The sequence below is a fragment of the Bacillus cereus genome, assembly GCF_002577405.1.
In the GTDB taxonomy this organism is placed as follows: Bacteria; Bacillota; Bacilli; order Bacillales; family Bacillaceae_G; genus Bacillus_A; species Bacillus_A cereus_AU.
Map to the genome: position 1 here is coordinate 1 of NZ_NULR01000031.1, position 49,147 is coordinate 49,147.

Here is a 49,147-nt window from a genome sequence, read left to right on the forward strand (position 1 = left end):
TTACTCTTTACTCTTTACTCCACAATACTCTCTAGTTCATTATATAACTCTACTCGTAACAACTCTTTTTTCATTTTTTCTTCATACAATTGTTCAAGCATTTCAACATCAACTACATTTTCCATTTTACATTCAAGTTCATATATCGCTTCTTCTACATGCATTAACTCGTTTTCAATCTCCTCAAAACTCCTAGGCTCTTTCTTTTTCACATGAGCTGTTTCAATACTTTTTCTCCCCTGGCGTTTCTGCTTTATTACTTGTTTCTCAACCTTTTCTTCCCACTTTTGACGAGCCCATGCATAGTTCCCTGTAAACTCAAATAATTTATGTTCATCAATCCAATACGTCTTTTCAAATAACTTATTTAAGAAATATCGATCATGTGAAACAGCTAAAATTGTTCCATTATATTGTTCAAGGGCTTCCTCTAAAACTTCTCTTGATTCAATATCAAGATGGTTTGTCGGCTCATCTAATATTAAAAAATTGATGTCCTGATACATAAGTTGTGCGAGCCTTAACCTCATTTTTTCTCCCCCGCTAAGTTGGGTTACTTTCTTAAACACCGCTGGACCATAAAATAAAAACTTAGCTAATATATGTCTTGCTTCTCCCTCTGTTACAGCTACACACTCTCTGAAAGCTTCCAATACATTACTCTTCATATTTCCGTACGCATGCTGCGATAAATAACCGATTTTCACACTACTACCAATCCGAATTTCTCCAGCATCTGGCTCTATTTCTTCTAGTAGTAATTTTAGTAGCGTAGTCTTTCCAGTGCCATTACGACCAACAATAGCCGCACGCTCCTGAAAACGAACATGTAAATTGGCATGCTCGAATAACAATCTGTCAGCAAATCCTTTACTAACTTCTTTCATTACAACAACATCTTTTCCGCTTCTCTCTTGCCCCTCAAACTGAAGTCCCATCTGTTTTCGTTCTAAAATTGGTCTCTTTAACTTCTCTATACGTTCTAACGCACGTTCCATATTTCTCGCTCTTTTATGCAATCCTTCATTCGGAGGGTTCGCTTGATTTGCCCATTCACGTAGACGCTTAATTGCTTCTTTCATTTTCTTTATTTTCTTTTGCTGTTCTTGATAAGCTTGGAACTCCTGAAGCAACCGTTCTTCCTTTTCCTCAACGAACTGAGAATAGTTCGTATGATACACGTGAATTTCTCCATCTTCTAAATCAAAAATCTTCGTTACAACTTCATCAAGGAAATAACGATCATGTGAAATGACCATAACTGTTCCTGTATATTCTTTTAAAAATTGCTCTAGCCACTCTACGGCAAATAAATCTAGATGATTGGTTGGTTCATCTAATAGAAGTAAATCTGGTTTCTGCAATAGCATGTACGCAAGGCTTATTTTTGTTTGTTCTCCACCACTTAACTCCATAAATGATCGAGGAAATAGTTCCGTCACTTGTAGACCATTTGCTACCTTCGTAATATTTGCTTCTATTTCATAACCACCGAGAAACGTGAACTTTTCTTGAATTACTCCGTACCTCTCCATCAATTTTTGCAAAGCAGATGGTTCTTGTTCTTCCGCCATATTCTTTTCTAAAACATGCATTTCTTGTTCTAATTCCTTTTCTGCTTTAAAGGCGGAACTCAATACATCATATACAGTCATATCCTCATCAAATTTTGGAATTTGTGCCACATGACCAATACGTGTACCTTTCTTCATATGAATCGCTCCTGCATCCGAATTCTCCATTCCTGTTAGAAGCTGAAATATCGTTGTCTTCCCACTACCGTTGCGGCCGACCAAACCAACACGTTCACCATTCTTTATTTCAAGCGATATATTTTCAAATATGATGTTTCCACCAAAAGATTTCGTTACATTATTTACACTACAAATTGTCATTTTCCGTACTCCTTTCAATATAAAAAACCATGGGAAAGAAACATTCCCCATGGTTTTTGGCATAGAAAAAGGAAGCCAAATAGCTCCCTTTTCACACGTTTATTAAAAATGGGTGAAGAGATTTCTATCGTTCAATAGCTACTATGCAATTGTTAAAAAAGGGCATACGTATCCCGTTAACAACTACATCATGAAAAATCGCATGACAAAAATAGATAAAATCTAAAAATTTGGCACGCGCAGCTAAAGAACGTTTCATCTCATTCACCTCTTTCGTACGGAATTTAATACTTACTTCTTTATTATACTTTCCAATTTCATGTTTGAATAGTCATTTTTCTGAAAATAATGAAGATAGACTAAACATTTCAATAAGTGACATCAAAGCTTACAAAACTGTTATGTTCACGTAATGGAAAGCGATAGTATGAAAAGCTACCTCCTTATACAATAAAGATGTAAACAAGAGAGACAAACAAAAGGAGGAAACAATCATGATGAAAGAAATCGTAAAAGCAATCTTTGAGGTATTAGTGAACGGACAAGCAGTTGTAAAAGAACTAAACGAACTATAAAAGGAGTGAAGAAAATATGATGAACATGGTAAAAATGATTTTACATGCTTTAGTCGATGCAAAAGCAGTTAGTCAAGAATTAAACCAACAATAAAAAGGGGTATATGAATATGAAGAAAGCCATTATTGTAATCGCAAGTACAGCAATTGCCTTATACACAATAAAAAATAGAAAAAAGAAACAAAACGAAAATACTCTATATTATCCATACACATTATTAAAGAAAAAATAAAAGACAAGGTACCCTATTATAATGAGGATATCTTGTCTTTTATTTTTCCCTATTCCCTTTAAAGGATTTCCCCCTCCTTTTCCCGAATGTATTAAGCGGGATTTTTACACATATTTTAAAGGGGCATATATACAAATGGATACTCAACAACTATATTTTTTAAACGATATCGGTAAACAAAAGCCGGAAAGCATTCGGAACAGAGGCGCTGCATGTCCTTTTTGTGACAGAGAAAATTTAACGGATATTTTAGCAACTGAGGGCTCTATTATTTGGCTGAAAAATAAATTCCCTACATTAAAAGATACATTTCAAACAGTGTTAATTGAAACTGATAATTGTGAGGATCATATCGGAACATATACAGAAGAACATATGAGAAAACTAATTCACTTCTCTATTCAACATTGGTTACACTTGCAGAAAAGTGAAGAATTTACATCTGTGATTTTATACAAAAATCACGGTCCATTTTCAGGTGGAAGTTTGCATCATGCACACATGCAAATTATCGGAATGAAACATGTAGACTATCTCGAAAATATTAAAGAAGAAAATTTCCAAGGGGTAATTGTTCAAAAAAACGGAAACATTGAGCTCAACATTTCAGAGCGCCCCATTATCGGTTTTACTGAATTTAACATAATCATTGAAGATATTGCCTTTCTCGATGAAATGGCAAACTATATTCAGCAAACTGTACGTTACATACTGACAGATTTCCATAAAGGGTGTAGTAGTTATAACCTATTTTTCTATAACCTAAACGGAAAAACCATTTGTAAAGTTGTTCCTAGGTTTGTCGTTTCACCGTTGTATGTAGGATATAAAATACCCCAAGTTTCTACAAAACTAGAGGATGTAAAAATACAACTAGCGCAGTATTTCACGAAACAAGAAGATGAAATTCTCCATAAAAAAACAGAGTAGGTATCGAAAACCTACTCTGTTTTCCCATTATTTTAGGGTAGTAAAACTCCCCACTGATTAAAGATTTACTTTATTACACCTTTATTTCGATAGTATACGTCCTCTAATCCAACGTTATACTTCATGTTGTTATCCGTCCACTCTGGCCCTAAATTCCCTGGCCAACCTGATGTATTCGCTACATATTTCAGTAATGCAAAATCAGTCAAACCTTTTTGCACCCCGCGCTTATATCCTTTCACTAAATGCGGCATTGCTATTTGCGCATTTGTACGTGGGTCTTTCAGCTCTTCATCAGTTAAAGAATCTGGCGCAAGTCCACCGCCGCGGTGCAATTGAAACAATCCGAATGAAGTTCCATTATCTCCAACACTTCTTGGATTTAATCGGCTTTCATGTTCAGCAATTGTAAGAGGTATCCATTCCGGAAGATTTACTTTATTTGCTTCCTCTATAATGATTTGTTTCATCTGTTTCGCTTCTTCTGAATCAACATAGCTTGTCTCATTCACTAGCTTATCCATTCCTTCAGACTTATCTTGGAAATATACATACACTCCAAGAACAACTAAAAATCCTACAAAGAATTTCTTCACTACCTCTACCTCTTTCTCCGCTGAAATTTGTCCCCTTTCAGCCTTCTTCCCTTTACAATTGCCTATATTCTATCATTCTCTCACTCTTTCATCATAGCAAATAACCATATATGTTATCATCATGCTTTAGACCGATTTTATGAAAAAACATCTGGTAAATACGTGTAAAAATGTAACTTAAATGGACTACAGCTTGTTTCTTGTATATAATTGTAAATTGAATTCCATATATAGACTAGGAGCACACAAAATGAAAAAATACATACTACTCTTGTTCAGTATTGTACTACTCATCCCTATACACACCTCTGCGCAAACATCATCAAAACCAAAAGTACTTGTTCTGTATAGTACAAAAGACGATCAAATTACAAATAATATTCAAATACTTAATACTCAATTAGGGCATTTTACAAATGATATAACTACGAAAAGTTTAAAACAAGTAAATGAAATTACTAATTCGTCTTCTTATACACATATTGTCTATATCGGTGAACAAAAAGAAGAGTTTTCTGATGAGACAAAACAATTTCTAGAAAACTTCTCAGGGCCCTTATTAGTGTTAGGACAAAATGTTGAGCAATTATCTAATCGTTTTTCTTTCATTACACTGAAGGAAGATGATATACGCGTTAATAAAATTGAATATCCAAGCAATAAGCTGAAAAACACTTTAGAAGAGGAACGATTGATTCAAGCGTTTGATACGACTGGAACCATTCTCGCTAACGCTTTAAGCTCAAATAGTACTAATCCATTAATCGTTCAGCATGGAACATCTTATTACGTTGCAACGCCAAACCTTTTTGATTGGATGTCTCATTACGTCGGCGAAATGCTATTTTCTTACTTCGAACAAAAACCAACGAAAAATAAAATTGAAGCGTATCTGCGCCTTGAGGACGTTCACCCAGCCGCAGATATAAATCAATTAAAAGAAATTGCTGAATTACTAAAAGAGAAGAAGATCCCTTACATGATTACGGTCATTCCGGTATATACAGATCCGGATACAGGAAAAACGATACACTTAAAAGACAAACCCGAATTAGTCGATCTTTTACGCTCTATGCAAGATGATGGTGCCTCCATCATTATGCATGGCTATACTCACCAATTTTATGACAGTGAAACTGGTGAAGGCTTTGAATTTTGGGACGTAAAAACAGATCAACCAATTCGGCAACCAAAGCATGAAAAACCAAAAACAAAGGATGACTTTCCTAATACAGAAGCATATAACCAATATGTAAAAAAAGGGAAAGAGTTTGAAGAAAAATATACGACTGATCATATCGAAAAAGGCATTCAAGAACTTGTAGATGCTAAACTATATCCTGTTGCATTTGAAGCGCCTCATTACACAATGTCTCAAAAAGGGTATGAAATATTATCAAGATACTTTTCAACCTATGTAGGACAACTACAGTTAAGTGATACAACTTGGAAATCCATGCACTCTCCAGCATACAGAAGTACACCATCATTTCTACACGGAATGAAATTAATGCCTGAAACAGTTGGATTTATTGAAGAAGATAAACCACAAGCTATTGCGAAAATGAAAGAACGTGCTTTATCTGTTGCTAAATTATCCGATGGAGTTATTGGTGCATTCTATCATCCTTACTTAGGTGTGCAACCATTAAAAGAAGTTTTAACGGATCTAGAAAGCATTCCAAATATAGAATGGATTGATTTACAAAAAGAGACGAACGAAGTAAAAATGAACGATATTCATATTACTACTGATAAAGACGGCATTCATGTTGAAAAACCAACAAGTGCAGATGACGTAATTGATTATATAAAACAATATGGATTCTTCCTTATACTCGGGTTCATTATCATCGTCTTTCTTTTATTATTAAAACGTGCAAAGAAATTAGAATCATAATAAAAACACCAAGCGAGATGCTTGGTGTTTTTTTCAACCTAAGTCGAAACGTGGCATTTTATTAACAACCCATTGATCATTTTCATAAATAAACTCTACTTCTACTTCTTCCGTTACATTATCGTAATCGTTATACGTTTCTACCTGTGCTTTTATCTTACCATCCTGTAACTGAGCAGAAATAATCTTTATGTATTTAGTCCCAGCTCTCGCTCCTGGGTCCCCCATGACATAGTGCATCTTTCCATTTAATTCTTTAATATACTCACCCTTCATATATTCTGCTATGAATTGTTTTGAGAAGTACGTCGATAGCGTAGTCTCTAAAGCAGCCTTCGTATTATAAGCAGGGTTAACTAATTCTCCATATGAAAAATTCCCTACTCGTTTTGGGCTTCCTGTTAATGCCGCTATTTGAATATTAGTAAGTTCCTTTTGCGCATTTAATACTTTCTTTAACATAACATCATCCGCTAATTTTTTATCTTTTGCTTCATTTGATTTCTTTGTATCCAAATTCAGAATAGTTCCATTATCCGTGTAGAGATACATATCTCCTGCTACAAAATATAAATAGGATTTAGTTGGTTCGACCGCTTTATTATAAATTACCTTTTCATTTCCACCATTAAGTTTCTTCTTATACACTCCATCATTTTTCAAGTAATAAAAAGTATCGCCTTTCATATTCATCTGTAAGGCATCCTTTACTAATAATTCTTCCTTATTTTGTTGAATGTCTATCTCATATATGCCATGCTCTGCTTGATTTGTTTCAAAAGGTAACGAAAAGTCGACAACAGCATATAATTTTTCATTATTATAAATAGCACTAGATATTGTTGCATAATCTTCTTTTGACCAAGTTTTATTATCTTTTGTTACCTGTGTTCCACGATTTTTATTCCAATGTAGAATACTATCGTCTATTGTTTGAGACCAGCCAGAGTTTTTAAATGCAGCTTCCTCTTCTTTTCCTGTTTTCAAATCCATTTTTACAATCCCTACAATATCAAAACCACCATGCTCAGAATACTTTTTCGGATAAAATAACGTTTGGTCTTTTATATAAACATAATTTGTATCTGTTTTTAACGTGTCCAGCTTTTTAGAAGGTATATCATACTTCATTAAAGAAGATAACCCCATATTTTTATCTTCATCCGTATGAATAAAATATAAAGATTTGTCTTTTATATTTATGTAAGAAGCATTCACGCCTTTTACTACATGCTCTGATGTTTGAAATTGATCCTTCGTACGATAAATTCCTCCTGTATTTTCATCCCCATTTACCGCATAGTAAATCCATCCATTACTCTCTGCCATTTTTCCTTTATTAGAACTGTTTCCAACCGAATTCCCATTTTTCTCATTTTCTTTCATCTGTTTTTCAACTACTGGATCAATTTGTTCTTCCTTTTTTTCTTGTGCTACATTTGTATTTGCAACCTTTTGTTCTGCTTCACACCCAAACGTTGCAAGTGAAAGCGCCCCGACCATAATCGTAATAGCTATCTTTTTATATGCTCTCCCCATTTTCTCCCCTACTTCCTTCATTAAATTGAACACATGATAAATTATAGAAAATAACGGAAAAAATATCCATAATAAAAAGGGTAAGAGTAACTCTCCTATCCCTTCAAATAAAATTGAATGGTATTTTCATATATTGTTTCTGTAACCTTATCAACAGATATGTTTTTTATGACACTAATTTCCTTTAATACCTCTTTAATCATTCTAGGATGCGTCATAACACCTTCTTGAAATTCCCACGGCCCATCTGTTTCTACCATCATATATTCAAGCGGATAATACGAAACGATTTTTCTAATTTTCTCCTTATGCAAAACATCCGGTGTAATAGAAATATAATAACCGTTCCTCATCATCCGTTTCATTGTCTCTTCACTTCCTTTAAACCAATGAAAATGTGCACGTGAAACTTTATATTCCTCGAGTAAATCACATACAATATCCGCATCCTCATAAACTGCGTGCAATACAATTGGTAAATTGTGCTTACTAGCTAGTTCAACAAACCTTTTTAACACCACTATGTATGGATCGATAGCAATATTTTCGTCTTCTTTCCTTACATAATACGGCAAGCCCACTTCACCGATTGCAACAATTTCCTCAGCATGCTCTTCAATGAGTTGATAAATCCGCTCACATTCTTCTTTATAAATCGGTTGCTCCGGATGAAAACCTATTGCTGGATATATAAAGGGATACCGATTTGCTAAAGATAGAGTTTCTCGACATGATTGATAATTCATAGATACTGCAATAAGCCCTTGTATCTCTTTACTGTTTTCCACATCTATAAGTAATCTACTTTTCTCTTCATTCCCATATTGATCAACATGTATATGACTATCAATCCATTTCATCTTTATTCCTCCATAAAAAAAACAAGAAAGGACCTCCCTTCTTGTTTTATTATCTATATTATTTAACAACTAAGTTTGTTATGATATCAAATAATCCAATACACACTACGGCAACAGTAAAGTAGCTACAGAAATCTTTAATTGGAAACTTCACTACTTCTTCTTTACGCATCCCATTTTTCTCCCTTCTTACTAAATCCCTAATTACTTTATCTATTTGTATCTATTATGCAAAAAATATGACAAAATTACTATCGAATTAACTTACGTAAACCTTACAATGTTGTAAGGTTCAAAAAAGAGCCTCATCTAAATACAGATGAGGACTATTAAAAATTAGTTGGTTTTCATTCTTCATTACATTACAAACAGAAAGTAATACATTGAGACTTTCTACTTATACTATATTAAATTTACTCTCTTTCAACTATCGAATTGCATTACAGGAGTCTTACATGTTTGTAAGCTATATGTAATGTAATTCGATAGTTCCTCTTACCTATATTTCGTACAATAAGATTAGAAAGTAAGCCAAATAAGAAGAACACTCACATAACCAAATTACATTGCTAGTAGCCTACTCTTCTTATACCTTTCACTTATACTACTGCAATGTGTCCCCTTCCCCTTTATATAATAAAATGCCCTAGTTCCTATGGACCAGGGCATTTTTTATGCGCCGGATAAATACCCCCCACCAGTATTTTATCTTTCGACAAAAAATAGATGGGGGTATATTTCGCTATCTCATCGCTAAAAGTTCACTCTTCGCATTTATAGGAATATTTGTTGCTTCAATCTCTTCAATCGACTCACCGTAACGTCCTTTTGCGTACACCTTTAACGCTTCATCTCTCTTTAACATATGCTTAACAGTCTTCTTTATTTTTTGCTCTTTTCCACGTTCATCAAATGCAATAAATTCATATTCATACCATTCATCACCAACATGCTGACCAATCGTATTCACTATCGTATAGTATTCTTTCGTCTTATAAAGTGGATTGTATTTATCAATAACTGGCCCAAGTTTCGTAGGCAGTAACACTACCCCTATTACCGCTATCGCTATTACAGTAGTAATCATTTTTTTCTTCATATAAACCTTCCTCCTCTGCAGGATATCTATACATCCATTTTAAAAAGACGAAATAAAATCTACCATTCAATCCCATTACATTACCCTTACATTTTTGTAAGCATAAAAAAGATGAACGAATTTACTCGTTCATCTTTTAGCTTGCTTTAAAGCCACCGCCAAGTACATCACGTACATCGTGAATAACAACAAAGGCATCTTCATCTACTCGGCTAATAACTTGTTTTAACCTAACAAGTTCTTGTTTATTTATAACTACATATAATACTTCTTTATTTTTACCAGTATATCCGCCGCGCCCTTCCAATACAGTGACGCCGCGTGTCATGCTTTTCGTAATAGCTTCACGAATTAAGTCCGGTTGATTCGAAATGATCGTAACAGCAGTTTTTGTATCCATTCCTTCTACAATGAAATCAATCACTTTCGCTCCGATGAATACAGCAACAAGCGTATACATTGCTTTTTCTTGTCCTATTATAAATACAGAACCAGCAATTACAACAATATCAATAATAAGTACACCTTTACCAACGCTCCAACCTAAATATTGATTTGCTAACTGCGCTAAAATAGCTGACCCTCCTGATGTACCTCCAGCTTTGAACATACAACCTAATCCAACACCTACAAATACACCAGCAAATAAAGCCGCTAATAACGTATCACTATTTACGTGATACTCAATGTGTTCTGTAACATATAAAAACAAAGATGTTTCTACAATCCCTAAAATTGTATAAACCATCGTTTTCTTATCAAAAAATTTATAACCAATAGCCAATAAAACCGCATTTAAAGCAAAATTCACAATTCCTGGTGACCAACCAAATAAATAGTAAGTAACAACCGTTACACCAATAATGCCACCTTCTGATAAACGGTTTGGAATTGCAAAGTAATTAATACCAATTGCGAATAATAATGAACCAATTGTAATTAGTGTTATTTCTTTAATACGTTGATTAACCATAGTTCATGCCTCCCCCCATTTGACATTGTATCACTATCGCCTAGAGGTTTAGAAGTGGTTTTTATTCCGCATTTTTTCTCATAAAGACCGATATATTATGTTTAAACAAACGGTTGATTAATTATTCACGTTCGCTCTAATCGTACGAACAAACTGCTCCACATTCCCTTTCTGAATATACTTGGCTCTAACGGTTTTATGATTACAAGTAAACTCGAAACACGGACGGAAATCTATGTCATCTATATGCAAATATGAGTAATCTTTAAATGTTGCGGGATAGTACGGAAATTCCCCGTAAAAAAGGAGACGTCTGGTAGTGGCAGCAAAAATTCCATGTTGATAACGTAACGTAAAATTATCCTTCTCAAATATCCCTACCATATTACACCTGCATTCGTTTTCCTTACAAAAGTGTAATTTTTCTGTAAGCTAATTCGATAGTAGCTCTACGCAATATTTCATACAATTAAGTCAGAAACAGGGCAACAACCAATCGAAAAGGAGCGGATCGATATGATGAACAAAATGAAATCAAACAATTTTACGAATACAATGGGTATGGTATTTTCCGCTCTTATCGACGCAAAAGCTGTTGCTTCTACATTAAACAAGTAAGGAGAACGTATTATGAATAACATCACTTTTAACAAATTAGATTTTTTAGGACTAGCTAGCGGCTCCCTTCTTCTTACTGCTTTTATTTACGCTGCTACGCTTATATAAACTTTGTGTCCCCTTTCCCCTTTATATAAATAGTAATAGAAAAGACGACCGTCTATGCCCGGCCGTCTTTTCTTATTTTTGATTTGATTGCAAAGCTACCTTTAGCTCTTCAAACTTTTCATTTAATTGGTCTGTCATCATTTTCATAGCTGTTTTTCGGTCTATTTGTTCTCCCGCATCAATTTCAATCGGATCCCCAAAAATTAGTTGCGCCCTTTTTCCTTTTATTAATTCTTTTACACTTGACGGACCAATATAAGCTGCCGGTACTAATGGAACGTTAGAACGCAGCGCAATCGTAACGGCCCCAGCTTTTAATGAAACATCTTCTGATGATCTCGTTCCACTCGGAAAAATCCCGACTACCTTTCCTTCTTTTAATAAGCGTGATGGAATTTTGAGTGTACTCGGTCCTGGATTCGCACGATCTACAGGGAATGCATTTACATTTTTAAAGAACCAATTTTTAAATTTCCCTTCAAACAATTCTTTTTTTGCCATGTAATGAATCTCAGTCGGGTACATTCCTGTCGCTAACATTAGCACATCCATAAAACTTGTATGGGTACACGCAACAACATACGGGCCACCTTCTGGTAACTTCTCTCTCCCTTGCACTTCTACTTTCCCAGCCGTTTTAAATATATATTTCAACAAAAATGTAATTGGTTTATACATTTGTTTCGTTCCTTTCTGAATATCCGAATTATAATCATTTTCTTACAACAATTATAACACTAAGTTTTAGGAGTTGGTAACAATTTTAAGTATTAATTGTTACATTTCAATTCTTACAAAAGTGTAATTTTCTTGTAAGCTAATTCGATAGTTACTTCTTGCAATATTTCATATAATTAAGTCAGAAAGAAACAAGTAAGGAGAATGTATTATGAATAACATCACTTTTAACAAATTAGATTTTTTAGGATTAGCTAGCGGCTCCCTTCTTCTTACTGCTTTTATTTACGCTGCTACGCTTATATAAACTTTGTGTCCCCTTTCCCCTTTATATAAATAGTAATAGAAAAGACGACCGTCTATGCCCGGTCGTCTTTTTAAATTTTTCTTTCCTTTAATTCTTTTAAAAGCTGTATCAGTTCAGCTTGTTGTTTTACCTTCTTACGACCATTTCGATTAATTGCTGCAAGCTCGCAAGCAACTCCGACGGCGAAGAAAAACAATAAACTTTCTAGCATGTAAAATCCTCCAATTGCCCATTAAACAGCTTGGCGTAATTGCTCTTCTTGTAAAACTCGCTTATTTGTATTTTCTTCTTTTCTCTGACAAACGTTATTGTGAATAAGTGCTGCAATAACAAGTAAAGTTCCTGCAATATCAAACGTTGTTATTTGATATCCTTGCATCACCATAATAACTAAAGTCGTAATGGGTACAAAATTAATAAATAAAATCCCATTAATAGACGATAAAACTTTCACACCATAATTCCAAGCAAGTAACGCTACGATACCTGGTAATGTCATCATAAATAATAAATCATATTTCACAACAGAAATCGTTTCCATACTCGGAACTGAAACATATCCAAGTGCCGTAATAATTACCGTTATTATTCCTGTGACAGTTGTACCAAATACACACGTCAACGTAGAATAGCGTAATGTTGACCAATCGCTACACGTTTGACCACCCATCGTATAAATAACCCAACCTACAACACCAATAAATATAAATGCTAGTGAAAACATGTTATCTTTCAATGTTAAAAAGAAACTCATGTCACCTTTCGTAATAACAAACACCGCTCCTACAAAAGCAATAATCATGCTCGTTATCATATACTTTTTCGGTTTTACATGCTTATATCCCCATAAAATACAAATAGAAATCATCGGCATAAGTGCTTCCATAATGGATGCTACCATTACACCTGATTTCCCCATTAACATTTGACCTAAAAATACGAGTACATTATATACAGTAAACGCCATCGTTCCAAAAAAGACGAGCAACTTTCCTCTTCCCTCTAAACGAAATGCCTGTTTTCCTTCTTTCATTAATAATAATACAATCAGTACTATCGCCACTGCTCCATAGCGAATAAGTGAAAAATAAAATGGATCTATGTATTCTAGTGCATGATCAGCAACTGGAAACATCGCTCCCCATGACATACTTGCTATTAAACACGCCAAAGCGCCTATTATCATTTGACCTCTTCTCACCACAATCCTCCTCTTCTTTCTATTTGCACAAAGAGAATTGTAAAAGAAAAAATATATCACGTAAAATGATTCAAAATGATGTTAACTATCATTTATAATGATAGTTAACATCAAGGGGGATCGTAATATGGAATTAAGAGACTTACAAATCTTCCAAAGCGTCGCTGAATACGGTAGTGCCAGTAACGCCGCAAAGGAATTAAATTACGTACAATCAAATGTAACATCACGTATTAAACAATTAGAGAACGAGCTAAAAACACCGCTCTTTTATCGTCATAAACGAGGCATGACTTTAACAGCTGAAGGAAGGAAAATGCTCGTTTATGTTAATACAATTTTGCAAGATGTTGAAGAGCTAAAACAAGTATTTTTAGATAGTGAAACACCATCTGGTATATTAAAAATCGGTACAGTCGAAACAGTAAGTACATTACCTACCATTTTGTCTTCTTACTATAAAAGCTATCCAAATGTCGATTTATCATTACAAGCTGGTCTAACGGAAGGACTTATTAGAGAAGTGCTTGATCATCAATTAGATGGTGCCTTTATATCAGGTCCTATTAAACATCCACTTATTGAACAGTACGATGTTAGTACAGAAAAATTAATGCTTGTGACACAAAATAAAGCTTTTCATATAGAAGAATTTACAACGACGCCCCTACTCGTTTTTAATCAAGGATGTGGATACCGTTCCAAACTAGAACGATGGCTTAAAGATGAAGGTTTACTACCAAAAAGAATTATGGAATTTAACATATTAGAAACTATATTAAATAGTGTAGCACTCGGTCTTGGGATTACACTCGTTCCCCAGTCTGCGGTGCAACACCTTTCTACAGCAGGTAAAGTACACTGCCATCCAATTCCCGAGAAATACGGCAGCATTTCAACAGTTTTCATACGTCGTAAAGATAGTTACATGACCAATTCGATGCGAAGCTTTTTAAAAACAATTAAAGAGCATCATCACATTAATTTGCTTTAACAGACATTCTTACAGGAATGTCTTTTTTTCTTACAAAAGTGTAAGTCTTTCGTAAGCTAATTCGATAGTTACAGGTGACCATATTTCCTATAATTAAGACATAAGCAGGGCAACAACAATTCGAAAAGGAGCGGATACGCATGATGAACAATATGAAATCAAACAAATTTTTAAATACAATGGGCATGGTGCTATCCGCACTTGTCGATGCAAAATCTGTTGCAACTACATTAAACAAATAAGGAGAGATTATGATGAACAACATTACATTCAACAAATCAGACTTTATCGGCCTTGCAAGTGGAGCAACTCTTCTTACAGCTTTCATTTACGCACTTGCTCAAAGTCTCGTTTAACAATCCGTTTCCCCAACCCCCTTTATATATAGAGAAAGCTGCTCGTCTTATAGACAAGCAGCTTTTTAGTTTGTTTCATATATAATTTGACCTGTTTTCGTCATATCATATCCACCAATTGCTTTTAATTCATTATGAAATTCTTCCGATTGCAGAATTTCTTTCACAACTTCGATAAGCTCTTCATTTTCTTTATTCTTCAAAATTACTAAATCATACTGCTCTTTCATGATTGGAATAAAATCTACATTTACAATTTGCGAAAACTTTTCTGATCCTACCCCAACATCAGCTTTCCCATTCGCAACTTGCGAGGCAACACCAAGATGATTCGATTCTTCCCGTTCATATCCGCTAATATGTTCTTTATTTAATTTTTGAATTCGCAATTGCTCATCCACTAATACCCTAATACCAGAACCTTTTTCTCGATTTATAAATCGTATAGATGACTGAGATAAATCAACCCACGTTTTTATTCCTTTCGGGTTCCCTTTTTGCACATAAAACCCAACATTTCTTGCCAATAAATTAATCATAATACATGGTTGTCCAACTAAAATACGCTTTACGTACGGAACATTATATGTACCCGTTTCGCCATCAAACAAATGCAGACTAACGATACTTCCTTCTCCCTGGTACATTTTCACTAAACTCGTTAAACTACCTTGATACGCTCTTAAAACATTTGAACTTAGCAAACGATTTTCTATACGTTTTGCCAACATATCTAACGTTAGTTCTTGCCCGCTAATAATGCATGTATTCAAGATACTACTATCATCCTTCTTTGCAGAGGTAACTTGTATCTTTCCTGTTTTCATTTGTTTTATATATTGTTCTAAATCTGCTGCATCAATACGCATCTGTCTACCAACTCTATAAGAAGGCAGCTCTCCTTTTTTAATTAAGTCGTATACAGTTAGTTTTGATACTTTTAATCGCTTTGCTACCTCTTCCGTTGTGTAGGAATGATGATCCATAGACGATTCCTCACTTTCTTCCTTCATTGTAACAAAGAAAAGAATATTTCTCCTATTTTTTAAAAACAACTCAATCGTTCAAATTATATTCAATTATAACTAGTTATATTTAGTTATAATTAGTTATAATTGAATATGTCAAAACGAAAGGGGATTTCTTTATGAACAAATTCACATTACGATCCATCGGGGCACTTATACTTTCTTTCCTTCTTCTATTTAGTGTTGCTTGTTCAAACGGGGAAAATCAAGAAAAACCAGCTGCTAAAGAGGGGAAAACAGTCGAACTGACTATATCAGCTGCTGCAAGCTTACAAGATGCATTAAAAGAAATTGAACAACAATATAAAGAGAAAGAACCAAATATTCAACTTTCTTTTAACTTCGGTGCTTCTGGTGCACTTCAACAACAAATTGAACAAGGTGCACCCGCTGATTTATTCTTCTCTGCAGCAGAAGATAAATTCCAAACCCTTGTTAAAAAAGGATTCATTGATGAAAAAGAAGGAAAAAACCTTCTTGGAAACGAACTAGTTCTAGTCGTTCCAAAAGATAGTTCTCTTACAAAATTTCAAGATTTAAAAGATGAGAAAATCAAGAAAATCGCACTTGGTACACCCGAATCTGTACCTGCAGGAAAATACGCAAAAGCTTCTCTCACACATGAAAATCTTTGGAATGACGTTCAAAATAAAATCGTATTTACAAAAGATGTTCGCCAAGTGTTAACATATGTAGAAACAGGTAATGTCGATGCTGGTATTGTATACAAAACAGATGCTCTCATTTCAGATAAAGTAAAGATCGGTGAGACTGCAGCAGCTACTTCTCATGAACCAATCCACTATCCTTTAGGCGTTATAAAAGAATCAAAGCATAAGAAAGAGGCGACTTCATTTTATGAGTATTTACAGTCAAAAGATGCACAATCTATCTTTAAGAAATACGGATTTACAATCCTGCCATAATTGCTATGAGCTTTGATACAATTTTGTCACCTGTCTTTTTATCTTTGCGAGTAGCTGCGTGCGCCACCATAATCGTTACGATTTTAGGAACGATTATTGGGCGGTCACTAGCTCGCTCCTCATGGCGATATAAAGTACTATTAGAAACCATTTTCTTATTACCAATGGTACTTCCGCCAACTGTCATTGGCTTTTTTCTCATTATCATTTTTGGAAATAACAGCCCAATTGGAAAGTGGATTGAATCATTATTTCAGCAGTCCATTATGTTTACATCTACTGCTGCGATCATTGCTTCTACAGTCGTTGCATTTCCGCTTATGTACCAATCGGCAAAAACAGGGTTTTCTATCGCAAATGTACAAATTGAAGATGGCGCACGCGACCTTGGTGCGAGTGAATATCAAGTTTTTCTACACGTTACACTCCCACTTGCATTTCCCGCACTACTTAGTGGTATGATTTTAAGCTTTGTTCGCGCGCTCGGTGAATTTGGTGCTACTTTAATGTTTGCAGGAAATATACCCGGCAAGACACAAACAATCCCAACAGCCATTTACATGGCCATTGATGCAAGTAATATGCAACTTGCTTGGACACTTGTCATCATAACGATTAGCATGTCACTTCTATTCTTATTCTGTATTCAACTCATTAATAAACGAATTACCACTTCCTAAAGCAGCTTTTTTCGAAGCTGCTTCTTTATTTCTTAGGAAATAAAATATAGGGATGGGAAATAACTGAATTTTACTTTTTATTTAAATATACATTTTATTTGAATTTACTTTCTAAAATAGGCAATTTCCTGTTATTATATGGAGGTGTTTCAAAAATTGAAGAAATGAAAACGCATTTATATCGTAAGTTCTTCATCCTGTTTTAGCGATCGGTAATCTTCTACTCTATTAGTGGTGCATTACCAATCGGTAGAACGATATGTAATTATATTTGTATAGCAAAATGAAGGGAGTCTTGTAATGGACATTTTATTAGCGCTTCTTCCTGCAATTGCATGGGGAAACATCTTATTAGTAAGCGTAAAAATGGGCGGTGGTGCATATAGCCAAACGGTAGGTATGACAATCGGTGCTCTATTCTTCGCAACAATTATGTATGTATTTACTCAACCAGCTTTAACAATGACAGTCTTGATTGTTGGTTTTATTTCAGGTTTATTCTGGGCTTTAGGACAAGTAAACCAATTAAAAACAGTTGAAAAACTAGGTGTTTCAACAACTGTAACGATTTCTACTGGTATGCAACTTGTTGCAACTTCTATCTTTGGAGTTATCGCTTTTCATGAGTGGACCACTACTACTACGATCGTTATGGGAACGATTGCAATCCTATTAATTGTAGTTGGTGTTGTATTCACTTCATTAGATGATAAAGAAAATGCACAGCCACCAGGACAATTGAAAAAGGGACTTCTTACTTTAATTGTTTCTACTTTCGGCTATCTTGTATATGTAATTATTATTCGTTGGTATAACATTGATGGTTGGTCTGCTATTTTACCACAGGCAGTTGGTATGTTCGTTGGTGCAGTTGTACTGACATCTAAACATAAACCATTTAACAAATATGCAATTCGTAATGCTTTATCTGGTTTACTATGGGGAACAGGAAACTTATTCTTACTTCTTTCACTACCACGTGTTGGAGTAGCAACAAGCTTCCCATTATCTCAAACTGGTATCGTTATCTCGACTTTCGGTGCGATTGTCTTCTTAGGTGAAAAGAAAACAAAACGTCAATTGATCTTTATTGCACTAGGTAGTGTTTTAATTATCGGCGGCGCTGTATTACTTGGTCTAACAAAAGCATAAACTTATAATCTATTAATCCCTGAAGCATAACTGCTTCAGGGATTTTTAATTACAACTATTTTTCAAATATAATAATCTTTATAACCTTATTTGTATCAACTCTCCTCCCTCCATTTTCATCCTTTTTACTATAAGCCTTTTCTTTTTACAAAATTCTCTTAAAAATGGTATCGTTTTTTATAACATATCTCCACTGGAAAGGAATAAAGGATATGCCTAATAAACAACGAATTTTATTTATTGGTGCCGGTCGTATGGCAGAAGCTATATTTTCCGGATTACTTAAAACAAGCAGAGAATACATCGAAGAAATTATCGTTTCTAATCGAAGCAACGTAGAAAAGCTAGAACAATTACAAGGGCGCTATAATGTGTCTATTACAACAGATTGGAAGCAACATGTTACATCTGTTGATACGATTGTTTTAGCAATGCCACCTTCTGCACATGAAGAATTATTAGTGGAATTATCTCCGTTACTATCGAATCAACTTGTCGTAACGGTAGCTGCTGGCATTGGCCCATCTTATTTAGAAGAAAGACTTCCACAAGGAACACCTGTTGCTTGGATTATGCCTAATACAGCTGCTGAAATTGGCAAGTCTATCTCTTTATATACAATGGGACAATCAGTAAATGAGATGCATCAAGAAACCCTGCAACTGCTTTTAAGAGGCATTGGTACTTCGCAACTTTGCACTGAAGAAGAAGTGCATCAACTTACTGCAGTTACTGGAAGTGCACCAGCCTTCCTTTATTACTTTGCCGAAAGCTTAATTGAAGCAACAAAAAGTTATGGAGTCGATGAAGCAACCGCAAAACACCTTGTCATTCAAATGATTTCTGGCTCTGCTTCTATGCTTGAACAAACGCAAGATCCAGCTAACCTCCGCGAACAAGTAACAACACCAGGCGGTTCCACAGCTGAAGGTCTCAAAACTTTATATGAATATAATTTTTCAGAAGCAATTCAACAAGCAGTAGAAGCAACAAACAAAAAAGCTAGGGGGAAATAATATGAATTTAACAAGTTTAAAAGACTATACAACATTGCATAACGGTGTGAAAATGCCTTGGTTCGGCTTAGGTGTTTTCAAAGTAGAAGATGGATCGGAAGTAATCGATTCTGTAAAAGCAGCGATTAAAAATGGATACCGTAGCATCGATACTGCAGCAATATATCAAAATGAAGAAGGCGTTGGTCAAGCAATTCGCGAATCTGGTATTCCTCGTGAAGAGTTATTCATTACTTCAAAAGTGTGGAATAGCGATCAAGGTTACGAATCAACACTTCAAGCTTTTGAAACGACTTTAGAAAAATTAGGTCTAGAATATTTAGATTTATACCTAGTACATTGGCCTGTAAAAGGGAAATATACTGAATCATGGAAAGCGTTAGAAAAACTTTATAAAGATGGTCGTGTTCGTGCTATCGGTGTGAGTAATTTCCATATCCACCACTTACAAGACGTGTTTGAAATCGCTGAAATTAAGCCAATGGTCAACCAAGTGGAATACCATCCACGCTTAGCACAAGAAGAATTACACACTTTCTGTAAAGAACATAACATCCAGCTTGAAGCTTGGTCACCATTAATGCAAGGACAGCTACTGGATAATCCAACATTACAAGAAATCGCTACAAAATATAATAAATCGACTGCACAAGTTATTTTACGCTGGGATTTACAAAACGAAGTTGTAACGATTCCTAAATCAATTAAAGAACACCGCATTATTGAAAATGCAAACATCTTCGACTTTGAATTAAGCTCGGATGATATGAAAGAAATTCAAGCTTTAAATGAAAATCATCGCGTCGGTCCAGATCCAGATAACTTTAACTTCTAGTAGGAAACCACTGCCATATGCAGTGGTTTTTTTATTTTTAAAAAACTGAAAATTTAAACTATATTTCATTTGATTGACACTTCCTTATCCAAGGTGTAAGATTTTGAATTATCAAAGAAACACAAAAATTAATAAAATTTATTCGTTTACTCATTGTATCAAGAGAGGTGGAGGGACTGGCCCTTTGAAACCTCGGCAGCAGGTTCATTTTGAATACTGTGCCACTTCCTGCAAGCTTTATGCTTGAAAGATAGAATGAGGGACTTCGTTTATATACGGGTGCATAACTTGTACGTAAAAATCCCTCTTTCTCGATCTGAAAAGAGGGATTTTTTGTTTTTCATTTCCCTCATCATCATCCAAACTTATTAATTATTTAGGAGGAAAATCAAATGAAAAAGAAGTTTGTACCCGGTATTGCATCAGTTGTAGGAGTAAGTATTTTATTAACTGGTTGCGGTAGTTATAAAAACGAAGCTAGCGGAGCAAATGCAAAAGACGAGGCACCTAGTAAGCAAGTTTTAAACTTATCTTCACCTACTGAGATTCGAACGATGGATACAGCTCGTGCTACAGATACTGATTCTGGTCAAGTAATGAGAAACGTATTTGAAGGTTTGTATAATCTTGGTGAAGGTAATAAACCTGTTCCTGGTGTTGCAAAATCTCATGAAGTAAGTGGCGATAAAACGAAATACACATTCCATTTACGAGATTCAAAATGGTCAAACGGTACTCCTGTTACAGCGAAAGATTTTGTCTTCGCTTGGCAAAGAGCTGTTGACCCAGCAACAGCCTCTGAATATGCATTTCTATTCTTTGATATTAAAAACGCAACAAAAATTAACAACAAAGAACTTCCAGCCGACCAACTTGGTGTAAAAGCAGTTGATGACCATACGTTTGAAGTAGAATTAGAGCGTCCTGTTCCATACTTTATTAGCTTAACAGCGTTCCCAACATTTCTACCAATTAACGAAGAATTCTTTAAAGCACAAGGTGATAAGTACGCTTTAGAAGATAATACAATTTTGTACAACGGGGCTTTTACACTAAGCGATTGGAAGCACGAACAAAGCTTTAAATTCAAAAAAAATCCTACCTATTGGGATAAAGATACTGTCAAACTGGAAGAAATTAACTTTAACATCGTAAAAGAAAAATCAACAGAAGTAAATTTATTCGAATCTAAACAATTAGACCGTATTAAACTAACATCTGACTTCGTTGATAAATATAAAAAAGATGCTAACTTTAAAGAACGTCCAAACGTAGGCGTACAATTTTTACGTATGAATCAACAAAACAAAGTACTTCAAAACGTTTCTGCACGCCAAGCAATCGATCAAACAATCGATAGAAAATCCTTTGTAAATACGTTATTAAATGATGGTTCTACACCAACTTATGGTCTCGTGCCAAAAAACTTTGCAAAAGGGCCTGACGGAAAAGACTTCCGTACTGCAAACGGCGATTTAACAAAAGTTGATACAAAATCTGCACAAGAATTATGGAAAAAAGCCAAAAAAGAACTTGGTTCTGAAAAGATCACATTAGAATTATTAACAAGCGATGGTGACCTTGAGAAGAAAACTGGTGAGTTCCTAAAAGGGCAGCTTGAAAAGAATTTAGATGGATTAACAGTAAATATAAAACCGCAACCGCGTAAGCAACAAGTTTCACTTTTATTAAAAGGTGACTATGAAATTGGAATTGACGGTTGGAGCCCTGACTTTGCGGACCCAATTACATTCCTTGAACTATTTACAACGAACAACCCTTATAACTTAGATCACTACTCTAATAAAGAATTCGATGACACAATTGAAAAAGTAAAAACGACTTTAGCTGGTGATGAAAAGGCCCGCTTTGACGCATTACTAGCGTCAGAAAAAATATTGTTTAAAGACTCTGTTATCGCTCCTCTCTACCAAAAAGGAGAATCCTATTTAGAACGTTCTTATGTGAAAGGCATTGTGCAAGTGGACTTTGCAGGTCAATTAAACTTCAAGTGGGCAAAAATTGAAAAATAAAATACAATTTTAATCATCGTGTTTCCACTCACACCTATTGTTTTTTTAGGAAAATATATTAAAAGCAGATTCCCTAATACGAGGAAATCTGCTTTTCTAATATATTATTTTGCGAAATTAATACTCCATTTTTTATTATTGACATATAGTTACGACTTCCGTAAAGAAAATGGAAATCTAGTCAAAGATGATGTGAAAACAGATTTAGCTGGTGATGAAAAAGCTCGCTTTGGAGCAATGAAGCAAGCTGAAAAAATCTTATTACAAGATGGCGCTGTCGCTCCTTTATACCAACAAGGTCGCTCTTTCATTAAAGGGCTTGTAACGACTGACTTTGGCGGTGAGTTTAACTACAAGTGGACAGAAGTCGCAAAATAGTAAATACCAGTAAAAAGGTATCCAATTGAAGGATACCTTTTTACTTTATACTTCTTTACTTACAGAACCTCTTCCCTTTACCATTCCTTTTATGACTAGAGTAATTCCCGCTACCAATTGTGTAACTAGTATAATGAGTAATAATGAAATAATATTTTTCTCTAAATTAACTCCACCGAATATTATTGTATGATAACCATTTGCTGCGTATGTTGTGGGAAATAATCCCGAATACAGTGATAAACATTTGTGTATTAATGATAAGAAGACAAAAAGAACGATTGTCAGTTCTCTTCATAACTCTCTTTTTGTATTGAACTAAAACTCATAATGAATATAAACATAAACATCAAATATGTTTTCCACGTCAAAGAAGGTATATGTCCTGACCACAGATAACTAATTAAATAGTTGATTCCCATAATACACGACGATACTACTAAACTAATACTTATTAGTTTTACATATTTGAGCATACCTTTTCTCCTTACTTTTTATTTTTCTACCTCTTCAAATTGCAGGTTCACCGGTTCTTCTAAGAGTGTTTCATAAAAGTTTTCTGCCAAATCTGTTGAAGGAATTTTTTCATCCACTTCATCAAATCGAATACTATCTAGCCACACACAACCTTCTCCTGATAATAAAACGCCGAATGCAATACCAAGCGCTCCTTCTTTTATATCTAATACAACCGAGTACGATTGCCAGTTATTCGTATTTTTAATTGGGCGATTTTGCATATTATCCATAGCAAGCGGTTCTGTATCTTTTCCGTCTACTCGCATCCACAATCCTGCCCAATCTCTTACGTTCTCACTCTTAACAAACGCTGTTAAACGTAATCTTTTACCTACATATTTATCCGCCCGGAACATTTGCATTAATGTCGAAAATCCTCCATGTGTAACATTCTCTTTTGCTTTTATGTATGCAGATACTTTTCCTTGATGGGCAACTTCATAATCTAAACCCATCTCATATTCAGCAGGATGACTTCCACTTAAGATCCATCCTTTTGGTATACCTTTTTGCATTGAAACACCCTCTCTTTCTATATAAAATGACTGGAAATACTTTCGATATTTCTTTGGTGGCAATTGAAACATTCTTTTAAAAGCTCTCGTAAATGCCTCTTGTGAGGAAAAACCATATTGCATCGCAATATCAATAACCGCTCTTTCAGTCGACACTAAAGCCTGTGCAGCATAAGTTAATCTTCTCTTTCGAATATAATCCGTTACACTCATCCCGATATAACTTTGAAAAATACGATGAAAATGGTACATCGATACTGCACTGTGGAATGCTACTCTTTCTGTTGTGAGCTCTTCATGTAAATGATTCTCTATATATTCGATTGCTTTTTTTATCATCTCTTTATATTCTTCATGCATTTCAGTACCTCCTCACAACTTCAATTTACCATATACATACAAATCGTTTTTGATTTAAATTGCGGATTAACCCTTGAAGGTATAAGAAAATAATTTATTTTCAACACATACATAATTACATGCTTTTTGGAAAAACTTGTATAGAACAAAGTTACATAAGGAGGAATTTATAATGAGAATTTTACTATCAGTTTTATTAGCTCTTATGCTAGTACCTGCATTAACAGGATGTAAAGCTCCTGCAAAGGAAGATACAACTTCTGATAAGAAAACGACTGAAGAAGCAAAAAACGAGGCTCCTGCAGATTTAAAACTTAATTTTAATGAATTCAGTTTAGATGCAGACTATCAAGATACGAAGAAAGATTACGAAGCTGATTATAAAAATGTGGCAGCTGATAAGAAAATGGAAGCAAAACTTGAAGATCATAAAACAGATGCGAAGTTTACAGGTGACGAGGCTATTACAAAATTAAGCCCACTTCTACAAGAATTAAAATTTGATAAAGACACACCTGACCAAGAAGTAATCGATCAAGTAGTAAACGTGTTCAAACTTGATAAAGACTACCAAAAATTCGATTTAGAAGTTGTCTTCTCTGATGGAACGAAAAAAGAATATAAAAGAGAAATAAAATAAAGAAGTAGGCGGCTGCCTACTTCTTTATTTTTTTGTATTGTAATTGCTTGGTTATACTTCCATTCTTTTAACGTGAACAGTCCGTTCGTAATTAACTCTTTTGGATCTGTTTTTAATGGTGTTATTTATTAAAAATCTCAGTTTTCACTTATAATAAAAAGAAATTATATTAAAGGAGTTATACGATGGATCCCTTACTTCTAGCGACTATAGGATTACCATTAACAATCGTCACACTCGTTATCATTGGTTTTTATAAACTCTTCATTAAAAAGAAAAGCATTACCTCTTTTTACACCCCCTTCGATAATATTACCAGACAAACTATTTCTGAATTTCACGAAGAGCAAAAAGTATTAGTAAGCGAGGATGAAGATGGCGATGGTAAGAAAAAAAAATAACCTTGCATGCGCAAGGTTATTTTTTCGCTTCTGTTTGAAAACGTTTATAGTATGTCGATGCTGTTGCAAAGTTAACTTCTATATCACGAATCAACGATGAATCTTCTTCTTTAGCTAACTTCTGTAATTTTTTCATCGCTTGTTCCGATTCGTCTAGGAAGCCAACATACATCTCATGTTCTTGTTCCTTCGACTTCGGTACACGAATTTCTTTACGCATATGATCTATATCTTCTAACATGCCCGTTGTTACATTTTGCACGTCTTCCTTATATTTAGCATTAGTTATTTCCTTACCACCCTTTTCTTTTGCCACTTCAAATAACTGCAGTGCTTTATTAATTTCTTTATTCATTTTCATATCGTATTTTTCATGTACTGCACGGTATGCTTCCACCTCTTCGGTTTGCTCAGTGGATTGCTCTACCTTTTCTTGTGGTTCTTTCGTATCTTTATTTCCATTACATCCTGCTAGAAGGATCATACTTCCCATTACAGCAATACCTAAAACCTTCTTCATCTCTAATTCTCCTTTTATCTACAGCTACTACTCATTATGGTTTCTTTTATCTCCACTTGTTATTATACCGATAATATCCTACTTTTTACACTTAAGACGATTTGGTAATATGTATACCAACATTTTTGTCACAGTATCGTCACTTTATGCAAATAACTTTTGCATCGCTTCACTCTATCCACTTACAAATATGTATAAGTTATTTCAAAGAAATGAAAAAAGAGCTGATTCAACCACTCCCTTTGAATCAGCTCTTTTTTATTAAGCCTCTAAATTTTGTTTTTGTTGCAGTTCAAACTGCTTTTCACTTCTTTTTGCCATGAATAAATAGCATAACACCGCACCAATTTCACAAAGTGCTATAACAACACCCATAGGCAATGCGGTATTGCTTCCACCGATACCTACTAACGGTGCTACAAGTGCTCCTGAAATAAACTGTAATAAACCTAGTAAAGCTGAAGCTGTTCCTGCTGCTTGTTTTTGATTTCTCATTGCTAACGAGAACCCAGTTGTGGATACAACTCCAACACTTGATACAACAAGGAATAACGAGCATAAAACACCAATTAACCCTATTCCAAGTACGATTGTCAGTAGTAAAGATAGACCACCAACAGCCGCAATAATGATGCCAGAAACAAATAATGTCTTCTCACTAACTTTTCCTGCTAAACGGCCAGTAATTTGGCTAGCAATAATAATACCGATACCGTTAATCGCAAAGAATAAACTAAATTGCTGTGGTGATGCCCCGTATATGTTTTGCAACACAAATGGTGAACCAGAAATGTACGCAAACATTGCCGCTGTTACTAATCCTTGTGACAATGCATATCCCATAAATAAACGATCTTTCAGAAGTTTCCCGTACGTCGCTAATGTTCCTGATAAACCACCAGTCTCTCTTTCTTCCGGAGGCAATGTTTCACGTAATACGAACGTAGCTGATATTAACATGAATACACTAATTGCTCCAAGAACGATGAAAACACCGCGCCATGTTGTGAACTGTAACAATTGTCCCCCAATAATCGGTGCCAAAATAGGTGCTGCTCCGTTTACTAACATGAGGAGCGAGAAAAATTTCGTCATTTCAGAACCTGAGTACATGTCACGTACCATTGCACGGGATATAACGATCCCAGCAGATCCTGAAGCACCTTGTAAGAAACGTAAAAGTACTAAAGTCCAAATAGACGGTGCTACAGCACAAAGTAATGAAGAAGCAACATAAATAATAAGAGCGATAATAAGAGGTTTGCGCCTTCCGTAAATATCACTAATGGAGCCGACAAATAATTGTCCTACTGATAGCCCAAGCAAACAAGCTGTCAATGTAAGTTGCGCAAGAGATGCACCTGTCTGTAAATCATCCGTTAATTTCGGTAAAGACGGCAAATACATATCAATAGATAATGGCCCAATCGCTGTAAGTGTCCCTAGTACAAGAATCATCCATAACCTGTTTGTCTTTACAGGCTTATATATTTCGTGATTAACTCCATTCACTTTTTCTATTCACCCTTTCATATACACACTAAATCGTAACAATTATAGTTACAACATAAACATACGTCAAGTATAGTGTATTTTCCTTTTTCACATTGTAAAAAAAAGCGATAGAAATTCTATCGCTTTACTTTTTCAAATTGCTATTTGTAAATTTGGATACGGAAGACATCGCCTCTCCTGTATCTAAATATGTGATTTGAATTGGATCTCCTACCTCTGTAAACATAGCATACGGGAATTTTTTCGCAGGTATCATAAATACTTTTTGTTCATTCTCTAACAGTACGTACACGATCGTATTTTCACCCGATTTTTCTTTATATACACGTTGCACAATACCTTCTTTTTGCGCCTCTTTACCATTTGAAGTTGGTCTAAATGAATCTCCACTTCCACTCAGCGCATTTTTATAATTCTCAAGTGCTTCCTTTTGTGTCGAACCTGTTGCAAATATTTTCGCATTAGAAGCATATATAACAGTGTGGGCACGCACTAATCCCCCGTCATCAATAACAGGTACAATCCAAGAAGGCTTACCGTACACGTTATAAATAACTGGCATCGTTCCATGCCACTTCTCTCTCTTAAAGGAATTATCCACTACTTCTGTAGCAGCCGAACCATCCATAATTCCTTTTACTTCTTTTCCATTATAGTAATATAACTTTCCTGTCCGTGCATCAATGAGTGAGTAACCTAACGCAGAGTCTACTCCTTCTTTCGGAGAGGTGAAATCAGTAAAGTAATATAGAGTTCCATCCTTACCGAATATTGGTGTAACTCCTTCCTTCGTCCCCCACTCAGTCGGAATCTTCATATCAGTTTGTGAGAATTTCGTATTCCAAAATCCGTGAATATATTTACCGAAGTACGTATTTAACGTAGATGCTGTCTCATGATTTAATACGCCATCAACAAATTTAGGTGCCTTTCCTTTATCATACCTTTTTACTTCACCTGTTTGTGCATCTACTACAACAACACCTTCTACTTCAAATCCAGATCTTCCTGAAATAAATTCACCGTACGTCATTGTATAATACGGTTTTCCTTTATCATCAACTTCAAATTTAGGTTTCCCTTTAAAGATTAGATCTGGTTCTGCTTTTCGAACGACACGTTCTAATTTATTACCGAAAAACATGCTTGGTACATATTTCATTTTATAACCGAGATGTAGTTTCGCTTCCGCATCAGGATTCGTACCTGACATCGTTACATAACCTGGAATTGTTTCAGCTTTACGTGCTTTAAAAAAGCCTGAAACTTCAATCGGTGCTACATATAAAGCTTCACCTTTTACCATTTGTGGTGTTAATTCACCTAGTTCAAAATAAGCTACTTTTGGGATATCTCCAAATACCTTTTTCATTTTATTTTCCGCTGTTTTAGGCGGCACTGTAAACGGCTGATCATTTTCAGTAAATGGCTCTGAAATATCTTTCTCTACCTTAACAACAGAATCATATTTCTTTTGCGTGATTACTATATCATGCAAATAACCAAAATAACCATAACTTGCAAGTAAAACAAACATTAAAAGTCCTTTTAATGTACCTTCTAATTTCCCTACCTTATCCTGTGAAAATAAAACAAGCCCAATTAAAATTGCTACTGCAACAGAATAATGAGTAAGAATTGAATCTACTCGATCATCAATTAGCCAAAGATATTCATAGATTGCAATACCAATCCAAAATAAAATAGGAATAACTAAAATAGATGATTTCTTACCCTTTACAACCTTCTCATCCCCTTTCTTATCCACCGCTCGAAGTTTATTACTACCGCCTCGTGTCCATGGAATCAAAAACAAAGTGAGAATAGCTAACACTAAAAATTTCATCAAAGGCAATGTCCCCTTTTCATTTATTTTCCCTTTCAGTATAACAAATAAAGGGTATTCAGGTAAAAATGGGAATGATCACACTTTTTTACTACTTAATACAACTCCGCTCACTACATATAAGATTGATGCAATATAAAAAATCGTACCAATTGTAAAGAAATCTACTAAATACCCCGTTCCAATAATTGCTACTGCTCCTCCAATCGATGTCCACACATGATATTTTCCAATCTCATATCCTGCCTTTTCCTGCATCACCTTTCTTGCTAAAGACGTTTTCTCAGTGTTACGCTGCACAGCGCCTAAAATTCCCATTACAATTTGAAGAATGTATACATGCCAAACTTCTGTGGCAATCGGAAAACACAGCATTAATATCGCCATGGACCAAGCGTATATTATTAATAATGTTCTATCTCCTACTCTATCAGACATCTTTCCTACTAGTGGATATACAAGTGCTGAAGTTAAAGCAAATAAGCCATATGCCCAACCAAACTGTGAAAAACTATTTCCAACATTCCGGAGCAATAGAATGTAAAAAGGAAATACCATACTTCCAGCCATCATAATGATACTTTGTGACGCTACAAATCTTCTATATGTCATTTCGTATACTCCCTATAAAATAAATTCACAAATCTCTCTTCTGGGTCTACGTCCTTCTTCTTCTGAAGAAATTCTTCTATACGAGGATATGCCCTCCTTAACTGCTCTGTCGTTGGATAAGAATAATATGGCAAATAGTAACTACCGTTATATTTTAAAGTAACATCGATCATCTTCCGAATGATACCTTCTGTTTTCTTTATCTCATCTTCAGAGCGCCCTTGATTAATTAAAAGAACTAACGCAAACATATCATCTTTCGCATAGGATAAAACTGCATTTTCATTCCTTTCCACGTAACGAATCGTAATATTAAGCAAGTTCAGTTCTTCTTCGTTTAACGCATTACGTAAATCATCTATGTATTCCGTAAAAGAATCGATGGGCACAAAGTATTCTTGTAACACTTCTGTAAGGTTCGGATTTTCATATTCCATAAAGGCACTATCTGACCTCATAACATTATTTCGCGTCTCAAACTGTCCGTCTGTACGTTCAAAATAACTTCTTTGTATATCCCAAAATGTATTCTTTCCCCAATCACTATAACGTGATAACCCAAGCAAAAATTTCGGTGCTGCTATAATATTTTCTTCTTTTAATTCACTGTACTCTTCCAGCCTCTGTTGATTTTCTGCCAATACATAATCCGTCACATACATTTCTCTTAAAAATGAATTTGGAGCGACCGAAATACGTGCTAAATGCATACGAACATTTTCATCTTTTCTTACCTTCTCTTTGAAATACGTCGTATATTCTTTATAATCTATCATTCTCGTATGCATTTCATATAATTCATCATCTGTTAATTTCAGCGTCACATCTAAAATGACACCAAATAGCCCGTAACCGCCGATGACATAGGGAAATAAATCAGCATTCTCTTCTCTACTTACATTACGTACACTGCCATCTGCCATTAATAGTCGAAATGATTCGACTGTGTCAATCAATGCTTCATGACGAATATCACGTCCATGTACATTTACACTTAATGAACCACCAACAGTAAAAATATTTTGAGACTGCATTACCTGAACCGCAAGGCCATATGGATTTATTTTCTTTTGAATATCATTCCATGTAACACCGCTTTGTACCCTAATCCTCTTTTTCTCTGGATCAAACTCTAATATTTCGTTATATCCTTTCATATCAAGCATCGTACCGTTCGGATAATATGTCTGTCCGCCTTGGCTATGTTGCATACCTGCAATGGAAATTTTCTCTCCTGAAACTTTTGCATCTTGCACTAATTTTATTAACGAGTTCTCATCCGTAGCACTTTCAACACGTTTTATTTTTGTCGGAAGCAATTTACCTACATCACTCATAATAGGATGATCGAGTTGTTTTTTATACGTCTGTATAGACGCTGTTAACAACACCGTATACGCTATAATGACAACTACTATCTTTCTTTTTTTCAAATGGCACTCTCCTCTTTTAACGTTCTTCCTCTTCATATTGTACCTATTTTCCTAAGAAGAAAGTATTAACAAAAAAGAGAGAGCCCACTTATTTCAGGTCCCTCCCTCATCAAGACTATCACTTTGCTGCTGGCAATTGTATTGGCTCAAACTTTATTCCTCTCATAACAACATGTTTCAAGAAACACTTAAATATGATGTAAAGAAAACAACTAATTTCAGGAGGTCATTATGAAAGCTATTATTTGCACAAAGTATGGACCACCTAATGTTCTCCAGCTTCAAAATATAGAAAAGCCTAAACCTAAAAAGAATGAAGTATTAGTTAAAATTCACGCAACAAGTGTAACGACTGGAGATTGTAGAATACGTGGCTTTAATAGCCCCCTCTTATTTTGGGTTCCTATGCGGATTATATTGGGTTTCAGAAAACCTAGAAAACCTATACTCGGCGTAGAATTATCCGGGGAAATCGAAGAAGTAGGAACGGATGTAACTCTATTTAAAAAGGGAGACCAAGTTTTTGCATTAACAGAGCTTAATGTTGGTGGTTATGCAGAATATACATGTGTACATGAAAGTGGATTAGTAGCATTAAAACCTACCAATGTGACGTATGAAGAAGCCGCAGTTATTCCCTTTGGCGGAACTTCGGCATTACACTTTCTAAGAAAGGCCCGTATAAAAAGAGGGCAACAAGTGCTCATATACGGCGCATCTGGATCCGTGGGAACAGCAGCCGTACAACTTGCTAAATATTTTGGCGCAACCGTTACGGCTGTTTGTAGCAATTCAAATTTTGAACTAGTGCAATCTTTAGGGGCTGATAAAGTAATTGATTATACGAAAGAAGATTTTACAAAGCAGGGTGAATACTATGATATTATATTTGATGCTGTTGGAAAACATAAAAGATCCCTTGGAAAAAAAGCATTAACGTCTACTGGTGTATATGTATCTGTTAATGGCATGATGGCAAAGGTAAGTAAAGAAGATATGTTTCTATTAAAAAAACTAACTGAAACAGAAAATTTAAAGCCTGTTATTGATAGAACTTACCCGTTAGAAGACATTTCAGAGGCCCATATGTACGTAGAAACAGGGCGCAAAAAAGGAAACGTTTCGATTACCTTAAAATAAAATATATTCTGAAAATATTGTTGACAATTCTTTTTGTAAGATTTACTATTAGTACCATATTAAAAAACTACATACACATACTCTTATCAAGAGTGGCGGAGGGACTGGCCCGATGATGCCCGGCAACCGAGCTTATAACGTATAAGCTAAGGTGCTAATTCCTGCAAAACGAGTTTTCGTTTTGGAAGATAAGAGAGGAACCTATTTTGTCTATTCGGCACCTCTCTTATTTTGAGAGGTGCTTTTTATTTTGGAACGTATATTAAGGGGGAATTATAGATGAAGAAAGTATTACTAAGCATTGTAAGCGGAGCAGTACTATTATTAGGCGCATGTAGCGCCAGCTCTGATAAAGAAGTTAAGGCATTAGATGAGAAAAAGATTACTGTCGGTGTAACAGGCGGGCCGCATGAACAAATTTTTGAAAAGGTGAAAGAAGTTGCAGCAAAAGATGGGCTCGAAATTGATGTAAAAGTATTTAATGATTATGTAGCACCGAACGTATCTTTAGATGAAAAAAGCCTTGATGTAAATAGCTATCAAACTAAATCTTATTTAGACGTATTTAAAGCCGAACGAAACATGAAATTAACTGAAGTATTTTCAACAGTAACATTCCCTATGGGCGTATATTCTAAAGACATAAAAGATGTAAAAGACTTAAAAGAGGGCGATGCAATTGCTGTCCCAAATGACCCAACAAATGAACTTCGAGCTTTAAAGCTATTTGAAAAAGCAGGAGTTTTAAAGGTTGATCCAAAGGCTACAGAAAAAGCGACTGCAAAAGATGTAATTGAAAATCCAAAAAACTTAAAGATTGTTGAATTAGAGGCCGCTCAATTACCAACACAGCTAAGTGAAGTAAAGGCAGCTGCAATTAACACGAACTTCGCATTAGGTGCAAAATTAAGTCCAGCGAAAGACTCTATTTTCCGAGAAGGAAAAGATTCACCATATGTGAACTGGGTTGTTGTTCGTACAGAAAATAAAGATGATGCTGTCGTAAACAAATTAAAGAAAGCTTATCAATCTAAAGAAGTAAAAGAATTTATTGAGAAAAAATTTGATGGTTCTGTTTTACCGTCTTGGTAGGAGCTGACGATAATGATTGAATTAAAAAATATTTCCAAAGTATTTTCAACAAAAAAAGGGAATGTCGAAGCTCTTAGATCAACTTCTCTTAAAGTGGCCAAGGGCGAGGTATTTGGAATCATCGGATATAGCGGCGCTGGTAAAAGTACATTAATTCGCTGTGTAAATTTATTAGAAAAACCAACGACAGGAACTATCATTGTAAACAATCAAGACTTAACAACACTATCGACAAAAGAACTAGCAAAAGCGCGACAAAAAATCGGAATGATTTTTCAAGGGTTCAATTTACTTAAAACTGTTACCGTCTATGAAAATATTGCATTACCTTTACGCCTTGCTGGCATTCCAAAAGCAGAAATTGAAAAAAGGGTAGAAAAGTATTTACGCATTGTCGATCTTTTTAACCGTAAAGATGCATATCCAAGTGAACTTTCTGGCGGTCAAAAACAGCGTGTTGCCATTGCACGTGCACTATCACATGAACCTGAAGTTTTATTAAGCGATGAAGCAACAAGTGCTTTAGACCCAGAAACAACCGATTCTATTCTTGACTTACTATTAAAGATCAACGAAGAAATTGGAATTACGATTTTACTCATTACACATGAAATGAATGTCATCCAGCGTATATGTGACCGCGTTGCCGTTATGGAACAAGGGGCTATAGTCGAAAGCGGGACTGTGAAAGATATTTTCACAAACCCGCAACATGTAACAGCGAAGAAATTTGTAAATAGCGCATTCGCAGCGAAAATTCCAGAAGAAGTACAAAGAGAACTACAAACTACTGGTGAAATTGTAACACTTTCTTTTATAGGAAATTCTTCAGGAGAACCAGCATTAGCTGTCGCTACAAAACGTTTCCAAGTATATCCGAATATTTTATCCGGTAATATTACACAGTTAAAACATGAGGCATATGGGAAACTTGTCATTCATATGCAAGGTGAAAAAAATGAAGTACACCGTGCTTTATCATTTTTACAAGAACAAGGCATCATCATAGAAGGAGGCAGAATAGATTATGGGAAACAAGTCCTTTTTGGATGAATGGGGTAACGTCATATGGGAAGCGACAATTCAAACATTTCAAATGACATCTATTTCACTAATTATCTCTATCCTTATCGCATTACCTCTTGGTGTCACACTTGTTTTAACGAGACCTGGTGGACAGCACGAAAATAAAATTGTCTATCCTATTCTTAATACAGTCATCAATGTCATTCGCTCTCTTCCATTTATCATTCTATTATTTTTCATTTTGCCTTTTACAAAATTTCTAATGGGAACATCCATTGGTGTGCAAGGTGTTATCGTGCCACTTGTCGTATTCACAGCTCCTTACATTGCACGTTTAATGGAAACTGCTTTATTAGAAGTGGATCGCGGCGTCATTGAAGCCTATCAAGCAATGGGCGTTTCTACTATTAAAATCATTTGGCACGTCATGGTTAAAGAAGCACGCCCATCTCTTGTACTTGGGTTAACAATCGCAACCATTGGCCTAATCGGTGCAACAGCAATGGCTGGCCTTGTAGGCGCTGGTGGACTAGGGGATTTAGCATATCGCTTCGGTCATTTACGCTATGAACCTGAAGTAATGTATGCGACTGTCTTTATTTTAATTGTCCTCGTTCAAGGCTTACAGTCTTTAGGGAATGGTGTTGCACGAAGATTGAAGAAAGATTAAAAAAGAAGGTATCTCACCAGGGTGAGATACCTTCTTTTTATCTTTTAAACCCACCTTCTGAATGAATAACTTGTCCAGTAATCCACTCTGCTTCTTCGCTTACTAAAAACTTAATGAGCCTTGCTGCATCTTTCGGCTCACCAATATTCACTAATAAATTTATCCTATCCCTATCAAAATTAGATATTGAAATAATAAAAACAATCAGAAAAACTCTGGTAAATAATGGTTCACTTTCTTATAATAAAACATGGGGCTAATGTGAGAGTTATAGATGGTCTGATTATACAGACTCATCTAGTTTTTAAAAAATAGGGGGAAGAAACATGTCAAAAAAATTACTTTCTTTATTTTCTACAATAATTGTAGCAGCTTTTGTAATAACTGGCTGCGGTCAAAGCGATACGACAAATAAAGAACAAAAAGAAACTGCAAACAAAGAAAGCAAAACAGAACAAACGGATACAGCGAAAGAAAATAAACCTGAAGAAAAAAAATCAGAAGATAAAAAATCAGAAGATAAAAAAAATGAAGCTACAGCTACTAGCTCAAGCGATTATTCCAAGCTGATTTCCTATATGGAAAAAGAAACAGGTGGTAAAACAAAAGTTCTTTTTGAAAATAAGGAACCACAAGTCTATAAAGCTGAAGATGTTTCAGTAACAATGAATAGTTATGCATTAGTTGAATTAAATGGCTTCCATACGGACTTCGACATTCCATTTAACCGCCAAACAGAGGGCGGGGTTATTCTTGTGAACTATAGCGTAAAAAATAGTTCAGCTAAAGATATTTATTATATGCCAGCATTGGACATGTCGTTTACTGGTGCGCAGAAAGTATATAGTAACTATAAAGATTTAATTCCAAAAGAAGATCAGCTACCAACTAAGCTTGCTCCAACGAATGATTACTTAGTAAAAGCAGGAGAAACTATTTCTGGTTATATCGCTTATCCATTTGGAAAAGATGATTTAGCGAAAATTTCAAGTCTCTCAACAGTCTCAGTCACAGTTCCAACTGCACAAGCTAATAAAGGGAAATTTGATGCCCCAATCGGAAGCCCTGGAAACTTTTCATTAAGTTTAAACGCTCAAGGCGCTGAAAAGGTTGCAGCAGATAAAACTTTCTACCAAGATAAAGTTACAGCTAATAACATGGGCGATAAAAAAATGTTAAAAGAGAAATCAAATATTAATAACAGCCAAGAATTAGGCGCTGTTAATGTTACATTAGATGGATACCAATTTACTCAATTCACACCAAATTCCGTCGAAGCTCCACGCTTTGCAAATTTCAAAAACGGTATTGTTCTATTAACAGTACAATTCAAACTTGATAACAAAGATGCTCAAGACGTTGCACTATCTCCTATAAGCTCTACATTAAGAGTAAATGATGGTACACAATATACGATTAGTGAAGGTATGCTATTAAATTACGACTATAATGCTTCAGTCAAAACAGGAACGTCTGGAGAGTTACTACAAGTATATATTTTAGATCAAGAGCAGTATGAAAAGATTTGGAAAGACAAAAGCTTTGAGATTGAGTTAGGGCCTATGAGAAATAAAGAAGCAAAAGATATTTCACAAGGTAAAAAAGCTAAATTTACATTACCTAAATAAATCATATAAGAAAAGAGCCTGAATGCAGGCTCTTTTCTTATTTATGCCAAACTTAAATCCTTAACGAACCACGAAATCCTCTAGCAGCATAATAGGAATCTGCTCCATTGTGATACACGAAAACGTGTCCGAAGCGATAATCACAAAAAAGAGCACCGCCAAGTTCTCTAATATCTGAAGGTGTTTGTACCCAACTTGATGATTTCATATCAAAATCTCCAAGTTGTTGCAACTCTCGATATTGTTCTTCAGTTAATAGTTCAATACCCATAGCGGTTGCCACATCAATAGCGTTATTTTCTGGTTTATGTTTTTTTCTTGATTCTAACGCTTCAAGATCATAACAAAGGCTTCTGCGGCCTTTAGGACTCTCCTTTGAACAATCGCAGAAAATATACTCGTCCTTCTCTTTGTCATACCCAACAACATCTGGTTCACCGCCAGTCACTTCCATTTCGTTAAGTGACCATAATTTTTCAGGATTAGCATCCAGCTTTTCCTCGATTTTAATCCATTCAAGACCTTCATGGCGGTTCATATTCTTCTCAAAACGAGCTTTCAATACTTTGAATAACTCTTCACGTTTTTCTACTGGTAACACATTTTTATTCTCTATCATATTAGTCCTCCGAATTACGTTTCCTTATAATCATAATGGTTTGCATGCAGTTTACAACAAATTATATAATTTGTTGTATCTCTTTTTCAACAATCTGACCCGATTGCACAACGAAAAATCCCTGTGCGGATATCCATCATATAGTACTAAAACCCTCCATACTTTCTCCAAGAATATAGTGCGAAAACCACATCAAGTTCTGCTTCATAATAGCCACATGAACTCCTGGTTGGTCAGAACTATATGCCATTCCTTTAAATATAATTAATTCTGTATCAACTTCCATATCTTTTAACCCTTGATGTAGCTCATATGCATTTGTAACTGGAATTCTTGCATCCTGTTCACCATGTTGGATTAAGGTAGGCGTACAGGCTGATTTAATATACGTCATTGGTGATGTTTTCGTATATATCTCTGGATCATTCCATGGAGTATTTCCTAAATGCATCCTAATGAAGTAAGGGATATCTGTATTCACATAATGGGTACTCCAGTTCGTAATTCCGCCCCCAACTGAAATTGCCTTAAATCTGCTACTAAATGTAGAACAGAAAGCTGATATATATCCTCCGTTACTCCATCCCATAACTCCTACTCTATCTGTATCTACCATCCCTTGATCAACTAGCTTATCCACCCCTGATATAACATCATCGTAGTCAGCGATTCCCTGTTTTCTATAGTTTGCTTTTAAAAATTCATTACCATAACCAGAACTTCCCCTGTAGTTTGGTTCTAAAACGATAAAGCCTTTTTCAACAAACTGTTCAATCGGATATTTCTCATTGAAGCAGTCTGAAAATATCGGAAAAGATGCCCAAGCCGGACCGCCGTGAATTACTACTAATAAAGGATATTTTTTATTCGCGTCAAACTCTACTGGAGTTGATAAAACACCCTCTATTTCAAGACCATCACTACTTTTCCATGAGATGATTTGCCTATTACTTTTTAGCTTCCCTTCGAAAAAGCTATTCTCATTCGTTATTTTTTTATCATCTAAATAGATTTCAAAGGTTTCATTTGTTATAGCCTTACTATAGGTTATATGATTTCCATCCTTTGTTATAGAGGCATCCATTATAAAGCCATCTACGTTGTCACTTAATGCTTCCACAGTGCCATCTTCAGCTAGTAATCCAATACGATAATTCGTTTTATCCTGCCATCTAATTAAAATTCCTTTAGCTGTCCACTGTAATGGCGTAACCGTACTATCAAAGTTTGTTAGAGGCTGAATTACCTCTCCAGTATTCATATCATATATCTCTAACGTACTTTCTTGTATATGGTTTCTATAGTAATCCTTCTCTTTTATGCTTGCTGAGTAACATACTTTACTACCTTCAGGAGAAAAACAAATGCTCCCTCCCAACAACTTGTCTATATTCATTTTTTGTAGTTCCCCAGCTTCAATATCTAATATGTATAGATCACCATTCATATGGTCGCTCGGACTTGGTGTAGCCATAAATACAACCTTTGTCCCATCATTTGAAATATCAAAGCCATGGATATAAAAATCCTTACCATCAGTTAATGGATAAACGCCGCTAATCTCTCGTTCCTCTTTATCATTTTGTATCACTTTTTCTATTTCAATGTAATATAAACAATTATTCTGATGTTCCTTGCCTACATGTTGGAAATCTCCATATAGCTCCTTACGCTTCTTTATTTCCTCGCATTCTTTTGATTGTGCAACATAATAAAAACCTTTACCAGTAGGCTCCCATTTGAATGTACTGATCCCTTCTTCCTCATCAGTAATTTGCACCCCACCATAACCATCTAGTGACTTAACAAAGATTTGATTTTTCCCATTACCGACAGGCCTAAGGTATGCAATATCCCTAGAATTTGGAGACCATAACGGGCATGTACTATCTATATCCTCATTTGTTAATGAGAAACTCTGCTCCTTATCTTTTTCATATACCCATACATGATTCCTATATGTATTGCCTTTCCAGTTAGTCGTCTTCTTAACAAATGCTACATTCTTGCCATCATCACTTATGTTTGTACTTAATACAGTTGGTAACGAAATAATCTCTTCTATACTTAAATATGTTTTTTCTTTCACGTTCATTAATAAGCCCCCTAGTAATCTATCCTCTCTTCTTTTCATAATAAAGGAAATTGTTCAAGAATACTTAAAATGATAACGAAAAATTCAGACAAATAAAAGCGATACTTTAGTTAAGTACGGGCAGCCTGACTCTCACTTATCGATTTTGGATGTTCTTTTTAACACAAAAATACCCCTTTAGATAGCTATATCTAAAGGGGTAAAACATCGTATCTTTATTTCAAATCCACCAATCTCCTACTCAACAGTAACAGACTTAGCTAAGTTACGTGGCTTATCAACGTCACACTCGCGGTGAAGTGCTGCGTAGTATGAGATAAGCTGTAATGGAATAACTGCTACTAGCGGTGCTAGTGCTTCGTGTACAGCTGGTAATACGAAGCTGTCGCCTTCCATTTCTAAGCCTTTCATTGAGATGATACATGGGTTAGCTCCGCGTGCTACTACTTCTTTCACGTTACCACGAATTCCAAGGTTTACGTGCTCTTGTGTAGCAAGGGCGATAACTGGTGTACCGTTTTCGATTAAGGCGATTGTACCGTGTTTTAATTCTCCTCCAGCAAATCCTTCTGCTTGGATGTAAGAGATTTCTTTTAGTTTTAACGCACCTTCTAAACCTACGAAGAAGTCTACGCTACGTCCGATGAAGAAGCAGTTACGCGTTGTTGCTAAAAATTGTTTTGCTAATGCGTCCATTTCTTCTTTTTGATCACAAAGTTCTACCATTGCATTTGCTATAAGTCCTAGTTCGTATGTTAAATCGAAATCAAGAACTTCACCTTTCGCTTTAGCGATATCCGCTGCTAAAATTGAAAGTACTGCAAGCTGTGCTGTGTAAGCTTTCGTTGATGCAACTGCGATTTCTGGTCCCGCATATAATGGAAGTGTATAATCTGCTTCACGAGAAAGTGTAGAACCAGGTACGTTTGTAATTGTTAATGCTTTATGACCCATTTCGTTTGTTTGTACAAGTACTGCACGGCTATCTGCTGTTTCACCACTTTGCGAAATGTAAATAAAGAATGGTCTTTCTGTTAATAATGGCATGTTGTAAGAGAATTCGCTTGCTACGTGTACTTCAACTGGCATTTTTGCAAACTTCTCGATAAATTGCTTTCCAACAAGGCCTGCATGATAACTCGTTCCACATGCAATGATGTAAATACGATCGCTATCTAAAATCGCATTGCGGATGTCTTGATCTAATTCAATTTCGCCATTTTCATCTTGATACTTTTGAATAATATTACGGATTACAAGTGGTTGCTCATCGATTTCTTTAAGCATGAAATGAGGGTATGTTCCTTTTTCAATATCACTTGCGTCTAATTCCGCTGTATAAGGTGCACGTTCAATCGTTTCACCTTGTAAGTTTTTAATTGTAATGCTTTCTTTTGTTACAATTACGATTTCTTTATCCATTAACTCGATAAATTGATCTGTAACTTGTAACATCGCCATAGCGTCGCTCGCCACAACATTAAAGTTGTCACCAACACCTACTAATAGCGGGCTTTTGTTTTTAGCAACATAAATCATGTTTGGATTTTCAGCATCAAGTAGTCCGATTGCATAAGAGCCATGTAAAAGAGATAGCGTATTACGGAACGCTTCTTCTACACTTAGTCCTGTGCTCACTTGTTGTTCCATAAGCTGCACGATAACTTCTGTATCTGTCTCACTTACGAACGTTACATCTTGTAAATATTCCTTTTTCACTAACTCATAGTTTTCAATTACACCGTTATGAACTAGTGTAAAGCGTTTTGATGTACTTTGATGCGGATGCGCGTTTACTTTACTTGGAACACCATGTGTAGCCCAGCGTGTGTGACCGATTCCCACACTTGCTGCTACGCTCTCATCTACGATTTCGCGAAGTTTTGCAATACGGCCTTTCTCTTTGTATACAACAACACCGTTCTCTGCTTGTACTGCAATACCTGCTGAATCATACCCACGATATTCTAGCTTTTCTAAACCTTTTAATAAAATTTCCTTTGCATCTTGCTCTCCAATAAATCCTACGATTCCACACATGTTTAGTCGCCGTTACAAATGCTTACACTGCTCCGCGAACATGTAACGACATAGTCTGATACCATTTATTTATATTAAAAAAACGGATTACATATCGCTAGCCCTGTAAGCTTGTAACGGCTTCACCTTCCTCTCAATTGGGTTTAAGTCCGTATACACACTTATACAGCTAGTTTTCATCCGTTCCTTTTCTCTCATCACACTTTCACCTTTGTCCACTAAGTCACCTTAATGATTTAAGTAAAAGCTTGCGGTTATGATGAACAACCGGGAGTCATCCGCCGAAATCTCGATAAACTCCACCTCGTCAACTACACTACTTGTAGTTCTGGCGCTTTTATAATTCACAATATTTACTTTGAGAAAAAGAACAAGACCATCTTATAACAAACAATATAAACCGTCAATGAAATTTTTTTCATCGTCTATAAAACATATGAAAAAGGAGCACTTCTTGTGCTCCTTTTCAATAAATTCACTGAATTATTCAGCGCCAACTTCAGCTTTCACAACTTCTACAATACGGTGTACATAAGCATCACAAACTTCTTGTGTTGGTGCTTCTGCCATTACACGAATAAGTGGCTCTGTTCCAGATGGACGAACAAGAATGCGGCCATCACCGTTCATTTCTTCCTCTACAACACGAATAATTTCTTTGATTTTTTCGTTTTCAAGTGCTAATTTTTTATCTGTTACACGAACGTTTACTAGTAATTGTGGGAATTTCGTCATCTCACCTGCAAGCTCAGATAATGGCTTTTTCGTCATTTTCATAATGTTTACAAGTTGAAGTGCACTTAACATTCCATCACCAGTTGTAATGTAATCAAGTAAGATGATGTGACCTGATTGTTCTCCGCCCAGGTTATATCCACCACGCTTCATTTCTTCCATTACGTAGCGGTCACCAACTGCTGTTTTATTACTTGTAATACCGTTTGCTTCAAGCGCTTTGTAGAAACCTAAGTTACTCATAACTGTTGAAACAACCGTATTATGTTTTAATTGACCAGTTTCTTTCATGTACTTTGCACAAATAAACATAATTTGATCGCCATCAACGATGTTTCCTTTTTCATCTACAGCGATTAAACGGTCTCCATCACCATCAAAAGCAAGACCGATGTCAGCACCTTTTGCTTTTACTAATTCAGCTAATACTTCTGGATGCGTAGAACCTACCCCATCGTTAATATTCATACCATTTGGTGAAGTTCCCATTGTTGAAATATCAGCTTCTAAATCTGCAAATAAGTATGGAGCTAAAGAAGACGTAGCACCATGTGCGCAATCTAAAGCAATATGTAAACCAGAGAAATCTTCCTCTACAGTTTGTTTAATATATTGTAAATATTTTTGTCCACCTTCAAAGTAATCGCTCACTTGTCCAAGATCAGTACCTGTTGGACGTGGCAATTCATCAACTTCTTTGTCTAATAAAGCTTCGATTTCTGCTTCTTGCTCATCTGTTAATTTAAAACCGTCTGAACCGAAGAACTTAATTCCGTTATCTTGTACCGGATTATGAGATGCAGAAATCATAACACCTGCTTGTGCACCTAATGCTTTTGTTAAATAAGCAACACCTGGTGTAGAAATAACGCCAAGACGCATTACTTCTGCTCCAGTTGATAATAGACCTGCTACTAAAGCTCCTTCTAACATATGACCAGATACACGCGTATCGCGGCCAATAATTACTTTTGGACGGTCTGTATCTTTCGTTAATACATAACCACCAAAACGTCCAATTTTGAACGCTAATTCAGGTGTTAACTCCTGGTTTGCAACCCCGCGCACTCCATCTGTACCAAAATATTTACCCATTATGATTCGCTCCTTTTTCTTGCCCTTTTTGATTATCTACTGTTGGTTCTTGACTAGTTTCTTTATCTTCATTTTTTTCCTGGTCCTTTTCTGGATCAGGTTCAACCTCAGGTTCAGCTTCAGGATTTTTTGGTTTTTCAGTTTGATTATCTTGATTATTATTTGAATCTAGTTGTTCACCGTTACCCTGCACTTCTTTATCTGGATTTTCTTTCTTCACAATTGTAACTTTAGCACTTTTTTGTTTTGGCTCTATTGCAACATTACCAGGGCCGCTCACTTGAATCGGAATATCTTTCGTCCCTGGAGATACATTTTGTAAATTAATTACTGCTGTTATTTGATCAGCTGTTATTTTATCTACTATACTTGCTTCTCCTGAAATATCAACGCTTATCTTCCCATCCTGTGGTGAAAGTAGCTGGGCAGTAACATCTTTAGGGATCCCATTTTTTTGAATTGAGATACCATCAATCGTTCTAGTTTTCGTTTGTTTGTTTTTTTGCACTCCTACGGAAACCTTCACTTGATTTGGTTTTGCACTTATTACACCCTTTGGCAATAAAACAGAGGTATCGAATGCTGTAGACTCTGTCAATTGACTAAGATCTACTTCGACCCCCTCTATAGATTGTATATTATCCAAAATATCTTTTGGACCCGCTATCGTTACCTCTCTCGGTTCAACACTAATATTTGTAACAGCCAATCCTTCTGGTAAACTGCCCTTTTTCGTATACGTTACAGGAACAGTTTTTTCAGTGTTATTGGCTGTAGCTTGCGTCGCTACATTCAACTTTACATTAATTTTAGATGGATTTGTCCTTACATTTAAACGTTTTCCTTCTTTATTGTATAATGTAACTTCGGCTGTTTTTGTAACAGTTTTATTAACACCTTTTAAATCGATATATGCCTTAGCAGAAGAAATACTTTCAATTTCTTCTTTCGTACCAACTACTTCAACAGTATCGGGTGTAATACTTGATTTCTCAAGAGTAACACCTGCTGGCATCTGATCTTCATTTGATAATTTTAGATCTACATGAATATATTTTTTCGCTTTTTCATGAAGAGTGACTTTAATTTTTGATGGTTGAACGGTCCCTTTCACATCATCGGGAAGTCCGTTCGTTTTTAAAGAAACTTCATAAGTTCCTTTTTGACGGCCTTGCAAATCAACTGGTATGTCAAATTGTTTTTTTGCTTTTGCTGTCGCAACTGCGGATTTTGGGCCTTCTAACTTCACCTTGACTCCCTCTGATGGAATCCCACTTACAATATATTTATCTTCGTCATACTTAAGGTTAATAGCATAATTAGTTAATGTTTCTTTCGCTTCACTTACGAAAGGTACTATACCCGATGTTGTATTTTTTTCAGTTAAAGTCGCTGACATAAAAAGCATACACGCCAATAGTAATGAGATTCCTTTTAAAAACCAATGATTCTCCATTAACTTATCCATGACGCTTTCTCCTCCAATTCCATAAAGACGAAGAGGTCGTTTTTTCGTTCACACTAAATTCAGCTAACAACATATCCTTCAGCTGTTCTGTCTTCAACTCACGATGCAACTTACCATTTTTCGTTAAAGAAATTTGGCCAGTTTCTTCGGACACAACTACTGTAATACTATCGGTGACTTCACTAACTCCCATTGCAGCACGATGCCTAGTTCCTAACTCCTTAGAAATAAATGGGCTTTCCGATAGCGGAAGATAACACGCTGCTGCTTTAATTGTACTTCCTTGCATAATTACTGCTCCATCGTGAAGAGGCGTATTTGGAATGAAAATATTAATGAGTAATTCCGATGATACGTTTGCATTTAGCGGAATACCCGTTTCCACATAATCAACCATACCGGTCTCTTTTGACAAAGTAATTAATGCACCAATTCTACGTTTTCCCATATATTCCGTTGCTTTTGCTATCGCTGTCGCAACCATTTCAGGTTCATCATCCTCATGAGTTCCAACACGTGAAAATAAACTCCCGCGCCCTAGCTGCTCAAGTGCTCTTCGCAATTCTGGCTGAAAGATAATAATAACGGCTAAAAATCCCCACGTTAATACTTGTTCAGTTAGCCAATATAGCGTATGCAATTCAAGGAAAATACTGATCATCCGAACGACAATAATAACTGTAATTCCCTTTAAAAGTTGAACAGCTTTCGTCCCTCGGATTATAAGAATTAGCTTATATATAATAAACCATACAACGGCAATATCTAATACCGTACTAAGATATTTCAAAATGGTCGTATCTTCAAAAGGCATGCTAACCCTTCCTCCTACTTACGAGCAATTCTATCCATATATTGAAATATTGTTTTATGCTCTATCTGTATGTATTTCCAACAACTAGTTAATTATACCATACATGAAACAAACAACAATTACAAACAACCCCCCTTTAGTTTAAATTGGTAAGATGTCAAACTTTCTTATCGTACAGTATAATATAAATCATTATTATACGCCTATTTTCAAATAAAAAAAGCAACTTCTCAGTTGCTTTTCTTACATTTATTTTAGTTTTTCACCGAATAAAGAACCCATTAAAGCAACTGCTGTTGTTGCCGTTCTATTTCTCTCATCTAATATCGTATTTACTTCAACAAACTCAGCAGATGTAACAATATCCGCTTCCGCTAACATTTCCATCGCTAAGTGACTTTCACGATAAGATAAACCACCAATTACAGGTGTTCCAACTCCTGGTGCATCATGAGGATCAAGACCATCTAAATCTAATGATAAATGTACACCATCAGTATGAGATAAATAAGCAATTGTTTCTTCCATAACAGCCGTCATACCCATACGATCGATTTCATGCATTGAGAATACTTTAATACCTTCATCGCGAATAAAGTCTTTTTCTCCTTCATCTAATGCACGTGCACCGATAATTACAACATTCTCTTTCTTCACCTTTGGATATGCTTCGTATAAGTCTACAAGCGTTGGATGTCCATAGCCTAAACTTGCTGCAAGTGACATACCATGAATATTTCCAGATGGTGAAGTTTCTTCTGTATTTAAATCACCATGTGCATCATACCAAATAACACCTAAATTTTTATAATGTTTCGCTACACCAGCTAGCGTACCGATAGCAATACTATGGTCACCGCCTAATACAAGTGGAAAGCGACCTTCTTCTATAATATGATCCACCTTACTTGCTAATTCATTACATACAGTTGCAACTTGTGTAAGGTTTCTTAATTTTGTATTTTCATCTACTTCTTTTTCTCTCTCAATACATATATCTCCCAAATCTTTAACGTTATATCCAATTTGTTCAATTCTTTCAATTACCCCTGCATAACGGATCGCGCTTGGTCCCATATCAACCCCGCGACGCATCTGTCCTAAATCCATTGGAACTCCAATAACTGAGATTTCTTTTTTCATAGATAGTATCCCCCTTTTATGCCTTCCTAAATATTTTAAATCTTTTATATAGTCTGACTCAACTCGACATTTTCCTGCATGGATATACAATTTATTCAGTTATATCTGCGTTAAAATCCAAATTTTAAGACTATTCTATGTATAAAGTTAACTTAATGAAATAACTGCTATCACTATTATTAGATAATAATTAAAAACACTTCTACATTTAGAAGCGTTTTTCTGATGCTAGTTTCCACACTGCTGCAATATTTTTTGCTGTCATTTCGATATTCTCTTCTGCCGCTTTATATGCTTCTTCTAATGTCATCGGACTCGATGTAATACTAAATACTGCATCAACTCCTTTTTCGTAAACGGCCGGATAATTCGGAGATACAGATCCTCCAATAGCAATCACAGGAATATGAAAATGTTTCGCGCGCCCCGCAACACCTACAGGAGCCTTTCCATATGCTGTTTGTTCATCTATTCTACCTTCACCAGTTATAATTAAATCCGCACCTTCTATATGCTTATCAAAATTTGTATAATCTAATACAATTTCAATTCCCCTCCGCAGGTTTCCTTTTAGAACTGCAATAACGGCTGCTCCCATTCCTCCCGCTGCCCCTGCACCAGGTATTTTAGATACATCAAAAGATAAGTACCGTTTAAGGATATTCGCATAATGCTTTAAATTCTCATCCAGCTCTTTTTGCACCTCTACAGTCGCACCTTTTTGACTCCCGAATACGAAAGACGCTCCCCTTATTCCAATTAAGGGATTGTCTACATCACATGCCGCTTCTATCTTTATATGTGTTAGACGTGAATCCATTCGCGAAAAATCAATTGCTGCAATCGAATGTAATGTTCCTCCAGATGGCTCTATAACTTCCTCCTCTCCATTTATAAATCTGACTCCCAAAGCTGACAACATACCTGCTCCACCATCATTTGTAGCACTTCCTCCAAGTCCCAAAATAATATGCTCAGCTCCTTGGTCTAGTGCATGTAATATAAGTTCTCCTGTTCCTTTTGTTGTTGTAATAAGAGGATTTCGCTTTTCAATCGGAACATGTTGTAATCCTGATGCTGCTGCCATTTCAATAAATGCTGTCTTATTATCCTTGGACATGCCGTAAAAGGCTTGTACGCTCTCTTTAAGTGGTCCTGTCACGTTAAGTGATATAATTCTTCCACCTGTGGCATCAACAAGTGAAGCAACTGTTCCTTCCCCTCCATCTCCAACTGGTATTTTTACATACTCTGCTTTAGGAAAAATTGCTCTAAAACCCCTTTCAATAGCTTCACATACTTCTATAGCTTTTAAACTTTCTTTATATGAATCAGATGCAATGACAACTTTCACAATTTATCCCCCATCCTTTATTTTACGTTTTCTTCATTTTAAACGACAAATATGAAAGTTGTCTTTTAAAACACAAAAAAAGCTTACATCATATGATGTAAGCTTTTTCTACTTCGATGGAGCCTAGCGGGATCGAACCGCTGACCTCCTGCGTGCAAGGCAGGCGCTCTCCCAGCTGAGCTAAGGCCCCTTAGTAATTAAGCGGAAGACGGGATTCGAACCCGCGACCCCAACCTTGGCAAGGTTGTATTCTACCACTGAACTACTTCCGCGAAAATGGTGAGCCATGAAGGATTCGAACCTTCGACCCTCTGATTAAAAGTCAGATGCTCTACCAACTGAGCTAATGGCTCTTAAATGGCTGGGCTAGCTGGATTCGAACCAGCGCATGACGGAGTCAAAGTCCGTTGCCTTACCGCTTGGCTATAGCCCATTAATATTTACTAGTATGGTTATCTTTTCAAAAAAATAAACCCTTTCAGGTTATTTTAAAGAAAATGGTGGAGGGGGGCAGATTCGAACTGCCGAACCCGAAGGAGCGGATTTACAGTCCGCCGCGTTTAGCCACTTCGCTACCCCTCCGACATTTAAACATATATGGTGGAGGATGACGGGATCGAACCGCCGACCCCCTGCTTGTAAGGCAGGTGCTCTCCCAGCTGAGCTAATCCTCCAAAAGTGGTGACCCGTACGGGATTCGAACCCGTGTTACCGCCGTGAAAGGGCGGTGTCTTAACCACTTGACCAACGGGCCAAAATTTAAAAAACTGTTCCCAAGCTTCCAACCGGGCTTGAACCGGTGACCTCTTCCTTACCATGGAAGTGCTCTACCAGCTGAGCTATGGAAGCATAATGGCTCCGCAGGTAGGAATCGAACCTACGACCGATCGGTTAACAGCCGATAGCTCTACCGCTGAGCTACTGCGGAATAATACAAGCCTGGCAACGTCCTACTCT

47 protein-coding genes, 9 tRNA genes, 3 pseudogenes and 2 riboswitches are annotated in these 49,147 nt (G+C 35.8%); of the genes and pseudogenes, 21 read left to right on the forward strand and 38 right to left on the reverse strand.

The annotated features are described in order from the left end of the window. Nucleotides 1-14 precede the first annotated feature (14 nt). The gene (abc-f, locus tag COC96_RS25815) at nt 15-1,946 is read right to left on the reverse strand and encodes a ribosomal protection-like ABC-F family protein (RefSeq protein ID WP_098769663.1); all 1,932 of its coding nucleotides are present in this window, start codon (nt 1,944-1,946) and stop codon (nt 15-17) included. Between the two features lie 73 nt (nt 1,947-2,019). Then, a complete protein-coding gene (locus tag COC96_RS28255) occupies nt 2,020-2,154 on the reverse strand; it encodes an RAxF-45 family protein (protein ID WP_098769664.1) in 135 nt (44 codons plus the stop codon). 420 nt (nt 2,155-2,574) lie between these two features. Here COC96_RS28255 and COC96_RS25825 point away from each other — a divergent pair, with 420 nt between their 5' ends. After that, a complete protein-coding gene (locus COC96_RS25825) occupies nt 2,575-2,703 on the forward strand; it encodes a spore coat protein B (RefSeq protein WP_098268925.1) in 129 nt (42 codons plus the stop codon). Nucleotides 2,704-2,838: 135 nt separating this feature from the next. Continuing rightward, a complete protein-coding gene (locus COC96_RS25830; RefSeq protein ID WP_441293639.1) occupies nt 2,839-3,633 on the forward strand; it encodes a DUF4931 domain-containing protein in 795 nt (264 codons plus the stop codon). 65 nt (nt 3,634-3,698) lie between these two features. Here the strand turns inward: COC96_RS25830 and COC96_RS25835 are convergent, their stop codons facing one another. Further along, nucleotides 3,699-4,229: a transglycosylase SLT domain-containing protein gene (locus tag COC96_RS25835; RefSeq protein WP_098268927.1), complete on the reverse strand. Its 531-nt coding sequence runs from the start codon at nt 4,227-4,229 to the stop codon at nt 3,699-3,701. Between the two features lie 250 nt (nt 4,230-4,479). Between COC96_RS25835 and COC96_RS25840 the strand changes: the two genes are divergently transcribed. Further along, entirely contained in the window at nt 4,480-6,129 is a 1,650-nt protein-coding gene (locus COC96_RS25840) for a DUF2334 domain-containing protein (RefSeq protein WP_098268928.1), read from the forward strand. Between the two features lie 33 nt (nt 6,130-6,162). Here COC96_RS25840 and COC96_RS25845 read toward each other — a convergent pair whose 3' ends face one another. From COC96_RS25845 to COC96_RS25870, 5 genes are all read right to left on the reverse strand, one after another. Next, nucleotides 6,163-7,668 carry a DL-endopeptidase inhibitor IseA family protein gene (locus COC96_RS25845; protein ID WP_141535867.1) on the reverse strand — a complete coding sequence of 502 codons (1,506 nt, stop codon included), beginning with the start codon at nt 7,666-7,668 and terminating at the stop codon, nt 6,163-6,165. 95 nt (nt 7,669-7,763) lie between these two features. Further along, entirely contained in the window at nt 7,764-8,528 is a 765-nt protein-coding gene (locus tag COC96_RS25850) for a TatD family hydrolase (protein ID WP_098769666.1), read from the reverse strand. Between the two features lie 742 nt (nt 8,529-9,270). Continuing rightward, the gene (locus COC96_RS25860; protein WP_098769668.1) at nt 9,271-9,627 is read right to left on the reverse strand and encodes a YxeA family protein; all 357 of its coding nucleotides are present in this window, start codon (nt 9,625-9,627) and stop codon (nt 9,271-9,273) included. A 136-nt stretch (nt 9,628-9,763) separates the two neighbouring features. Next, nucleotides 9,764-10,600 (reverse strand): YitT family protein, encoded by an 837-nt coding sequence (locus tag COC96_RS25865; RefSeq protein WP_097903026.1) that lies wholly within the window; start codon nt 10,598-10,600, stop codon nt 9,764-9,766. Nucleotides 10,601-10,717: 117 nt separating this feature from the next. Then, nucleotides 10,718-10,984, reverse strand: coding sequence for a PH domain-containing protein (locus tag COC96_RS25870; RefSeq protein WP_098769670.1), 267 nt, complete (start codon nt 10,982-10,984; stop codon nt 10,718-10,720). Nucleotides 10,985-11,230: 246 nt separating this feature from the next. Here COC96_RS25870 and COC96_RS25880 point away from each other — a divergent pair, with 246 nt between their 5' ends. Next, complete coding sequence (locus tag COC96_RS25880; protein ID WP_001060006.1) at nt 11,231-11,326, forward strand: DUF3948 family protein; 96 nt, start codon at nt 11,231-11,233, stop codon at nt 11,324-11,326. A gap of 72 nt (nt 11,327-11,398) precedes the next feature. On the opposite strand, the gene COC96_RS25885 is transcribed toward COC96_RS25880, so the two are convergent. Then, nucleotides 11,399-12,004 carry a lysophospholipid acyltransferase family protein gene (locus COC96_RS25885; protein WP_098268935.1) on the reverse strand — a complete coding sequence of 202 codons (606 nt, stop codon included), beginning with the start codon at nt 12,002-12,004 and terminating at the stop codon, nt 11,399-11,401. A gap of 211 nt (nt 12,005-12,215) precedes the next feature. Between COC96_RS25885 and COC96_RS27370 the strand changes: the two genes are divergently transcribed. Next, entirely contained in the window at nt 12,216-12,311 is a 96-nt protein-coding gene (locus COC96_RS27370; RefSeq protein ID WP_001060006.1) for a DUF3948 family protein, read from the forward strand. 70 nt (nt 12,312-12,381) lie between these two features. On the opposite strand, the gene COC96_RS25895 is transcribed toward COC96_RS27370, so the two are convergent. Next, complete coding sequence (locus tag COC96_RS25895) at nt 12,382-12,522, reverse strand: YrzO family protein (RefSeq protein ID WP_000894071.1); 141 nt, start codon at nt 12,520-12,522, stop codon at nt 12,382-12,384. Between the two features lie 21 nt (nt 12,523-12,543). Further along, entirely contained in the window at nt 12,544-13,512 is a 969-nt protein-coding gene (locus COC96_RS25900; protein ID WP_098769674.1) for a DMT family transporter, read from the reverse strand. A gap of 127 nt (nt 13,513-13,639) precedes the next feature. Between COC96_RS25900 and COC96_RS25905 the strand changes: the two genes are divergently transcribed. Both COC96_RS25905 and COC96_RS25915 read left to right on the forward strand, forming a co-directional pair. Further along, the gene (locus COC96_RS25905) at nt 13,640-14,506 is read left to right on the forward strand and encodes a LysR family transcriptional regulator (protein ID WP_098769676.1); all 867 of its coding nucleotides are present in this window, start codon (nt 13,640-13,642) and stop codon (nt 14,504-14,506) included. Nucleotides 14,507-14,760: 254 nt separating this feature from the next. Further along, entirely contained in the window at nt 14,761-14,862 is a 102-nt protein-coding gene (locus tag COC96_RS25915) for a DUF3948 family protein (protein ID WP_088232809.1), read from the forward strand. A 65-nt stretch (nt 14,863-14,927) separates the two neighbouring features. Here COC96_RS25915 and COC96_RS25920 read toward each other — a convergent pair whose 3' ends face one another. Continuing rightward, the gene (locus COC96_RS25920; protein ID WP_098268938.1) at nt 14,928-15,875 is read right to left on the reverse strand and encodes a helix-turn-helix transcriptional regulator; all 948 of its coding nucleotides are present in this window, start codon (nt 15,873-15,875) and stop codon (nt 14,928-14,930) included. 134 nt (nt 15,876-16,009) lie between these two features. Here COC96_RS25920 and modA point away from each other — a divergent pair, with 134 nt between their 5' ends. From modA to COC96_RS25955, 7 genes and pseudogenes are all read left to right on the forward strand, one after another. Beyond that, nucleotides 16,010-16,816: a molybdate ABC transporter substrate-binding protein gene (gene modA / locus COC96_RS25925; RefSeq protein WP_098268939.1), complete on the forward strand. Its 807-nt coding sequence runs from the start codon at nt 16,010-16,012 to the stop codon at nt 16,814-16,816. Nucleotides 16,817-16,821: 5 nt separating this feature from the next. Beyond that, nucleotides 16,822-17,496, forward strand: coding sequence for a molybdate ABC transporter permease subunit (modB, locus tag COC96_RS25930; protein WP_098268940.1), 675 nt, complete (start codon nt 16,822-16,824; stop codon nt 17,494-17,496). Nucleotides 17,497-17,796: 300 nt separating this feature from the next. Then, nucleotides 17,797-18,648 carry a GRP family sugar transporter gene (locus tag COC96_RS25935; RefSeq protein ID WP_098268941.1) on the forward strand — a complete coding sequence of 284 codons (852 nt, stop codon included), beginning with the start codon at nt 17,797-17,799 and terminating at the stop codon, nt 18,646-18,648. A 212-nt stretch (nt 18,649-18,860) separates the two neighbouring features. Continuing rightward, nucleotides 18,861-19,664, forward strand: coding sequence for a pyrroline-5-carboxylate reductase (gene proC / locus COC96_RS25940; RefSeq protein WP_098268942.1), 804 nt, complete (start codon nt 18,861-18,863; stop codon nt 19,662-19,664). A gap of 1 nt (nt 19,665) precedes the next feature. Continuing rightward, entirely contained in the window at nt 19,666-20,499 is an 834-nt protein-coding gene (locus COC96_RS25945) for an aldo/keto reductase (RefSeq protein ID WP_098268943.1), read from the forward strand. A gap of 152 nt (nt 20,500-20,651) precedes the next feature. Next, nucleotides 20,652-20,756: riboswitch (SAM riboswitch) on the forward strand. Between the two features lie 135 nt (nt 20,757-20,891). Further along, the gene (locus tag COC96_RS25950; protein ID WP_098769678.1) at nt 20,892-22,532 is read left to right on the forward strand and encodes a peptide ABC transporter substrate-binding protein; all 1,641 of its coding nucleotides are present in this window, start codon (nt 20,892-20,894) and stop codon (nt 22,530-22,532) included. A 189-nt stretch (nt 22,533-22,721) separates the two neighbouring features. Beyond that, nucleotides 22,722-22,910, forward strand: a pseudogene (locus COC96_RS25955) (peptide ABC transporter substrate-binding protein); the annotation flags it as partial. A 284-nt stretch (nt 22,911-23,194) separates the two neighbouring features. Here COC96_RS25955 and COC96_RS25965 read toward each other — a convergent pair. Together COC96_RS25965 and COC96_RS25970 are read right to left on the reverse strand one after the other, a co-directional pair. Next, nucleotides 23,195-23,386, reverse strand: coding sequence for a hypothetical protein (locus tag COC96_RS25965; RefSeq protein WP_097903356.1), 192 nt, complete (start codon nt 23,384-23,386; stop codon nt 23,195-23,197). Between the two features lie 18 nt (nt 23,387-23,404). Further along, entirely contained in the window at nt 23,405-24,304 is a 900-nt protein-coding gene (locus COC96_RS25970) for a helix-turn-helix transcriptional regulator (protein WP_098769680.1), read from the reverse strand. A gap of 172 nt (nt 24,305-24,476) precedes the next feature. Between COC96_RS25970 and COC96_RS25975 the strand changes: the two genes are divergently transcribed. Next, entirely contained in the window at nt 24,477-24,944 is a 468-nt protein-coding gene (locus COC96_RS25975) for a YusW family protein (protein ID WP_098268946.1), read from the forward strand. Between the two features lie 185 nt (nt 24,945-25,129). Beyond that, nucleotides 25,130-25,345: a DUF3951 domain-containing protein gene (locus COC96_RS25980; RefSeq protein WP_098769682.1), complete on the forward strand. Its 216-nt coding sequence runs from the start codon at nt 25,130-25,132 to the stop codon at nt 25,343-25,345. A gap of 16 nt (nt 25,346-25,361) precedes the next feature. Here the strand turns inward: COC96_RS25980 and COC96_RS25985 are convergent, their stop codons facing one another. From COC96_RS25985 to COC96_RS26005, 5 genes are all read right to left on the reverse strand, one after another. After that, on the reverse strand, nt 25,362-25,865 hold the full coding sequence (locus tag COC96_RS25985; RefSeq protein ID WP_098268948.1) for a hypothetical protein: 504 nt from the start codon (nt 25,863-25,865) through the stop codon (nt 25,362-25,364). Nucleotides 25,866-26,126: 261 nt separating this feature from the next. After that, nucleotides 26,127-27,386, reverse strand: a complete 1,260-nt coding sequence (locus COC96_RS25990; RefSeq protein ID WP_225316056.1) for a multidrug effflux MFS transporter — start codon at nt 27,384-27,386, stop codon at nt 26,127-26,129. Nucleotides 27,387-27,504: 118 nt separating this feature from the next. Then, complete coding sequence (locus COC96_RS25995; RefSeq protein ID WP_098769683.1) at nt 27,505-29,226, reverse strand: DUF3981 domain-containing protein; 1,722 nt, start codon at nt 29,224-29,226, stop codon at nt 27,505-27,507. Between the two features lie 78 nt (nt 29,227-29,304). Next, nucleotides 29,305-29,838 (reverse strand): MFS transporter, encoded by a 534-nt coding sequence (locus COC96_RS26000; protein ID WP_098268951.1) that lies wholly within the window; start codon nt 29,836-29,838, stop codon nt 29,305-29,307. Next, nucleotides 29,835-31,271, reverse strand: coding sequence for an FAD-binding oxidoreductase (locus COC96_RS26005; RefSeq protein WP_142340043.1), 1,437 nt, complete (start codon nt 31,269-31,271; stop codon nt 29,835-29,837). Before COC96_RS26005 ends, COC96_RS26000 begins: the two co-directional genes overlap by 4 nt. A 231-nt stretch (nt 31,272-31,502) precedes the next feature. Between COC96_RS26005 and COC96_RS26010 the strand changes: the two genes are divergently transcribed. From COC96_RS26010 to COC96_RS26025, 4 genes are all read left to right on the forward strand, one after another. Next, nucleotides 31,503-32,411, forward strand: coding sequence for an NAD(P)-dependent alcohol dehydrogenase (locus tag COC96_RS26010; RefSeq protein ID WP_098268953.1), 909 nt, complete (start codon nt 31,503-31,505; stop codon nt 32,409-32,411). 80 nt (nt 32,412-32,491) lie between these two features. After that, a riboswitch (SAM riboswitch) is annotated at nt 32,492-32,606 on the forward strand. A gap of 84 nt (nt 32,607-32,690) precedes the next feature. Beyond that, nucleotides 32,691-33,503 carry a MetQ/NlpA family ABC transporter substrate-binding protein gene (locus COC96_RS26015; protein WP_098268954.1) on the forward strand — a complete coding sequence of 271 codons (813 nt, stop codon included), beginning with the start codon at nt 32,691-32,693 and terminating at the stop codon, nt 33,501-33,503. A 12-nt stretch (nt 33,504-33,515) separates the two neighbouring features. Next, complete coding sequence (locus COC96_RS26020) at nt 33,516-34,556, forward strand: methionine ABC transporter ATP-binding protein (RefSeq protein ID WP_098769686.1); 1,041 nt, start codon at nt 33,516-33,518, stop codon at nt 34,554-34,556. Further along, a complete protein-coding gene (locus COC96_RS26025) occupies nt 34,531-35,199 on the forward strand; it encodes a methionine ABC transporter permease (RefSeq protein ID WP_098268955.1) in 669 nt (222 codons plus the stop codon). Before COC96_RS26020 ends, COC96_RS26025 begins: the two co-directional genes overlap by 26 nt. A 37-nt stretch (nt 35,200-35,236) precedes the next feature. Here the strand turns inward: COC96_RS26025 and COC96_RS26030 are convergent. Further along, nucleotides 35,237-35,344 (reverse strand): annotated as a pseudogene (locus COC96_RS26030) (SDR family oxidoreductase); the annotation flags it as partial. 181 nt (nt 35,345-35,525) lie between these two features. On the opposite strand from COC96_RS26030, the gene COC96_RS26035 reads away from it, so the two are divergent. Further along, on the forward strand, nt 35,526-36,827 hold the full coding sequence (locus COC96_RS26035) for a DUF5068 domain-containing protein (protein ID WP_098268956.1): 1,302 nt from the start codon (nt 35,526-35,528) through the stop codon (nt 36,825-36,827). Nucleotides 36,828-36,879: 52 nt separating this feature from the next. Here COC96_RS26035 and COC96_RS26040 read toward each other — a convergent pair whose 3' ends face one another. From COC96_RS26040 to COC96_RS26120, 18 genes and pseudogenes are all read right to left on the reverse strand, one after another. Continuing rightward, nucleotides 36,880-37,446, reverse strand: coding sequence for a DUF4256 domain-containing protein (locus tag COC96_RS26040; RefSeq protein ID WP_098268957.1), 567 nt, complete (start codon nt 37,444-37,446; stop codon nt 36,880-36,882). A 136-nt stretch (nt 37,447-37,582) separates the two neighbouring features. After that, complete coding sequence (locus tag COC96_RS26045; protein WP_098769687.1) at nt 37,583-39,541, reverse strand: S9 family peptidase; 1,959 nt, start codon at nt 39,539-39,541, stop codon at nt 37,583-37,585. 237 nt (nt 39,542-39,778) lie between these two features. Then, the gene (gene glmS, locus COC96_RS26050; protein ID WP_098268959.1) at nt 39,779-41,581 is read right to left on the reverse strand and encodes a glutamine--fructose-6-phosphate transaminase (isomerizing); all 1,803 of its coding nucleotides are present in this window, start codon (nt 41,579-41,581) and stop codon (nt 39,779-39,781) included. A 12-nt stretch (nt 41,582-41,593) separates the two neighbouring features. Further along, nucleotides 41,594-41,779: pseudogene (locus tag COC96_RS28625) on the reverse strand (hypothetical protein). 285 nt (nt 41,780-42,064) lie between these two features. Then, complete coding sequence (gene glmM / locus COC96_RS26055; RefSeq protein WP_098268960.1) at nt 42,065-43,411, reverse strand: phosphoglucosamine mutase; 1,347 nt, start codon at nt 43,409-43,411, stop codon at nt 42,065-42,067. Beyond that, the gene (locus COC96_RS26060; protein WP_098268961.1) at nt 43,404-44,879 is read right to left on the reverse strand and encodes a CdaR family protein; all 1,476 of its coding nucleotides are present in this window, start codon (nt 44,877-44,879) and stop codon (nt 43,404-43,406) included. The genes glmM and COC96_RS26060 overlap by 8 nt, the downstream gene beginning before the upstream one ends. Further along, nucleotides 44,872-45,693, reverse strand: coding sequence for a diadenylate cyclase CdaA (gene cdaA / locus COC96_RS26065; RefSeq protein ID WP_097903373.1), 822 nt, complete (start codon nt 45,691-45,693; stop codon nt 44,872-44,874). The genes COC96_RS26060 and cdaA overlap by 8 nt, the downstream gene beginning before the upstream one ends. Before the next feature lie 249 nt (nt 45,694-45,942). Next, a complete protein-coding gene (gene rocF, locus COC96_RS26070; RefSeq protein WP_098268962.1) occupies nt 45,943-46,836 on the reverse strand; it encodes an arginase in 894 nt (297 codons plus the stop codon). 208 nt (nt 46,837-47,044) lie between these two features. Continuing rightward, a complete protein-coding gene (locus COC96_RS26075; RefSeq protein WP_098268963.1) occupies nt 47,045-48,190 on the reverse strand; it encodes a glycerate kinase in 1,146 nt (381 codons plus the stop codon). A 117-nt stretch (nt 48,191-48,307) separates the two neighbouring features. Continuing rightward, nucleotides 48,308-48,380, reverse strand: a tRNA-Ala gene (locus COC96_RS26080). A gap of 10 nt (nt 48,381-48,390) precedes the next feature. Beyond that, a tRNA-Gly gene (locus COC96_RS26085) sits at nt 48,391-48,462 on the reverse strand. A gap of 5 nt (nt 48,463-48,467) precedes the next feature. Beyond that, nucleotides 48,468-48,543, reverse strand: a tRNA-Lys gene (locus COC96_RS26090). A gap of 5 nt (nt 48,544-48,548) precedes the next feature. Continuing rightward, nucleotides 48,549-48,623, reverse strand: a tRNA-Gln gene (locus tag COC96_RS26095). A 65-nt stretch (nt 48,624-48,688) separates the two neighbouring features. Next, nucleotides 48,689-48,772 (reverse strand) — tRNA-Tyr (locus COC96_RS26100). 16 nt (nt 48,773-48,788) lie between these two features. Beyond that, nucleotides 48,789-48,864 (reverse strand) — tRNA-Val (locus tag COC96_RS26105). A 5-nt stretch (nt 48,865-48,869) separates the two neighbouring features. Further along, nucleotides 48,870-48,944: transfer RNA gene (locus COC96_RS26110), tRNA-Glu, on the reverse strand. Between the two features lie 22 nt (nt 48,945-48,966). Beyond that, nucleotides 48,967-49,039, reverse strand: a tRNA-Thr gene (locus COC96_RS26115). A gap of 4 nt (nt 49,040-49,043) precedes the next feature. Then, nucleotides 49,044-49,118 (reverse strand) — tRNA-Asn (locus tag COC96_RS26120). Nucleotides 49,119-49,147: the final 29 nt, after the last annotated feature.

Bases quoted from the DNA above. Each gene is read 5' to 3' on its own strand.
- COC96_RS25945 (WP_098268943.1), top strand. From the start codon at position 19,666: ATGAATTTAACAAGTTTAAAAGACTATACAACATTGCATAACGGTGTG.
- COC96_RS25980 (WP_098769682.1), top strand. From the start codon at position 25,130: ATGGATCCCTTACTTCTAGCGACTATAGGATTACCATTAACAATCGTC.
- modB (WP_098268940.1), top strand. From the start codon at position 16,822: ATGAGCTTTGATACAATTTTGTCACCTGTCTTTTTATCTTTGCGAGTA.
- COC96_RS26010 (WP_098268953.1), top strand. From the start codon at position 31,503: ATGAAAGCTATTATTTGCACAAAGTATGGACCACCTAATGTTCTCCAG.
- COC96_RS26035 (WP_098268956.1), top strand. From the start codon at position 35,526: ATGTCAAAAAAATTACTTTCTTTATTTTCTACAATAATTGTAGCAGCT.
- COC96_RS25915 (WP_088232809.1), top strand. From the start codon at position 14,761: ATGAACAACATTACATTCAACAAATCAGACTTTATCGGCCTTGCAAGT.
- COC96_RS25885 (WP_098268935.1), bottom strand. From the start codon at position 12,004: ATGTATAAACCAATTACATTTTTGTTGAAATATATATTTAAAACGGCT.
- COC96_RS25995 (WP_098769683.1), bottom strand. From the start codon at position 29,226: ATGAAATTTTTAGTGTTAGCTATTCTCACTTTGTTTTTGATTCCATGG.
- COC96_RS25975 (WP_098268946.1), top strand. From the start codon at position 24,477: ATGAGAATTTTACTATCAGTTTTATTAGCTCTTATGCTAGTACCTGCA.
- COC96_RS26060 (WP_098268961.1), bottom strand. From the start codon at position 44,879: ATGGATAAGTTAATGGAGAATCATTGGTTTTTAAAAGGAATCTCATTA.
- COC96_RS26020 (WP_098769686.1), top strand. From the start codon at position 33,516: ATGATTGAATTAAAAAATATTTCCAAAGTATTTTCAACAAAAAAAGGG.
- proC (WP_098268942.1), top strand. From the start codon at position 18,861: ATGCCTAATAAACAACGAATTTTATTTATTGGTGCCGGTCGTATGGCA.
- COC96_RS25865 (WP_097903026.1), bottom strand. From the start codon at position 10,600: ATGGTTAATCAACGTATTAAAGAAATAACACTAATTACAATTGGTTCA.
- COC96_RS25895 (WP_000894071.1), bottom strand. From the start codon at position 12,522: ATGCTAGAAAGTTTATTGTTTTTCTTCGCCGTCGGAGTTGCTTGCGAG.
- COC96_RS25825 (WP_098268925.1), top strand. From the start codon at position 2,575: ATGAATATGAAGAAAGCCATTATTGTAATCGCAAGTACAGCAATTGCC.
- cdaA (WP_097903373.1), bottom strand. From the start codon at position 45,693: ATGCCTTTTGAAGATACGACCATTTTGAAATATCTTAGTACGGTATTA.
- COC96_RS25845 (WP_141535867.1), bottom strand. From the start codon at position 7,668: ATGGGGAGAGCATATAAAAAGATAGCTATTACGATTATGGTCGGGGCG.
- COC96_RS26025 (WP_098268955.1), top strand. From the start codon at position 34,531: ATGGGAAACAAGTCCTTTTTGGATGAATGGGGTAACGTCATATGGGAA.
- COC96_RS25860 (WP_098769668.1), bottom strand. From the start codon at position 9,627: ATGAAGAAAAAAATGATTACTACTGTAATAGCGATAGCGGTAATAGGG.
- COC96_RS26000 (WP_098268951.1), bottom strand. From the start codon at position 29,838: ATGACATATAGAAGATTTGTAGCGTCACAAAGTATCATTATGATGGCT.
- glmS (WP_098268959.1), bottom strand. From the start codon at position 41,581: ATGTGTGGAATCGTAGGATTTATTGGAGAGCAAGATGCAAAGGAAATT.
- COC96_RS25985 (WP_098268948.1), bottom strand. From the start codon at position 25,865: ATGAAGAAGGTTTTAGGTATTGCTGTAATGGGAAGTATGATCCTTCTA.
- COC96_RS25905 (WP_098769676.1), top strand. From the start codon at position 13,640: ATGGAATTAAGAGACTTACAAATCTTCCAAAGCGTCGCTGAATACGGT.
- COC96_RS25850 (WP_098769666.1), bottom strand. From the start codon at position 8,528: ATGAAATGGATTGATAGTCATATACATGTTGATCAATATGGGAATGAA.
- COC96_RS25870 (WP_098769670.1), bottom strand. From the start codon at position 10,984: ATGGTAGGGATATTTGAGAAGGATAATTTTACGTTACGTTATCAACAT.
- COC96_RS25950 (WP_098769678.1), top strand. From the start codon at position 20,892: ATGAAAAAGAAGTTTGTACCCGGTATTGCATCAGTTGTAGGAGTAAGT.
- COC96_RS28255 (WP_098769664.1), bottom strand. From the start codon at position 2,154: ATGAAACGTTCTTTAGCTGCGCGTGCCAAATTTTTAGATTTTATCTAT.
- rocF (WP_098268962.1), bottom strand. From the start codon at position 46,836: ATGAAAAAAGAAATCTCAGTTATTGGAGTTCCAATGGATTTAGGACAG.
- COC96_RS25970 (WP_098769680.1), bottom strand. From the start codon at position 24,304: ATGCATGAAGAATATAAAGAGATGATAAAAAAAGCAATCGAATATATA.
- COC96_RS25830 (WP_441293639.1), top strand. From the start codon at position 2,839: ATGGATACTCAACAACTATATTTTTTAAACGATATCGGTAAACAAAAG.
- COC96_RS26045 (WP_098769687.1), bottom strand. From the start codon at position 39,541: ATGAACGTGAAAGAAAAAACATATTTAAGTATAGAAGAGATTATTTCG.
- COC96_RS26015 (WP_098268954.1), top strand. From the start codon at position 32,691: ATGAAGAAAGTATTACTAAGCATTGTAAGCGGAGCAGTACTATTATTA.
- COC96_RS25920 (WP_098268938.1), bottom strand. From the start codon at position 15,875: ATGAAGGAAGAAAGTGAGGAATCGTCTATGGATCATCATTCCTACACA.
- COC96_RS26040 (WP_098268957.1), bottom strand. From the start codon at position 37,446: ATGATAGAGAATAAAAATGTGTTACCAGTAGAAAAACGTGAAGAGTTA.
- COC96_RS25840 (WP_098268928.1), top strand. From the start codon at position 4,480: ATGAAAAAATACATACTACTCTTGTTCAGTATTGTACTACTCATCCCT.
- COC96_RS25935 (WP_098268941.1), top strand. From the start codon at position 17,797: ATGGACATTTTATTAGCGCTTCTTCCTGCAATTGCATGGGGAAACATC.
- COC96_RS27370 (WP_001060006.1), top strand. From the start codon at position 12,216: ATGAATAACATCACTTTTAACAAATTAGATTTTTTAGGATTAGCTAGC.
- abc-f (WP_098769663.1), bottom strand. From the start codon at position 1,946: ATGGGGAATGTTTCTTTCCCATGGTTTTTTATATTGAAAGGAGTACGG.
- modA (WP_098268939.1), top strand. From the start codon at position 16,010: ATGAACAAATTCACATTACGATCCATCGGGGCACTTATACTTTCTTTC.
- glmM (WP_098268960.1), bottom strand. From the start codon at position 43,411: ATGGGTAAATATTTTGGTACAGATGGAGTGCGCGGGGTTGCAAACCAG.
- COC96_RS25880 (WP_001060006.1), top strand. From the start codon at position 11,231: ATGAATAACATCACTTTTAACAAATTAGATTTTTTAGGACTAGCTAGC.
- COC96_RS25965 (WP_097903356.1), bottom strand. From the start codon at position 23,386: ATGCTCAAATATGTAAAACTAATAAGTATTAGTTTAGTAGTATCGTCG.